At 39.8% G+C, this 57,671-nt stretch carries 44 protein-coding genes and 2 pseudogenes (2 of these 46 cut by a window edge); 6 read left to right on the top strand and 40 right to left on the bottom strand.

Going from position 1 to position 57,671, the window contains the following annotated elements; translation table 11 throughout:
- The 13 genes from V7D18_RS04690 to V7D18_RS04630 all read right to left on the bottom strand — a co-directional run.
- Window positions 1–242, bottom strand: partial view of an HlyC/CorC family transporter gene (locus tag V7D18_RS04690; protein WP_426151926.1) — the 5' end (the start) only. It extends 1,015 nt beyond the left edge of the window; only the first 242 of its 1,257 coding nucleotides appear in the window; it begins with the start codon at window positions 240–242; its stop codon lies beyond the left edge, outside the window.
- Between the two features lie 87 nt (window positions 243–329).
- On the bottom strand, window positions 330–797 hold the full coding sequence (locus tag V7D18_RS04685; protein ID WP_426151924.1) for a signal peptidase II: 468 nt from the start codon (window positions 795–797) through the stop codon (window positions 330–332).
- A 19-nt stretch (window positions 798–816) separates the two neighbouring features.
- Window positions 817–2,217, bottom strand: coding sequence for an ATP-dependent Clp protease ATP-binding subunit ClpX (clpX, locus tag V7D18_RS04680; RefSeq protein ID WP_426151937.1), 1,401 nt, complete (start codon window positions 2,215–2,217; stop codon window positions 817–819).
- Between the two features lie 195 nt (window positions 2,218–2,412).
- Window positions 2,413–3,831 carry a S1C family serine protease gene (locus tag V7D18_RS04675; RefSeq protein ID WP_426151922.1) on the bottom strand — a complete coding sequence of 473 codons (1,419 nt, stop codon included), beginning with the start codon at window positions 3,829–3,831 and terminating at the stop codon, window positions 2,413–2,415.
- A gap of 176 nt (window positions 3,832–4,007) precedes the next feature.
- Window positions 4,008–5,990, bottom strand: a complete 1,983-nt coding sequence (locus tag V7D18_RS04670; protein ID WP_426151920.1) for an LCP family protein — start codon at window positions 5,988–5,990, stop codon at window positions 4,008–4,010.
- A 36-nt stretch (window positions 5,991–6,026) separates the two neighbouring features.
- Complete coding sequence (locus V7D18_RS04665; RefSeq protein WP_426151918.1) at window positions 6,027–7,445, bottom strand: undecaprenyl-phosphate glucose phosphotransferase; 1,419 nt, start codon at window positions 7,443–7,445, stop codon at window positions 6,027–6,029.
- A 98-nt stretch (window positions 7,446–7,543) separates the two neighbouring features.
- Entirely contained in the window at window positions 7,544–8,533 is a 990-nt protein-coding gene (locus V7D18_RS04660; RefSeq protein ID WP_426151917.1) for a glycosyltransferase family 2 protein, read from the bottom strand.
- A 1-nt stretch (window position 8,534) separates the two neighbouring features.
- A complete protein-coding gene (locus V7D18_RS04655) occupies window positions 8,535–10,727 on the bottom strand; it encodes a glycosyltransferase family 2 protein (protein ID WP_426151914.1) in 2,193 nt (730 codons plus the stop codon).
- A complete protein-coding gene (locus V7D18_RS04650) occupies window positions 10,724–11,731 on the bottom strand; it encodes a glycosyltransferase family 2 protein (RefSeq protein ID WP_426151912.1) in 1,008 nt (335 codons plus the stop codon). Before V7D18_RS04650 ends, V7D18_RS04655 begins: the two co-directional genes overlap by 4 nt.
- Window positions 11,732–11,735: 4 nt before the next feature.
- Complete coding sequence (locus V7D18_RS04645; RefSeq protein ID WP_426151910.1) at window positions 11,736–12,803, bottom strand: zinc-binding dehydrogenase; 1,068 nt, start codon at window positions 12,801–12,803, stop codon at window positions 11,736–11,738.
- 9 nt (window positions 12,804–12,812) lie between these two features.
- Complete coding sequence (locus tag V7D18_RS04640) at window positions 12,813–14,003, bottom strand: class I SAM-dependent methyltransferase (protein ID WP_426151908.1); 1,191 nt, start codon at window positions 14,001–14,003, stop codon at window positions 12,813–12,815.
- 30 nt (window positions 14,004–14,033) lie between these two features.
- Window positions 14,034–14,966 (bottom strand): NAD-dependent epimerase/dehydratase family protein, encoded by a 933-nt coding sequence (locus tag V7D18_RS04635; RefSeq protein ID WP_426151906.1) that lies wholly within the window; start codon window positions 14,964–14,966, stop codon window positions 14,034–14,036.
- A gap of 24 nt (window positions 14,967–14,990) precedes the next feature.
- The gene (locus V7D18_RS04630) at window positions 14,991–16,925 is read right to left on the bottom strand and encodes a thiamine pyrophosphate-binding protein (protein ID WP_426151904.1); all 1,935 of its coding nucleotides are present in this window, start codon (window positions 16,923–16,925) and stop codon (window positions 14,991–14,993) included.
- Window positions 16,926–17,293: 368 nt separating this feature from the next.
- Here V7D18_RS04630 and V7D18_RS04625 point away from each other — a divergent pair, with 368 nt between their 5' ends.
- Together V7D18_RS04625 and V7D18_RS04620 are read left to right on the top strand one after the other, a co-directional pair.
- Window positions 17,294–18,640 carry a cell wall-binding protein gene (locus tag V7D18_RS04625; RefSeq protein WP_426151902.1) on the top strand — a complete coding sequence of 449 codons (1,347 nt, stop codon included), beginning with the start codon at window positions 17,294–17,296 and terminating at the stop codon, window positions 18,638–18,640.
- A gap of 229 nt (window positions 18,641–18,869) precedes the next feature.
- Window positions 18,870–19,277, top strand: a complete 408-nt coding sequence (locus V7D18_RS04620) for a hypothetical protein (protein WP_426151900.1) — start codon at window positions 18,870–18,872, stop codon at window positions 19,275–19,277.
- Between the two features lie 47 nt (window positions 19,278–19,324).
- On the opposite strand, the gene V7D18_RS04615 is transcribed toward V7D18_RS04620, so the two are convergent.
- The 10 genes and pseudogenes from V7D18_RS04615 to hcp all read right to left on the bottom strand — a co-directional run.
- The gene (locus V7D18_RS04615; RefSeq protein ID WP_170313378.1) at window positions 19,325–19,474 is read right to left on the bottom strand and encodes a hypothetical protein; all 150 of its coding nucleotides are present in this window, start codon (window positions 19,472–19,474) and stop codon (window positions 19,325–19,327) included.
- A 403-nt stretch (window positions 19,475–19,877) separates the two neighbouring features.
- Window positions 19,878–20,549 (bottom strand): hypothetical protein, encoded by a 672-nt coding sequence (locus V7D18_RS04610; protein ID WP_426151898.1) that lies wholly within the window; start codon window positions 20,547–20,549, stop codon window positions 19,878–19,880.
- A 185-nt stretch (window positions 20,550–20,734) separates the two neighbouring features.
- Window positions 20,735–21,676, bottom strand: a complete 942-nt coding sequence (locus tag V7D18_RS04605; RefSeq protein ID WP_426151896.1) for a hypothetical protein — start codon at window positions 21,674–21,676, stop codon at window positions 20,735–20,737.
- Window positions 21,677–21,690: 14 nt separating this feature from the next.
- Window positions 21,691–22,422, bottom strand: a complete 732-nt coding sequence (locus tag V7D18_RS04600; RefSeq protein WP_426151894.1) for a LytR/AlgR family response regulator transcription factor — start codon at window positions 22,420–22,422, stop codon at window positions 21,691–21,693.
- Between the two features lie 9 nt (window positions 22,423–22,431).
- Complete coding sequence (locus tag V7D18_RS04595) at window positions 22,432–24,141, bottom strand: sensor histidine kinase (protein ID WP_426151892.1); 1,710 nt, start codon at window positions 24,139–24,141, stop codon at window positions 22,432–22,434.
- A gap of 383 nt (window positions 24,142–24,524) precedes the next feature.
- A complete protein-coding gene (locus tag V7D18_RS04590; RefSeq protein WP_426151890.1) occupies window positions 24,525–28,649 on the bottom strand; it encodes a hypothetical protein in 4,125 nt (1,374 codons plus the stop codon).
- 83 nt (window positions 28,650–28,732) lie between these two features.
- Entirely contained in the window at window positions 28,733–29,749 is a 1,017-nt protein-coding gene (locus tag V7D18_RS04585; RefSeq protein ID WP_426151888.1) for a cadherin-like beta sandwich domain-containing protein, read from the bottom strand.
- A 19-nt stretch (window positions 29,750–29,768) separates the two neighbouring features.
- Window positions 29,769–30,014 (bottom strand): phage tail protein, encoded by a 246-nt coding sequence (locus V7D18_RS04580; protein WP_426151886.1) that lies wholly within the window; start codon window positions 30,012–30,014, stop codon window positions 29,769–29,771.
- A 36-nt stretch (window positions 30,015–30,050) separates the two neighbouring features.
- Window positions 30,051–30,302, bottom strand: a complete 252-nt coding sequence (locus V7D18_RS04575) for a phage tail protein (protein WP_426151884.1) — start codon at window positions 30,300–30,302, stop codon at window positions 30,051–30,053.
- Between the two features lie 371 nt (window positions 30,303–30,673).
- Window positions 30,674–31,588: pseudogene (hcp, locus tag V7D18_RS04570) on the bottom strand (hydroxylamine reductase); the annotation flags it as partial.
- Window positions 31,589–31,755: 167 nt separating this feature from the next.
- Here hcp and V7D18_RS04565 point away from each other — a divergent pair.
- The 4 genes and pseudogenes from V7D18_RS04565 to V7D18_RS04550 all read left to right on the top strand — a co-directional run.
- A pseudogene (locus tag V7D18_RS04565) lies at window positions 31,756–32,004 on the top strand (transposase domain-containing protein); the annotation flags it as partial.
- Between the two features lie 71 nt (window positions 32,005–32,075).
- Entirely contained in the window at window positions 32,076–33,200 is a 1,125-nt protein-coding gene (locus V7D18_RS04560) for an acyltransferase family protein (RefSeq protein ID WP_426151882.1), read from the top strand.
- A gap of 46 nt (window positions 33,201–33,246) precedes the next feature.
- Complete coding sequence (gene tnpB, locus V7D18_RS04555) at window positions 33,247–33,417, top strand: IS66 family insertion sequence element accessory protein TnpB (protein ID WP_426151935.1); 171 nt, start codon at window positions 33,247–33,249, stop codon at window positions 33,415–33,417.
- Window positions 33,418–33,540: 123 nt separating this feature from the next.
- Window positions 33,541–34,749 (top strand): IS256 family transposase, encoded by a 1,209-nt coding sequence (locus V7D18_RS04550; protein WP_426151880.1) that lies wholly within the window; start codon window positions 33,541–33,543, stop codon window positions 34,747–34,749.
- Window positions 34,750–35,021: 272 nt separating this feature from the next.
- On the opposite strand, the gene V7D18_RS04545 is transcribed toward V7D18_RS04550, so the two are convergent.
- The 17 genes from V7D18_RS04545 to V7D18_RS04465 form a co-directional block, all read right to left on the bottom strand.
- On the bottom strand, window positions 35,022–35,939 hold the full coding sequence (locus V7D18_RS04545) for an NAD-dependent epimerase/dehydratase family protein (protein ID WP_426151878.1): 918 nt from the start codon (window positions 35,937–35,939) through the stop codon (window positions 35,022–35,024).
- 20 nt (window positions 35,940–35,959) lie between these two features.
- Window positions 35,960–37,306: a lipopolysaccharide biosynthesis protein RfbH gene (gene rfbH, locus V7D18_RS04540; protein WP_426151876.1), complete on the bottom strand. Its 1,347-nt coding sequence runs from the start codon at window positions 37,304–37,306 to the stop codon at window positions 35,960–35,962.
- A gap of 3 nt (window positions 37,307–37,309) precedes the next feature.
- Window positions 37,310–38,374, bottom strand: coding sequence for a CDP-glucose 4,6-dehydratase (gene rfbG / locus V7D18_RS04535; protein WP_426151874.1), 1,065 nt, complete (start codon window positions 38,372–38,374; stop codon window positions 37,310–37,312).
- Complete coding sequence (locus tag V7D18_RS04530) at window positions 38,361–39,329, bottom strand: glycosyltransferase family 2 protein (protein ID WP_426151872.1); 969 nt, start codon at window positions 39,327–39,329, stop codon at window positions 38,361–38,363. The genes rfbG and V7D18_RS04530 overlap by 14 nt, the downstream gene beginning before the upstream one ends.
- Window positions 39,295–39,717 (bottom strand): GtrA family protein, encoded by a 423-nt coding sequence (locus V7D18_RS04525; RefSeq protein ID WP_426151870.1) that lies wholly within the window; start codon window positions 39,715–39,717, stop codon window positions 39,295–39,297. The genes V7D18_RS04530 and V7D18_RS04525 overlap by 35 nt, the downstream gene beginning before the upstream one ends.
- A 17-nt stretch (window positions 39,718–39,734) precedes the next feature.
- Window positions 39,735–40,511 carry a glucose-1-phosphate cytidylyltransferase gene (rfbF, locus tag V7D18_RS04520; RefSeq protein ID WP_426151869.1) on the bottom strand — a complete coding sequence of 259 codons (777 nt, stop codon included), beginning with the start codon at window positions 40,509–40,511 and terminating at the stop codon, window positions 39,735–39,737.
- Window positions 40,508–42,781, bottom strand: coding sequence for a hypothetical protein (locus tag V7D18_RS04515; protein ID WP_426151867.1), 2,274 nt, complete (start codon window positions 42,779–42,781; stop codon window positions 40,508–40,510). Before V7D18_RS04515 ends, rfbF begins: the two co-directional genes overlap by 4 nt.
- 200 nt (window positions 42,782–42,981) lie before the next feature.
- Window positions 42,982–44,850: a hypothetical protein gene (locus tag V7D18_RS04510; protein ID WP_426151865.1), complete on the bottom strand. Its 1,869-nt coding sequence runs from the start codon at window positions 44,848–44,850 to the stop codon at window positions 42,982–42,984.
- 441 nt (window positions 44,851–45,291) lie between these two features.
- Window positions 45,292–48,039: an HAD family hydrolase gene (locus V7D18_RS04505; protein WP_426151863.1), complete on the bottom strand. Its 2,748-nt coding sequence runs from the start codon at window positions 48,037–48,039 to the stop codon at window positions 45,292–45,294.
- Between the two features lie 80 nt (window positions 48,040–48,119).
- Window positions 48,120–49,802: a phospho-sugar mutase gene (locus V7D18_RS04500; protein WP_426151861.1), complete on the bottom strand. Its 1,683-nt coding sequence runs from the start codon at window positions 49,800–49,802 to the stop codon at window positions 48,120–48,122.
- Between the two features lie 129 nt (window positions 49,803–49,931).
- Window positions 49,932–51,248, bottom strand: a complete 1,317-nt coding sequence (locus V7D18_RS04495; RefSeq protein ID WP_426151859.1) for a sugar phosphate nucleotidyltransferase — start codon at window positions 51,246–51,248, stop codon at window positions 49,932–49,934.
- Window positions 51,249–51,400: 152 nt separating this feature from the next.
- A complete protein-coding gene (locus V7D18_RS04490; protein ID WP_426151857.1) occupies window positions 51,401–52,354 on the bottom strand; it encodes a sugar nucleotide-binding protein in 954 nt (317 codons plus the stop codon).
- A gap of 15 nt (window positions 52,355–52,369) precedes the next feature.
- Window positions 52,370–52,726, bottom strand: coding sequence for a cupin domain-containing protein (locus tag V7D18_RS04485; RefSeq protein ID WP_426151855.1), 357 nt, complete (start codon window positions 52,724–52,726; stop codon window positions 52,370–52,372).
- A gap of 108 nt (window positions 52,727–52,834) precedes the next feature.
- Complete coding sequence (gmd, locus tag V7D18_RS04480) at window positions 52,835–53,866, bottom strand: GDP-mannose 4,6-dehydratase (RefSeq protein ID WP_426151853.1); 1,032 nt, start codon at window positions 53,864–53,866, stop codon at window positions 52,835–52,837.
- 10 nt (window positions 53,867–53,876) lie between these two features.
- On the bottom strand, window positions 53,877–56,384 hold the full coding sequence (locus V7D18_RS04475) for a glycosyltransferase (protein ID WP_426151851.1): 2,508 nt from the start codon (window positions 56,382–56,384) through the stop codon (window positions 53,877–53,879).
- A gap of 169 nt (window positions 56,385–56,553) precedes the next feature.
- Entirely contained in the window at window positions 56,554–57,300 is a 747-nt protein-coding gene (locus tag V7D18_RS04470; RefSeq protein WP_314463420.1) for an ABC transporter ATP-binding protein, read from the bottom strand.
- Between the two features lie 17 nt (window positions 57,301–57,317).
- Window positions 57,318–57,671: the 3' portion of an ABC transporter permease gene (locus V7D18_RS04465; RefSeq protein WP_314463421.1), read on the bottom strand. Its footprint extends 435 nt past the window's final position; 354 of the gene's 789 nt are visible here — the last part of the coding sequence; its start codon lies off the right edge, out of view; its stop codon occupies window positions 57,318–57,320.

The raw sequence follows: 57,671 nt of genomic DNA, 5'->3' as shown, positions 1-57,671 counted from the left end.
GTGGACATGGATGAAGCGGTTAAGTTGACCACATTGTTCCCTACGAGAATCGCGCTGAGCATCTTGCCCTGGTTTTCCAGAATCTTTGTAAGCGTAACGGCGTTTTTGTTGCCTGCTTCTGCCAGAGTCCTGACCCTGATCCGGTTCACCGTCGTAAGTGCTGTCTCAGCGGATGAGAAAAATGCTGATAATCCTACTAATAAAATTAACATAAGCAACTGTATATAGTCACTCGAATCCAAAAAAATCAACTCCTGTTTTATAATATTTTATGAATGATTGTACAATAGAAAAACGGCTGTGTCAAGAAGACAGCCGTTTTTTTAGGTTCAGCGTTCTTTAAATGCACGTACGGTTTCAATGATGATGATAAGGCCGGCGCCCAGAAAGATGAAGAAATCTCCCAGGTTAAAAACGACTTTTTTTAACTTTCCGTACTGAATACTGAAATAATCCACTACGTAATGACGGACCAGACGGTCGTAAAGATTGCTGGCTGCTCCTCCCAGAGCGATTGATAAGGAAAGCTTCTCTGCTGTCTTTCCTTTGCTCCTTAAGAGGCATGCAAGCATTCCTCCGATAAAGGAGGCAACTGCCAGGGGAATCATGGAAACCAGCTCCGGATGGTCTTTTAAATAACCGAAGGAGAAACCGGGATTATGATTCTTGTATAGAAGGATCTTTCCGCCGCTTTCTTTTAGTTCTTTTGGAAAATCAGCGTCGTTTTGCTGTTCAATGGCCTGCTTGATGAATAGATCGAGAGCCGCAAGGATACCTATGATACCGATATATAGCATGTTTCACTCTCCTTTCTTCTTATCCTCTCATCTGAATGAGGGGACCGCCGTTTTTGTCTAAGTAAGCTCTTGTGATAATGACGGAACCGATGTTGGGGTCCTTGGGGATCTCATACATGATGTCCAGCATAAAGCTTTCAATGATGGCACGAAGTGCTCTGGCACCGGTCTTTTTCTTTAATGCCTCTTCTGCGATCCACTCCAGTGCGTCATCTTCAAATACCAGCTTTACCTCATCAAGTTCCAGCAGCTTCTGATATTGTTTTAATATGGCATTCCTGGGTTCGTTTAATACACGAACCAGCAGTTCCTTTGTTAATGTCTCTAATGTGACCGTGATGGGCAGACGTCCGAGAAATTCCGGAATCATTCCAAATTTTCTTAAGTCTTCATTGGTCACACGGGACAGTATGTTGGAATCCCTGTCATACTTGTCTTTTAATTCGGCGGAAAATCCCATGGAGGTTTTTTCTTTGAGACGCTCTTTGATGATGTCCTCCAGATCAGGGAATGCACCTCCGCAGATGAATAAGATGTTGTCGGTACGAACGGTCGTCATGGGAGTCATGGCATTCTTCTGGTTCGCTCCTACAGGGACTTCAACGGTGCTTCCTTCCAGAAGTTTTAAAAGTTCCTGCTGGACGGACTCTCCGCTTACATCTCTGCTGCTGGTATTCTTCTTCTTTGCAATTTTGTCGATTTCGTCGATAAAAATAATTCCGCGTTCTGCACGTTCTACGTCATTGTCTGCTGCAGAGAGGAGCTTCGATACCACGCTTTCTATGTCATCGCCAATGTATCCGGCTTCGGTTAAGGAAGTGGCATCTGCGATTGCAAGGGGGACATCAAGAAGTCTGGCCAGCGTTTTTACCAGATATGTCTTGCCGCTGCCAGTAGGCCCGATCATGAGAATGTTGGATTTCTCAATCTGAATGGTATCCTCGTCTTTTACTAAGGCGTCTGCTAGGTATACCCGCTTATAATGGTTGTAGACTGCAACGGATATGGCCTTCTTTGCCTGTTCCTGTCCGATGATGTATTCGTCAAGCTTCTGACGGACTGTATGGGGAGCTGGGATGTCTTTTCTCTCCAGCTGCTTTTTGGGTTCCTTATCTGATCTCTTTTTGATCTTCTGCTTTTGGGGAATCTCTAAATCCTTGTTTAAACTTCCAAGATCGTTAAGGTTGAGATTCATGTATGGCATTCCGGGGAGTTTGCTTAAGTCAAGACCTCCCTGAGTGACCGAATCAAATGCTTTCTGCATGCAGTCATGGCATAAATTCATGCCTCCTGGCATGGATACCATGGCGCCTGCCTTGCTTTCGGGTCTTCGGCATACGTAACAGATTTTTTCGTATTCTGATTCGTCTTCTTTTTTTTCTTTATCAACATCAGAGTTTTGGATCTTTTTATCTTCCATCTTCTCCTCCAGAAAATCTTTATCGTTCAATGTATAATCTCCTTTTATCTGTAATTCTATTCGGTATACCAAATTATTATAAAGCATTTAAAAGACTCCTACAAGAGGAGACTGACAGTTTAGATTTTTTTAATGAAATAGAAAAAACTCCTGAAATTCCAATCAGAATTTCAGGAGCCCGTTCTTTGAGTTTTATTATCCCTGCTGGTTTGCATCTGCAGGCTTTTTTCCAAGTGTGATATCAACATTGCGCTCTACATACTGTCCGTTTTCAAGTGACTGTACCGTAAGAGTGACTGTTGTTCCGCCTGCATAGTATTTCAGCATGCCTGTTAAGTCATCATAGGTCTTGATTCCCTGCCCATCAAATTTGGTGATAATGTCTTTTTCACGGAGATCTGACTTGGAAGCTGCTCCGCCTTCCACAATTTTATAGATAAACACGCCCTGTGGCATACCAAGCTGCTGGCTGGTGGTGGAATCAATGTTCTTGCACTGGATTCCCAGGTAGCCCTGATCGTTGTCTGCGACCTGTGTTCTGGTCTTTTTCGTAATCAGACTGTCTATGATTGTCTGGGCTTTTGAAATGGGAATGGCGTATCCCATACCTTCAACTTCTGTAGAGGAATATTTGGCTGAATTGATGCCGATTACTTCTCCCTGCATATTTAAGAGGGCGCCGCCGCTGTTGCCGGGGTTAATGGCTGCATCGGTCTGAAGCAGGTCACGGTTTGTTCCGTCTTCTGTCTGCACGGCACGGTCAAGTGCACTGATATAACCTACTGTTACGGACTGTCCGTATCCAAGTGCATTGCCGATGGCAATGACTCCCTGCCCTACTTTTAATGTATCGGATTTGCCCAGTGAGGCAATCGCTATTTTGGATAATGTGTCAGAAGAGATGTTCTTTAATGGAACTGCTATTACTGCTAAATCGCTCTCTGCATCGGTTCCCTTAATCGCCGCATCCACTGCTGTCTGGTCAATAAAGGTAACTTTCAGCTCACTGGCTCCCTGAACTACGTGGTTGTTGGTGACAATTAGAAGTTCATCATCGTTTTTACCAACAACAATTCCGGAACCGCTTCCTTCTCCTTCCTGCTGCATGGGGCCAAACCATGTCTGGCTTTCATAGACAACCTTGCTTGTTATGGCTACAACCGACGGCATTGCTTTGTCAACAATAGAAGATACGTCATTGACTGTAGATATACTGGATGTATTCGATGCAGGAAGAGAATTATTCGCTGGTGCAGACGGCACGGTCTCCGCACGGCTGATCTCTACCGAATTATTCTGTGCATAGGAGCCTGCTGCCCAGTTGATTCCTACGATCGTGCTGCCGGCAACAATTCCAAATACCAGGGCACTGCCAACAATTCCTGCTGCTTTTTTTGCAAAACCGCCCTTTTTTCTTTTCCTGCCGTCTTCCTGATAAGGTGTCTGGTCCGGAGTTCTCTGATAACGGTATTCCTGATAATGGGGAACGCTGTTCTGAGACTTCTCCTTTTCCGGTTCCGGATCTCTCATGATAAAATTGGTTGTTACGGCTTCTTCTTTATTGGCTTCCGGATTTACCCGGCCTGTTTCAATGTTGTTATTTTCGTCATACATAACATCAATCTCCTTTCATGTATGTTTGTTATCTCTTCTGATAATCAAAGTCTACCAATGAAATGTGACCATTCTGTGATAAATCTATATTGAATATGTGAATTGAAAAAATCCCTGCAAAAAGAGCTTTTTTTGCAAAGCGCCGTAAGCAGGGATTCATCATTTTTAATTTAATATTAATTTGTGGGCGGTGCAGGAACTACAACTGCATCTGTTGTTCCGCCTGGCACAGTTGCTGCAGTGGTTGGAGCCGTCCCTGCCTGCTGTGTCGCCTCAGTTTCTCCCGGACCCGGGGCAGTCGTCTTTGTCTCTTCGTTAGTCCCCGGCTTGGTAGTCCCGCTGGTTCCGGGTCCTGCTGCAGAGGTAGTTGTCTCACTGGTGCCGGAAGTAGTTGGTTTCGTCTCTCCTGGTTTTCCGGTACCTTTGGTGGTTTCGGAAGGCTTGGTTTCTTTGGTCGGACCCGTAACGTTATCCGAGGATTCCGTTGTCTTTACAGGATTGCCGAACTCATCAGTGGCTTCAATCGTTTCCTCCGTGCTGGAGGTCTCTTCTGCCTCTGTAGCCTTCGTTTCCTTTACTGCCGGTTTCGTTCTGTCATCATCCAGTCCTTCATCGGTAGGCACATGATCAATGCTGGTTCCCTGCTTATACATGCCGGAATCAGCTGCAATCTTCGCACTGATCTTTTTCACCATATCAGACGGCTCATAGCTGTCCTTATCAAAAAGGAATTTATGCAGCTGTACAACATTCGACTCCAGTGTCTGGGGAATAACGCAGTCTCCCTTTTTACCGACTTTCATATCGCCGCGGGCGAATGGAAATCCTCCTGTTTCACCAATGTGGTATTTACCGATATCCAGAAGCAGCTCTGTAAAATCACTGAAGGTTAAATTAGAGCCAATCTGATCTACCTCCATAAGAAGAATTCTATTTAAAAGCCCAAGATCGGCTTTCTTTGCTTTATCAAAGGATTTCTGAATAACAAGTCGCTGACGCTCTGTTCTTGCATAATCCGTATCCATCTTTCTGAGTCTGGCATAGGCCACAGCCTGAACGCCGTCCAGATGATTCATACCGGCTGATTTTAGATGAACGGAAGGAACACCTGTTTTTTCCACTGTTTCTGTAATAAAGGAGTTGATATAGCGGAATTCTGCCTTACTAATATCAATGTCAACGCCTCCAAGCATATTGATTCCATCAGCAACAGACTTCCAGTTAAATGTCACATATTCTGTGACATCCAAATCCAGGTTTTTATTAAGAGCGGCAAGGGCCTGGGCGGCTCCGCCGTTTGCATAGGCTGCATTGATTTTATTATAAGTACTTCCATCATTTATATTCAGATATGTATCACGGAAAACGGATACAATTTTTATTTCTCCAGTACCTCTGTTTATATTGCAGAGCATAATAACATCGGCATTCGTTCCTTTATTTACATTGCCGTCACGACTGTCTACGCCAAATATTGCTATTGTCCGGTATCCGGTCATATGCTTCTTCTGTTCCTGAGACATAACCTCATTACGTACCTGATTTGCATTAAAATTATCGGGTTTCTGAATAGAACCCATGATTCTCGCCACATAAGCATAGGAGAAAATAAGTGCCAGGGTAAAAACTTCCGCTACCGCAAGGATTATGAATTTACGAATTCGTCTCTTTTTTTCCGTATGAACTGCCATACGGCTGGCTGCGGCGGCCTTTTCCTGGGGAGAAATTCGTGGCTGCTGTCTGGAAGCGCCGTCTCCGATCACAATCTGATCTTTCCTTGGAGTTCTTGCTCTGTTTTCATCCGGCTGTCTGCTTCCGGCTTCCGGACGTCTGGCACCGCTTTCCGGCTGTCTGGCTCCTGTCTCAGGACGTCTGGCACCGCTTTGTGCCTGTCTGCTGCCGGTTTCCGGCTGTCTGCGTGCTGCATCCGCCGGTGACTGCTGTTTTCCTGCTGATGATTGTCCCCTAAACATGGGCTGCCCGTTTCCTTCCACTGACGGCTGCTTTCTGTAAGTCCGGCTGTCGCCCTCGTTTACAGACCTTTTTGAATCTTTGCCTGCCTGTCCGCTGCTGCCAGCAGAATCTGGCTTCGAATCAGAACCGCGCCTTTCCTTTCGCGTGTTTTCGCGGTTTAATTCATCATCAAATTCATTTCTCATTTACTTATCCTCATCCTAATTGTGTCGTATCCGATATCAGTACGCATTATTATTAATAAACCCTTTGAACATGGTAAGGAACAGAATTTTAATATCAAATCCAAGTGTCCAGTTTTCAATATAATAAAGATCATGTTCAATTCGTTTTGTAATGGAAGTGTCTCCCCGAAGTCCGTTTACCTGTGCCCAGCCTGTGATTCCGGGACGTACCTGATGCTTGATCATATAGCGGGGAATTTCTTCTTTAAATTTTTCTACAAAAAGAGGGCGTTCGGGTCTGGGACCTACCAGACTCATGTCTCCCCTTAACACATTAAAAAACTGCGGCATCTCATCTATACTTGTCTTTCTGATAAAACGGCCGACCGGGGTAACTCTGGAATCGTGCTTTGTTGTCCATCTTGTTTTTTCTTCCGAAGGAGCCTGTACCACCATGGACCGGAATTTATACATATGAAACGACCGGTTGTGAAGCCCTACTCTCTCCTGCTTATAGATCAGGGGGCCCGGAGCAGTGAGCTTGATTAATATGACCGTAAGAAGCATAACCGGAGAAAATACAGCCAGAGCAAAGGCCGCTCCAAATATATCTACAGCCCTTTTTAACATGGCATTCACCGGATCTGTCAGCGGCACGCGCCGGATATTGACCACAGGAAGTCCCTGCAGATCTTCAATGTAAGGCCTGGTAGGAATCATATTATTATAATCAGGTATAAATTTGGTGTGAACACCTGATTTTTCACAGGATGCCACAATCCGCTCTAAATCCGCATATTCGCTGATGCTCAATGTTATGGCAATCTCGTCAAGAGAATTAAGGGCAAGTATCTCATCTAAGTCACTCACCTTTCCAATGACATGAATCCCTTTATACTCAGCACCCCATTCTTTGTTATTGTCAAGAATTCCCTTGATCTGATAACCCCATTCGGGATTCATACGAACCCGGTCAATAAAGCCCTCCGCCGCACGGCTGTACCCCAGCAGGAGTATATGCTTCTGGTTGTATCCCTTGGTCCGCATGGAGTGTAGCATCATTCGGATTAAATTTCTCTCCGCTGTCTCTAAAATAACATTGACAGCAAAGAAATAAAATACCATTCGGGTTGAGAACTCACTGAAATACGGGTTCTTCTTAACCAGAAACAGACTGAGGGTAAAGAGCAGAAGCCCCAGTAAGTTGGCCTTTAAAATATTGGTGAACTCATATCGCCTTTCCTGAACCCGTTTCGGTGCATACAGCTGGAATATGCCGTAGAGGAGCAGATAGGTCGGCAAAATCAGGAGAAGCGCCGCAAAATAGTACTGTGGTGGCAGAACCTGCTTATAGGGACTGAATATCCGGTTCCCCAGTAAAAGAAGAAGCCAGGCAATCACATACGACAGAATAATGACCAGTCCATCCAGTACTACATGAAACCCGTTAAATTTTTTTTGATTATCTTTAATCATAGCAGCAAAACCTTCCTACTTGCATGACTACATACTCTTCCATGATAATTTCCCGTTTATTATACATGATATGTCAATATGATGCCATTAAATTATTCTTAAATTGACCTGTCAATTTTTAGTTTTCTGTTCATAAATTCCCATACATAGAGAAATGTACCGAAAAGCAGCTCTCCCTCAATTCTTATATAATTTCCAAGCCGGGACATTTGAAACCTGACTTTTTTTGTTTTTTTCAGAGTTCTGATCCCTTCCTTTACCCCTTCCACATAATCGGAGGCAAAGCCAATACGCCGGAAAAATAAATATTTCACTGCCATTCCCGCCAGTAAGGGGAGTAAGTTAAATAAAAGCTGCAGCAGGGGCATATTCTTATAATTTAAATAAAGATTGTTTCTTGCCGCCAGCTTTACTTTAAAGGAGTTGTATTTGGAACCGCTGGTTCCGCTTCCCACATGATAAACCACAGCTTTGGGACAGTACCAGTTCTCATAGCCGCATATCTTAGCCCGGTATCCCACATCAATGTCCTCCAGATATGCGAAATGGTCCTCGTCAAAGCCTCCGATTTTGTCAAAAACATCTCTCCGATAGATGGCAGCACCAGCGCAGGCGGAGAACACCCGGCAGGCTTTTTTATAGCCGCTGCTCTTCTGGCCCACACCCCTTTGATAGGCCCAGCCCAGTACGCTGTACATATCCCCTGCATCATCCATCAGATCTTTGTGGTAAAGCTGAATCATCTTACTGCTGACGGAGAAAATCTTCGGAGAACGCTCGATGGCCTTTACCATCTCTCTGACGTAATCCGGCTCCGGCTCCGTATCATTATTTAAAAGAATGACATAGGGGGTCACAGATTCCCGGATTCCAACATTAACAGCACCGGAAAATCCTGTATTCTCTTCTAAAAATATGGACGGGATCTGATGGTCTTTCAGCCATTCAACGCTGCCGTCAGAAGAACCGTTATCCACCACAAGAAGCTCAAAGTTCTGATCACTTTGAGCTCTTAAGGCCTTAAAACAGGGTTCCATAAATTTTAATCCGTTATAATTGGGAATGATGATTGTTACTTTCTTTTGCATCTTAAACCTCTAACTGATAGGGTTCCCCTATTTTCTCTTTCTTTAAATCCCGTAATGCAAAATTGGATTTGCGGAGAGTTAAATTGGGGTTATAGTAGGGATCGCCGTCTCGTAATATTTCCGGCCATTTATCTGAAAACTTCCGGATCTCCCGGTTGAAGCGCTCCACCTTTTCCGGTGTGTCCTCAAGCCCTCTGGACTTTGACTCATAATGATAGAAAAGAGCATAGGGCGCATAAACCACCAGTTTATTTAAGGAACGGATCTTCATACAGTAATCAATGTCATTGAAAGCAACGGCCAGGTCTTCAGAAAATCCACCCACCTTATCAAACAGGGACCGCTTGCTCATCATACAGGCCGCAGTGACGGCACTGTAATTCCTTGCGCACATAGCCTGGTTAAAATAGCTGCTTTCAGCCTTATGCAGACCAATAAAGGTATGTCCTGCAATCCCTCCGAAACCCACAACCACTCCGGCATGCTGAATGGTATCATCCGAGTACAGAAGCCGGACTCCGGTGATTCCCACATCATCTCTCTGGCAGAATCCCAGCATCTCGTGTATGCTTTCCGGATTAATCAGTTCTGTATCGTTATTTAAGAACAGAAGGTACTCTCCCTTTGCAAATGAAACACCAAAATTATTGATGGCAGAATAATTGAATTCTCTCTCCCATGTTACAACATGGACAAACTCAAATTCCTTTTGAATCTTCTCATAGTAGGCAAATGTGGCCGGATCCGTGCTGTTATTCTCCACAACAATGAACTCCAGGTTCTTATAAGTGGATTTTTCAATCAGGGAGCGCATGCACAAATCCAGATCTGCACTGTGATCCTTGTTGGGAATAATGACGGATACCAGAGGATCTCCGGTTATCTCAAATGTGGTGTGGTAAATTCCGTAATCAATGCCCTTTTCAACAGACTTCGCCTGGATTCCCAGCCGGTCATAATGAGCTTTGACCGCTCTCGCACCTGCCTCAAAGGCATACAGCTTGCTTTCCGGATTGCTTGCTGTGGAATCCTGATGGCAGCGCCAGTGGTAAAGCGCCTTTGGAATATGACAGATCTTTCTGGCCTTTTCCGTACAGCGCAGAATGAAATCATAATCCTGGGCTCCGTCAAACTCCTCCTTAAATAATCCTACTTCCAGAAGCAGCTCATGGTTCACGACAAATAAATGGCAGATATAATTAACACTGGTTAACAAATCCGGACTGAAGTCAGGTTTAAAGTGAGGCTCAAACAATTCCCCTCCGTCGATATCAAGCTTATCTTCATCGGTATAAACCACATCGATCTCAGGATCTTTGTTAATGGCCTTTACACATTCAAACAATGCATCCGGTGCCAGCGTATCATCATGATCTGCAAGGACAATGAAGTCGCCTGTGGCCATCTCAATGGCAGCATTGGTATTGCCGGAAATCCCTTTGTTCTCTCCCAGTATCACGTAACGGAATCTCTCATCCTTCATGGCGTAGCGCTTAAGCACCCGCTCCACCCCTTCTCCCCTGGGGCTTCCGTCAGCGACACAGACCTCCCAGTTTGTGTAAGTCTGGGCAAGCAGAGAATCAAGCATGGCGGAAAGGAAACGCTCCGGCGTCTTATAGGCGGGTATGACAACAGAAAGTCTTGGCATATAATCAAACACAAACTGCCTCTGCTGTGCCAGTTCTTCCTCCGTTGTTCTCGTAAGAGATACCCATTCCGGATAATCGTAATCACTGTCAATTCCCTGAAGCTTATGTCTGGATTTGATCACAAAGGCTTTCAGGCCATTTTCCATGAGAAAATCCATGGCAGACTGCAGTGTCTGCTTATTCATCATGCTCTTTAATTTAGCCGATTTTTTATGGGCTGAGCTGTTCTGCTTTTCTATGATATCCGCATTCAGTTTTACCTGTACTGACTTATTTTCACACTGTATCACCAAAGTCCGGTCTTTTCTGCTGTCCCGGACATAAGGAATCCGGATATCAAAACCAAGGTCCTTTTCAACCGTTTTCTTAAAATAAATCTGGCTTACATCATCTCTGCGCACCGGTACATATTTGAATTCCACAGGATTTCCCTGTTCATCAAGCACCTTAAATTCCACTGGTTCTTCCGGAGTTTTTCCGATCACCCAGCCATTTAACACGATGGAATTATCACGAATCCGCGCTACATCTACCTTATATTTCATCTCTGATTCCCACCCTCCATGGAGGCTGCCGTAAGAAGCAGATCCTCATCTGTATCTTCCTGTGTGCCGCATGTGAAATTAATCCGCTCTTCTTCAATTACAAGAGGACGTTTCATAATGCGGGCATTGATGGAAAGAATGTACTCACCCACAAGACCGATAAAGAAGATCTGAACCGATCCCAGAAAGCACATTCCAATCAGGAGAGGTGCCATTCCGGCCGGGAAACGGTCCCAGTAGATCAGCTTTAAGATCAGATAAATCAGGCCCACCGTCATACTGGCAATGGAGCAGATACTTCCGAAAATAGTTGCCAGGCGAAGTCCGACCTTTGTGTAGGAAGTAATACTTAACATCGCGGCATCATAGAGCTTGTAGAAATTATTGCTGGTTTTCCCGGCCCGCCGTTTGGGCTGCTCATAAGGAATCTCTTTTCTTCTGAACCCAAGCTCTGCCACAATCCCCCTGAGGAAGGGAGTTGGATCATCAAGCTGCCTTAAAACATTAATAAATGTCCTGTCATACAGTCCGAATCCGGTAAAATGCTCAATCTGCTCCACATCGGACAGTTTTTTAATCATCTTATAGTAACAGCTTCTCAACCAGTACATGATCTTATTCTCTTTACTGGACTTTTTGATTCCGATCACAATTTTGTAACCGTCCTCCCATTCCTTTACGTATCTGGGAATCATCTCCACCGGATCCTGGAAATCTGCTGCCATTAAGATCGTACAGTCGCCGTCTGACTGGAGCATGGCGTAGTATGGAGAATTGAACTGCCCGAAATTTTTCGCATTTAAAATTCCCTTTACCCCTTTATCCTTTGAACATAAACCGCGGATTAATTCCCTGGTTCTGTCTGAAGAATCATTATCAATAAAAATCAGTTCATAACAGTATTTATTCAATTCCCTGTGAAAAACTCCTGTAATCGCCTGATACATGGCTTCTACGTTTTCTTCCTCGTTATAACAGGGAACTACAATGCTAATTGTTTTCATGTGTTCACTTCCCATCTGTCCGCACCATCACTTTTACTAAATCTGCAGGTTTTTCTTTCATCAGCCGGAGTGCAGTCTCCACTTCATCCAGTCCATACAGGTAATGGGTCACCAGCTTCTGGGGATTAATTCTGCCGTACTGAATCATCTTTAAGAGGCGTTCAATTCTCACTCTCCCGCCTTTTGCCAGCTCCGTATGAATGGTCTTCCCGCCCATTCCCCTGCCGCCTGAGAATTTGGGGAAACCAAGATTTCCGGTGCCGCCAAAATAATTGACATTGGAAATGGTTCCGATTCCATATCTTGCCATATCAACAGCCTGGGTGAATACTTCGTCACCGCCTCCGCAGATGATAACCCCATCGGCTCCCAGACCGCCGGTCCGTTCCATCACCTGGTCCACGATGCTGCCGTTTTTAAAGCTTAAGACCTCCGTCGCCCCAAACTCCATGGCAAGACTGGTGCATACAGGTCTGGTACCTACTGCAATGATGCGGGCTGCCCCTAAATGTCTGGCACCCTCAACTGCCATCAGGCCGATGGGACCGATTCCCATAACCACTACGGTATCTCCAAACTGAATGTCTGCATATTCCGCCCCGGTAAAACCGGTAGTGACCACATCCACACACATAAGAGCCTGTTCCAGGGTAACTCCCTCAGGAATCTTTGCCAGCGTGGTATCCGCATCAGGAATCAGGAATTTTTCAGCAAATACGCCGGGTATGGATCTGCCCAGCTGATGTCCGGAAAATGGAGCCGATGCATGCTTATAATTTCCTTCCTGAATCCCCATAGCCCTCCAGTCCGGGGTGATGGCAGGAACTGCAACAACCTCTCCAGGCTTAAAATCTTTCACCAATTCACCGGTCTCTAAAATCTCCGCCACACATTCATGGCCTAATATGAGATTCGGCGCTTTTCTTGATCCCCCTCCGTAAACGGTATGAACATCTGAGGAGCAGGGAGCCACTGCAACAGGGCGCAGAATCGCCCCGTAAGGTGTGAGCTCCGGCTCCGGCGCATCATGCCAGCCAACTTTTCCCGGTTCAATTAAAACAAATGCTTTCATACTTTTTTCTTATATCCTTTCCAAATGATTGGATTTCAACGCCAGAATCTCCACATTCCGACCAAATTTTTCCACAATGGACTTAGCGATCTCTTCCGTATAGCCCGGCGCCACGATTAAAATGGCATCTACCGGATCCTTAAGAAAATGGTCCGGTGCCACAATGGGCAGGTGGGAGGCAGGTGCATATCTGCCCTGTTTAAAGGGAGCTGAATCAATGATATATCTTGCAAAATCCCCGATTACAGTTGTGGATGCGAGGGTAAAGCCCTGATGGCTTGCTCCCCAGATTCCAAGGCTCTTTCCTTCTGACTCTAATTCACGGATCAGACGTTTCAGCTCATCGCCGATGATCACACGGCTCTGTACCAGACCGGAGACATCCAGTCTGCCTGAGCGTTCCCTGCCCGCCCTTTCTTTCAAGGTTTTCTTCTTTCTGACAATCACTGAGAGCGTATCCCGGTTTACCATCTCTTCCTCAATCACTTCAAAACCAGCCTGCTCCGCTGCAAATCGCAGCGTATCAAAGGTATAATAAGCGATATGATCCCGGATCAGTTCGTAGTAGCCGTCATACTTTAAGATATATTCAAGACTTGGCACGGTAATTAAACCCACGCCCTCATCCGTTAAATTCTCTGCAATACAGCGAAGCATCCCAACAGGATCCGGCTGGTGTTCCAGATAGTTAAAGGATAAAAATCCATCGTAGGGGCCGCTCATGCTGCCATCGGGGGACGCAAGGACCTCTCTCTCCCCGGCAAACTGCCTCCAGACATTCAGCCCTTTTTCTTTTCCAAGTAAAACCAGGCTCTCCCGGTGCTCAATTCCGCAGGCAGTAACCGGGAATCCGGTAAGGACAGAAAGGAATTCTCCCTGACCGCAGCCCGCCTCAATGAGCTTCTTCCCTTCCAGATGGCAGGTTTCAATAAAATGCCGGTACTGGCGTTTTCTTAATTCCACCATGGTGGTGGTAAATCCGCCAGACCGGATTACGTCCTTATAATATGGCACCGGCTCACAATCAAACTGAACCAGACCGCAGCAGCTGCACTGGTGCAGATTTAAACTGATTCCCCTGTCATCTGCCAGATCCTCCCGGCCCGGAATATCCTGGGCGGACGCGGGCATATGATCCAGTGTCAGTAAAGGTTCCCCGTCAAGTGCCTGCCCGCAGACAATACAAATCCTATCTCTCATACCACAAATTTTCCTCCATGTCAATCCTTTTTAATATCCGCAGGTTTTCTTAACACCCTCAGAAAAGCTCACAAGGGGAGAAAAACCGGTCTCTTTTTCCAGCTTTTTTATATCAGGAATCAGATTTGCAAGACCTTCCGCATTGGGCCGTCTTCTTCCATAACTATAGCAGCCATGATATCCCATGGTTTCATACATCAGCCGAATGTATTCCCGCAGCGGCTTAGTTTCGCTTTCCGGCGCTGCCACATTATAAATTCCGGAAACCGATTCTTTTTCCCGTTCCATTAAAAGCATCAGTGCCCGGACACAATCCTCCAGATATAAAAAATTCCACATTTGTGTACATTCCCCCAGGGATATGTATTCTCCCCTGCCAAATGCTCTTAAGCAGCTCTCCACCAGAGACCAGGGATGGTCTCCCGGTCCGTACACGCTGAAAATCCTTGCGTGAATGTATTCCATGGAAGAAATACCTGCCTGCCTCCACTGGTCCGTCTTTTCTGCCGCCTGATTTAAAAAGTCCAGCTTCGCCTTTCCATATTCAGAGACAGGACTGCATACAGTCTCCTCAGAAAGCGGTCCGGCGTGAATGCCGTATTCCGCCTGGGAGCCGCTGAAGAGAAAACGGCTGCAGCCTAAACGTCTGGCCCCTTCCAAAGCCTTTAAAGAGTCCCTGACATTCTTCTGCTGGACTTCCCGCTTCATCCGGTTCTCGCTGCCTGAACCATCCCAGCCAAAGTGATAAAATGCCTGGCAGGGTCCGTCAATTACCTGATCCAGTGTATCAAGCTCCCCAAGCTCCCGTTCTATTACGCGAAGTCCCATTTGTTCTGCCGGAAGGTATCTCATATTCTCCGTACCGGGACGGACCACTGCATATACCCTGCTGCCCTGTTTTAAAAGGCGGTCCGCCACAGCTCTTCCCAGGAAGCTGGTCGCTCCTGTTACAACAACATTCACCGTATTTCCTCCCTGTCCTGTACTCTAATCCCTGATTCGGGGAATGATCATATTGCGGTCCATCTCTTCCTCAGACAAGAACGGAGATAAATCCTCTAATGGAGGAGAAACCATGGTTCCGTCCGGAAGGCGCTTGGCCGCTGATTTCGGCTCGAAATTCTGATCTCTGCTGACAAATACTTCACAAATCGCCGGTCCGTTAAGAGACAGGGTATCACGGAGCGCCTGATCAATCTCACCGTTATGACGGGCGCAGACATAGGGGTATCCATATGCACCGGAAAGCTTCTTCATATCAGGAAAGCTTAAATCCCCGCTGTCATCTCCGATTCCCACTAACGGCTCTCCAAAATAATTCTTCTGGGTCTGCCGGATGGAATGATAACCGCCGTTATTAATCAGAAATATCTTAATGGGAAGGCGATGGTGTATAATTGTCTGCAGTTCCTGCAGGTTCATCTGGATACTTCCGTCCCCTGTCACCAGAATAATGTCTTCTCCCGGATCAGCCTTTGCAGCGCCGATCGCTGCCGGCAGATCATATCCCATGGAGGCCACTGCAGAATTGGTAATAAAACGCTGGCCGGGCTTGATCACATAAGCATGTCCGCCCACAACACAGGCCGATCCGTTGCCAACCACAGTAATCCGGTTTTCGGGAAGGCGGGAGCTGAGCTCCTTAATAAATGCGTAAATGTTGACTTCTTTCTCTTCTTCCTGGCTGTAATGCTTTGGAAGCACCACCGGATACGTCTCTTTCCACATGCGGCATGTCTCATTCCAGGTAAGGGAGTCAATTCCCTTACCGCCCTTAAAGAGGGGATCTTTCCCAGTCGCCTTAAATTCATGATCCAGAAGATCTTCCATCACCGCCAGCAGTTCTTTAATATCTGCATGAATCCGCATATCTGCGTGAACAGACGGTTTCTTTAATTCCTCAGAATCAATGTCATTGACGATGACACAGGCCTCTCTGGCCCAGGTGGCATAATTATATCCAACCTGGCGGATGCTTAAACGGCTGGCAAGTGAAAGCACCAGGTCGCTGTTCTGAATGGCAAAATTACCGGGACGGTCTCCCATTCCGCCTCCTCTTCCAGTATAAAGAGGATGGGCATCATAGATGCAGTCCTGGCTGTTCCAGCCCGTCACAACAGGAACCCCCAGCTTCTCTGCTACACGAAGAAAAGCCTCATGAGCCTGTCCGATGCGGATTCCATTACCCGCATTGATTACAGGGCGGGATGCTTCTTTTATCTTTAAAAGGACATCACGAACAGCATCTTTATCCGGCTTGGGAGGCAGGGTCTGGCGTTTCTCTCCAAAACCGCTCTCATCCTCAGAGATCTTTGCCTCACATACAGAAGCCCAGCCGTCTCCTCCCCGTTCATAATCCTCCGGATTAAATCCGATTAAATCATCGGTTTCCACAAAAGCTCCCTGCACATTTAAAGGGATATCCAGCCATGCAGGCCCGGGGCGGCCGGAATACGCCAGATAGACTGCCTTTTCCAGGCAGTAGCGGATCCTCATGGGATCAATCACCATCTCGCTGTACTTGGTCATGCAGTCAGTTGCTTTCGTAATATCAAATTCCTGATCTCCCATGGCACGGATTCCTACACCGGACCATCTGGCCGTGGTATCATAGCGAACCTGTCCTGACAGAATCAGCATGGGAATGGAATCCAGCCAGCCGCCTAAAACTCCGGTTATGGCATTGGTACCCCCGGGGCCTGTCGTCACGCATACAGCGGCAATCTGTCCCCTGATTCTGGCGTAGGATTCGGCAGCAATGGCACATGCCTGCTCATGATGGTTATAGAGACAGTTAAGCCCTTCCTGATGTCCCAATGCATCGTTTAAATGCATGGCACCTCCTCCTGTTACGGTAAACACCTGGGAAATTCCAAGTTCCACCAGACTCCGGGCAATATAATTGGATAGTTTCGTTCTCATGTTATTTTCTCCTTTATTAAGGAATGGTAATTATCTGTCTGTGATTATACCACACCCCACTTTATTTTCCTATTAAAGTTTTCTTACTTTCTAAATGCTTCCTGCATTTCCATTTTTCTTCCGTTTCTATCCCGTCTCAGCCTTATTTTCCTTACAACTGCCCGTATTTCCTGCACTGCAGCTGTCCCATACAGTCCGGGGAACCCCTGCGTATCCTCAACTTTTCTCCTGTTCTGTTAGCTCCTTCCATATCTGCCATCAAACCACACTTTCTTTGTTTCGTTCATTTACGTTATAATCGCAGAGTAATGCAACTATGGATTTTCGGCCACGATAAAACTTACTGCAAAAAAGGAGAGAACATATTTATGAAAAAGCAAATCAAATTGATGGCTGTATTATCCGCTGCCGGTATTTTAACTGCTGCAGCCCCACAACTGGGAATCTTAAACACAGCCTCTACTGTCTATGCCAAGGCAACAGGCTGGGTAGAAGAAAACGGTACATGGAGATTTTATGAGGAGGGTGATTACTTCGCCACTGATTCCTGGAAGAAGTACGGAGAAGACTGGTACTACTTAAACGAGGATGGCGAAATCGCTACCAGCGAGGAAATTGATGAGTACTATGTAGATGAGAGCGGTAAAAGAGTCACTAATTACTGGATCTCTGTTACCAATGACAGCTACTGGGACTCCCCTGATTCACCGGAAAACTACTGGCATTATTACGGAAAAGACGGAAAAGCCGTGGTTTCCAAATGGCAGAAGATTAACAACAGCTGGTACTACTTTGACGAGCAGGGCCAGATGCTCACCGGCAAGGTGGAAATCGCAGGTTCTACTTATTACCTGGGTGATGAAAACGACGGAGCACAGAAAACAGGCTGGTTTGAGCTTGACAGTGCAAAAGAAGATTCCGAGAATCCACGTGCATGGTACTATTTTGACAAAGACGGTATCATGGTAAAAGATCAGGCAGACAAAAAAATTAACGGTTCCTATTACACCTTTGTAAACGGTGAAATGCAGACCGGCTGGTACAAACTTCCTGTAACAGCAACTCCTTCAGAAGCGGCCGAAAATACTGACAACAATACTTCCGCAGCAGGCTATCAGTACTATGATGAGAGCGGTGCAAGAGTCGATGGCTGGAGAGAGATCGAAGGCATCGAAGGCATCAGCGCAGAAGGTGAACAGCACTGGTTCTTCTTTAAAAACGGTGCTCCTTACTTTGCGAAAAAGGGTATTCAATTATTTACTGTAAATTCCCAGAAATATGGATTTAATACAAAAGGTGAAATGCAGACCGGACTTGAGGTTGTTACTTTTGATGACGGAAATACTGCAAACTTCTATTTCGCAGAAAGCGGCGTGATCAACACTGGAAAACAGTCCATTTACGACGAGGATTTAGGCGAGAACCAGATCTGGTACTTTGTAACTTCCGGAAGTAAGAAAGGCCAGGGCTTCCACGGTATTCTTGACGATACTCTTTACGAGTATGGTTTAAGAAAAGAAGCAGATGCGGATTTAAGAGTTGCTCCATTCGCTCTTAACGGCAAGAACTATCTGGTGAATACCAATGGCGTTCTTCAGAAAGCTTCCTCTACATCCAAGTCCACAGCAAAACCAGAGCTTGGCGCAGGCTTCAGAGATTTCAAAGACACCAACGAAAAAGTTTATGTTGTTGATGTAAATGGTATTATTCAGTAAATAGAACACCTTTATAAATGAAACATCCGTTCAATTGCCAAAAAGTCCGCAGCGTATCAGCTGCGGGCTTTTATTTGTTTTGAATAATTGTAATTGCTTTATCTGTGCAAAATGCCTAAATAGAAAATTTTTTATCGATTTCGCTGTTTTTGCGTTATATTTTTGTCGATTAAACGTTATACATATAGGAGTAGAATGTTCATACATTAATAAAAAAAGGAGGAGACCAATGAGAGAACTGTCCGTGTACTATTGTTCCAAATGCGGGTATTATGGTTATTATCAGCTGGAGAGGAATGCGGTATGCCCAAAGTGCAAGGTGGACATGCTTGCGTTGTCCATCAGCTATCAGGCTTTCATGGATTTGCCCTGCGAAGAAAGGGACGAACTGCTATCCTCCCAAATCATTGCCTCATCGTCTCCCTATGTAAAGCGCCTGCTGGTACCTCACAAAGTAAATAATAACCGGGAAATCATAGCCCGAATGGGAGACCGCATTACCGAACTGGAGATTGAAAATGAAAAACTGAATAAAACCATTGAATGGATGCACCAGACAATCTGGGAAATGGTACGTAAAAACAAGGGATTAAATGTAAATGACCAGGCAGAATCCCAAAAGGGGATTGATCCCTGACAGGGATATTCCGGGAGTGCCCCCCTGCACTCCTTACCCATCCCCTGTCAGGCGATTTTGTCAGTACTTATGTAACGACCGATCAATCTGTTCAGCGTCTGATTCAACCTTTCAATCACTTTATGGAGTCTCGAATTTTCTTCCATCAGCTTCTCATTCTCCATCTGTACAATCCGCAGCTTCTCAGCATCTGTCATATAGATACCCCCTCCTTTTTCTGCTTTACCTGTAATCAATATAAGTCCTTTCCAGGTGTTTGAAAAGTAAATTTTATCGCATTATTCGACATATTTTACATTTTTTTAGTCAGTTTAATCAATTTATGAGGGGACTTTTTAGTTAAAGTACTACATATGCCGTGTCGAAAAGTATCTGATACTAAATATGCGATTTACCCAAATCTTATATTGTCGACATAATTGATATCAATTATAATGGATTTTATAATAATTATTTTAATTTATCCCATTACTTTTTGTTCTCGTCAGATTTTTGACAATTAATATGACATATATCTATTTATTATCAGCACAACCTCAAAAAGCCGGCTTTATATCCGGCTTTCATAAAATTATTCTATTTTAGGTAAAAGTACATGAATTACGAGCTTCTTAACCGCGTCATAAGAAGAGGAAGCTGAAGCTCATCAAGCACTTCATTGATATAAAACAGTACAGGAACAGCTCCATCTGTTTTTCTTTCACCGGAAAGAAACCAGCATACAACTGCATCATTAGGGAGAGAAGCGGATAACGCATACCCCGCTTTTTTAAGTAAAAGCTGTATTTCGTCAATTCCAAGTCCAAGAGAGATGGCAATTGCCAGAAGCGTTTCCTTTGACGGCCGTTTCTGACTCTTAATGTACTGAAACATCCGCTCGCTGACATTGGCTGCCTCGCAGATGGATTTGCCTCTACCTCTGCCGCCATTTAAAAACTGTCTGAAATATCCGCAAAAATCATGCTCGCCGGAAAGAGAGAGTCCCGCCTTATTGGCCAGAAGCTCGGATTCTTCTGCATTTAAATGAAATATTTTCGCACAGGAGGCAATCACCTGCTTCTTGGATTCTCTTGTCTGAGTGCTGTATGGGTGATTTTTCCACCAGGAAACAGCCTGTTTATTTACCCCAAGTTTCTGATATACGTCTTCAAGAAGCCTTAAGTCATTTGTCTTTTTGTAGTCTTTTGCAAGATTATTCAATGCTGCATAGAAGCTTTCCTCCAGAATGACTCCATGATCATCCAGCCACTGTTTTGTTTTTGCATAATCCATTTATTTTCCCGCCTTCCTAAAAATACAGTATCCGGCTGTTATTTACGCCAAAAAAGCCAGCTGGTTTGTAATCACCAGCTGGCTACATTATATCGGTATTTTATTCATTGGAGGCGGGATATCCCTGAGATGCAAAAAAACAGCATAACCTGTTAATCTGCGGGATTAACGGTTAATCATAATCTTCAATCTTCGTAATCAACCGTACCGATGCAGGTTAAATTAAGGGTGTTCTTCAACAGATCTCCTGGAGAGATAAAGTATTCATACATATCCTTAAGCCGGTCTAAATAATAGACAGCATCCTCCTGATTACAGTCTGCTCCCCTGGAAAAAGTCTTAACGAACTGGATGCAGAAACGGGTTACTTCTATAATAAGGTCATCCGGCAAATCAGGCGAAGCAGAAAATCGAGTGCCAGCCTGGTTCTCACTCAGCGCATCATATAATTCACTGATTGCTTCATCCACATTCTCATCAGTTACAGGACTGTTTTCCCCCATTACAGAGAATATCCGGCTGTTAAAACCGTAAGGATCTTTCTGAATGATTTCAATGATCTTATCAAACACAGGAAAGCCTGTATTATCATTTAAATGGATCTCATAATTCTCTCCTGCTTCCTTATAGCAATGATAAGCAAACTGGGAGCACATCATGGCTTCTCTGCCCTTATAAATCACCGTATCTTCCAGTTCCATCAAAATCCCCATGGAAAGCTTCACAATCTTTGTTATAAGGCCCTGAAGCCCCGTGTCACCCAGCATGTTATTGGTGATGCAATACAGGCCGATAAACGGAAGCTGGGCATGGGCGTAAGGCAGCTTCTCGCTGACATACCGGGCTGCAATGTCCATAACCGGCTGGCAGTCGTTATTTCCCGGATTTAACCGCATCACATAGGCTGTCCTGGCTGTTCTGGTTAGGATGGTGTCCTCCACTGCATTGGGAGGCGTTTCCTCAATCACGGTTCCTGTCTGTTTGTAAGGTCCGCAGCTTAAAGCGGTATGGCTTACCTCTGATCTGGTGACCCAGGCTATGATCTTTGATATCTTGTCTTCACTTGGCTGCAGTAAAAGGATATCTCCTGCCTTCAGTTCACTTACCCTGACTTTTTCACTCATCATTTCATCCTCCTGAATTAATTGAAATATTGTTTCAGTTCCTTTACCTTATTCCGGCTGACCAGTATCACATCGGAAATATCCTTAAAATACATATCATAAGTATAATTAATTCGCGGCCGAAACCGGTCTGCTCTGGCGAGATTAGCCAGGTAACACTTATGAGTCCGGAAAAATGAATTCTTCTTCAGCTTTTCCTCATAAAAATTCAGCGTTTTATTACCGCGGAATACGTGGTTCCTGGTATGTATCATACAAACTCCCTGTAATGCTTCTATATAAAATATATCAGCCGCTGGTATAAGAACAATATCTTCGTCATTAAATCCGCAGATCATGTCTAAATTATACTCATACTGACCACTGATCTCCTGGTAAACCTCCTGTCCGGCTGTGGTATTCTTTAATTTGTTCAGACACTTATAAAACCGTTCTTCCGTGTAGGGTTTTAATAAATAATCCACTGCATTCAGTTCAAATGCCTTTGCCGCATAACCATTATACGCAGTTACAAAGCAGATCTTCGTTTGTGGATGAAGGCTGCTGATCTGCTCAGCAATGTACATTCCATTAATTCCCGGCATGTCAATATCCAAAAATAACAGGTCGCAGGGGTTCTTAAGTAAATATGCCAGCCCCTCTCTGGAATCAGAAAAAGCCGCTGCCAAAGAAAATTCCTCCTTTTTCTTCAGCAAATCTGTAAGATATTCAATTGAATTTTTCTCATCATCAATGACTACAACCTGCATACCTGTATATTACCCCCTCTTCGGTATCTGAAAACTGATCTTTGTTCCTTTTAACCACTGGCTTTCAATGTCCAGCTCGCTTTGAAAACATATTTTCAGCCGGTAATTGATATTGCTGATTCCGACTCCTCTTTTTGAAGTATCACCCCGGCCAATGTTTTCAAGAACTTCCGGCCTGATTCCCCTTCCATTATCCTCTACGCTGATTAATAGCATCTCTCCTTTATCCAAAACCCCGATCCGAATATTAAGCTCACCGGAATCATATCCGTGCTTAATGCAGTTTTCCACAAGAGGCTGAAGGGTAAGGGGAAGAATCTTGTTTGTCAGGAGCTCATCAGGTGCATCAATCTCAAGCTTTAGGGCACCGTTCATTCTCACATTTTCCAGTTCCACATAAGCATTTACCAGATCCAGTTCCTCCCTTAATTGATACAGGGTATAGGTTCTGTAATCAAACCGGTATTTTACCCTCAAAAAATCAGACAGACACATAAGCATATTTTTTGCCGTCTTCGCATTCGTATCCATAAGGTAGTAGATGTTATGAAGAATATTAAACAGGAAATGAGGGGAGATCTGGGCCTGTAAAGAGGCAATCTCCATCTCATGGGCCAGTTCTGACTGATGGAACGTATCTTCCACATTTACTGCCAGAACATATCCCTGGCTGAGAAGGAAAAAAAGCACTCCGAAATAGTAGAAATTAAAATCACTTAAGTATTTTACATTAATATTATGCTGGATATCCACAAGCTGCACGATACAGGACATCACATAAACACAAAAGCCCAGTAAAACCGGTCCGGCATTGGGCTTTTTCAACTGGAACGCCCTGGCAATCTTCATAAAATAACAAAGTGCATTAATAAACAAAATCGGTACGAATACCATATTGTCATACAAAGCAGGCACGACGGGCAAAAAAATAAGAATGGCAGTATAGAAAAAATCTATAATCTTTAAAAAGCGGACCGGATGGGTCTTCCCCAGATCCGGGTACATACTCCAAAGAAAAAACTGAATGGATGTAATCTGGACCATAAAGGACACATACTCTATTTTCAAAACTGTATCAATGGTGAGAAAGGATAAAATACTGACCAGACTCTCACCGTCAATAATTGATGCAGAAACCAGCACAGAGATACAAAAAATCCAAAGATATACAGACTGTGCTTTTTTATTTAAACACCAGTTAAAAACATACAGATAGCACGCCATTCCAGCAAGAATACCAATAAACCCGATGTTTTTCATCAGATTAAGAAGGTGGAACCGGAACAGAGGCGCCTGTTTTCCAATATAGACCGGAAGTACGATTCCACCATTATTGCAGTGAAAATTGGATACCTTAAGCCTGATCACAAGATCAGCCTGATCTGCATGAAAGTAAACAAACTGAGGGGCCCAGCTGGGAATTTCTCCGTTCTTGTCTGCACCGATTCTTCCGTTTTCTACAATCTTTTTATTATTGATGGAAAGCTCGTATGCACTGGAAACATAATTAAGCTTCATGCAGTAATCACCGGGCGATGGAACTCTTACACGGAGTTCATATACACCGATGCCGTGTTTATCCAGCTTCTTTCCGTTAATTACCTTTCCCCGCCAGCTTCCCGGAACGTCCAGGCTGCCTGCTGTCTGGGAGACAGTATCCTCAAATGTCCCTTCATAAAACTTCCATGCACCATTTAACTGAACTGCCTTATCTTCCATATTCATATCCGACAGGTTTAAAAATCCATCGGATAGGGGATAGGAAACATATTGATTCCGGATACTTACAAGCCCAGATATCAAGCATACAGACAGAAATAAAAATAATAGGGCTCTTCTGTTCTTCTTTTGTTTTTCTTTCATTATACTCTTAATTTTTCCCCCGAACCTGTTACCCATCATGCATCAAATTCCATGTATTTTTGTTTATTTTACTATTTCTGGAAAAATATAGCAATATAAATATTTTAACTCATCACAATAGAAAGGAAAGAGGGCGGACGGACAAGTTTTTGCCGCATGCTCTCTTTCCTTTTCGTTTCTGGAAAATCTGTTATTCTATTACAGTGCATATGGGTTAATGGAGATTTTATTCTGCTGTTTTAAGAAATACGTTCTCCATCCGGTCCTACCCGATGCCCATCCGGAGTTGTGGTATCCTTAAACATGGAACCTTTTGTTTCATCAGCCGCTTCACTGAAATAATACCATTTACCATCAATTATGTTCCAGCCGGTATACATATAGCCTTTTTTTCCGTCACTGACTGGATTTAAATAATACTTATTACCTTTGTATTCAAACCAGCCGGTTACCATATAGCCTTTTTCGTCAAAGAAGTACCAGTCGTTTGATCCCTTCCAGTCCGTGTACACCCAGCGGTTTGCGGGACTGCTTCCATCATTTCCTGTAATTCTCCATCCATTTTCATCTGATTGCCAGCTTCCGGAATAATAATGGTCATCGTCTCCGCCTTTTGGTTTGCCTGGTTGTGTAATCTCTCTGTCATCATCGTCATCATCATCGCTGTCATCTCTTGACGGCTCTTTTACTCTGACAGTAAACTCATCTTTAAACTCTTTTTCATTCCCATACCGGTCGGTTCCGTAATAAATAACCTTAACTGTTCGTGTTCCTGTTCTTGCAAGATTATATTCCAGATCATACTGCCCCTCTGATAAAACTGTTTTTTTCACTGCATTGGAGGGACTGGCTTTCTGATATTCGGTTACCTCAAGCCCCTGTGTATCTAAATCCTCTCCCAGTGTATAGCTGACTTTATCCGGTCTTTTTGTCACGTTGATCCGGAGTGTATAATACTCCTGTTCTTCCTGTTCTTCCAAAACCGTTAAATTAATTGTTACTTCCAGGGAGATTCCATTGGGATTAATAACGTTGTCTGGCAGTACTACGATTCCGTCCACGGTAAAGGTTTGTTCATCACTGATGAACGGGTCATAGGAACTGGAATCCAAATCCCAGATCACATCCGCCTGAACGTTTCCGGAATCTGTTCCCAGCGTCACTCTGGCCGGAATCCCCAGTGCAGTAACTGTCTTGGCGGTTCCGTTGGTAATTCCTTTTATAGAAGGAAGGGGATGGATACTTTCCAGGATTTTATCAGTCAGTGATTCTGCTTCGACTGTTACTTCGACTGTGATATCCAGGGAAACACCATCAGGGTTAATCACTTTGGCCGGAAGACCGACAGTTCCTTCTACCACGAAAGTCTGAGCTGTTTTCAGGTCAGGATCATAGGAGCTGGCTGTCACATCCCAGGTGACATTGGAGGATACGGTTCCGTTATCAGTCTCAAGTTCCACATTTACAGGCAGACCAAGTGCCGTAGCTGTTTTTGCTGTACCGTTAGGAATTCCTGATATAGGAGACAACGGAGAAATACTCTCCAAAACCTTATCCACCAGTACTTCTGCTTTTACAGTTACATTAATCGTTACATCCAGGGATATACCGTCAGGATTATATACTCCGGCGGGCAGTGTCACGGTTCCTTCCACAACAAAGGTCTGCTCTGTTTTCTGATTCGGATCATAAGAGCTTGCTCCTACATCCCAGGTTACATCGGCCGGTACATTACCTGTATAAGTAGAAAGATTTACATGTTCAGGCAGTCCAAGCGCAGAAGCTGTTTTTGCTGTACCATTGGCAATTCCCGTCACAGGATCAGGGGAGGGGATTGACATGACAGGATTTTCGGTTGCTATAAAGATTATGGTATAAGTTTCGGTGGAATCTGCAATTCCATCATTGGCTTTAAATACCAAAGTATGCGTACCTGTGGTGGTCGGCTTATAAGAAAAGATATTGTCTGCTGTCTCTTCCGGTCCACCATCAATCTTTACCTTATAGGTCAGAGGATCACTTTCTGCATCCTGAAACATATGCATTAAGGTCACAATAATTGTAGTATCGACTGGTTTTTCCCATGTAAGCGTTTCTTCTACTCCGTCCTTTCTTTCAGGAGCAGTATTTAGTGCTTTTACATTGAGAGTTACGGTATAGATATCTGTTGAATCACTAATTCCATCATTGGCTTTAAATACCAGCGTATACGATTCAACTGCTGTCGGTGTAAAGGAATAACTCTCGTCAGCTGCCTTTTCGGCTTCCTCGTTTACTTTTACTTTATAGCTCAGAACATCCTTGTTCTCATCTTCAAATATTGTACTTAAGTCAAGCGTATAAGGGTTATTGACTGTGATATTTTCGGATTGAGTTTCTCCTGTTCCGTTTTTTCTAACTGGAACCGAATTAAGGGCTGTAAGGTTTACCGTATAGGTCTCTGCTGAGTCTGCTGTTCCATCATTGGCTCTAAATACCAGCGTATCCGTTCCCGTAGTGGTGGGGGTATAGGAATAGCTTTCATCAGCGGGCACTTCCGTTCCTTCATTAATTTTTACCTTATAGGTCAAATTATCACCATCAATATCATCAAATTTTGTATTCAGGTTAATGGAGTATGCCTTATTAACTGCTACACTGGCTGTATCACTTTCATTTACACCCGATTTTCTTGCGGGAGGTGTATTGGGTGCTTTTACAGTCAACGTTACCGTGTAGGTATCTGTTGAAACATCGTTTCCGTCACTGGCTTTAAATACCAACGTATACGTTCCCGGTGCTGCCGGTGTGTAGGAATAGCTATTGCCAGTTGTCTGCTCGGTTTCCTCGTTTACTTTTACTATATAAGTCAGAGCATCCTCATCCGCGTCTTCAAAGATTGTATTTAAATTAAGAGTGAAGTCCGTACCGACAGTCATATTTATTGAAGTGGAAGCTCCCACCCCACCTATTCTGGTCGGGGCTGTATTAACTGCCGTGAGCGTCACCGTATAAGTGTCTGTAGAATCCACAGTTCCGTCATTGGCTGTAAATACAAGGGTATTGATACCTGCAGTTCCTGGAGTATAAGAATACTTTTCATTTGCGGTCACTTCAGACCCGCTGTCTACTTTTACCTTATAGGTCAGAGTGTCCGTATCAGGGTCCTCAAATATTGTGCTTAAATCCAGGGAATATGGGGTTTTAACCGGTACAAAGTCCGATGCAGAAGCTGCCACACCGCTTATTCTGACGGGAGCATAGTTTACACTTTGTACGTTAACACTCATATAGACCGGATCCGATGCATTGGTATTATCTGCCGCTGAAACTTTTACTGTTCTTGGTTTTGTATCGGGATTTACAGTATTTGTATTTCTGTACATAATTGCTTTTATTAAAGCTGCAACACTGGTATCATTGGCATTGGCATTCAACAAAACGGATAGATTTGTTCCTGAAGTGCCTCCTGAATACGTACCGATTGAGGTCCCGCTATAGAGAACATTGCCTCCAGACAGTGTAATACCACCTGTTTGTGCAAGCTCCAGTACATCTTCTGCGGCAACGCCGTTACCAATAATGGAGGCAGTCACCGAACCGCCAGCATAGGTTCTGCTGAAAGCGGAATCCACCTTTACTGTAACATCATTGTCTTTATCCAGTGATACTGCTGAACCGCTTTCCGTAAATTCCACTGAATCACCATTTAAATTGGCAATAATCGGGGGGGCAGCTGCGGACGCAAGCGTTATACTTAAACCATCAAAATCAACATAGTCATTTGAATCGTTTAATTCTGTGGAGGCTTCTAAAATCACCCGTATCATTTTTGCGTGTGATGTTATATACAAATTTTCTATTGATACACTATCCCATTCTCCGCTCTTATATTGAGCTTCAACTAATGAACTGTTAATCGGCATACCCATTCCTGCGGGATTATCATACACTTCGATTTTTAACTTTCCTGCATCTTTAGGAAATTGCAGAAACATCTGACAAGTGGCTGTCAGATTAAAATATCCAGTACTACTGAGTATATAATCTTTATGGATGGTGCCTTTACTGTTATCTCCAGCCAGGAAATAAGAACAATACTCAATAATATTTTCATTGCTGTCTAAAAGATCGGTTGGAGAACTTTTTCCTATAGGATTTTGCAAATTGTACTGATACCAGCTTTTAACCGGATCTCCGTTAGATCCAAAAAGATTACTCCGTCCATCAATACTTCCAACCCAGCCATTAATGGATTTTGCATCCTGATCATCTTCACTTAAAATCTGTCCTGTATCTGCATATACGCTAAACGGAATCGCAGACATCAGTACAGCTGCAATGAGAACGCCGCTTAAAAAACGCTTCTTTTTCATAAAAATCATTTTATCACTCTCTTCACCATAATTCTCAGAGACATAAAGAGGTAAATCTTCTCTCTGCTTTATGTCTCTGAGAGATATTCAATTTAATTTTTATTTACATTAAATACATAAGTTCTGCTGTCAACTCCTGTTTTTGAGGTAACAACAACATTGATCGGATTCATGCCATTACTAAGGGGAATTGACTGACCGCTGTTATATACAACACCATTTAAGGTAATCACAACAGCCGCCTCCGGATCTTCCGCAGTTGGAGTAACTGCAGTAGTGGCAAGCGTCGAACCAGCACTCAAATTATAATTATACGTTGTCTTTACAAATCCGGAAAAACGGATTCCGGTAAATTTCACAGATGTCAGATAAGGACTGCTGGCCCTTATAACAGTTACCACATAGGTCACTGTATAACCGTCTGCTGAAGTTACCTTAATCTCAACCCTGTTTGATCCGTTAATCATATCAACAGAAGCTTTTCCCTCTGTCAGTGCCTGCCCGTTGACTGTAATAGCTGCCGTAGTTTTTGATGGAACAGGAATCACTGTGATGCGGTCAGAATCATATCCGATCTTAGTAGTATATGACATTGTATTCGATTGAAACGAAGGGGTGAGTGCTGCCGCATTTTCTTCCTTATCCTTTATCTCAAGCGAAGTCAGAACCACAACATCTGTTTCTATCAGTTCCAGTTCCATAACGGATGCGGCGGATTTATTGGCTTGTAATCCCCCATCACCAGGTATGTAGATTCTGAAATATCTGGCATTTACGGGATTTGTCAGTACACGGGTACATATATTATTGGTGTTTCCGGTTACAGTATCCACTGTGGTCCAATTGGTGCCATTTAAGCTGGTTTGCAGATGAAAAGAGGTCATACAATAATTATCAGGCCAGCCATCATTGCCTCCTATACTTTTCACTGTCCACTGGCCAACCCAGTGGTCTTTTTTCAAATCAATACGCAGCCACCCCGGCAGAGCAGCACACAGCCATCTGGAGGCCTGGTCACTGACAATGCCGTTTACAGCTCTGCCAGGTGCATAAGGATCGACATAACTGCTTGCAGTTATATCTGCATTCAAAGCTAAATTTATACCCATATTTATCCATCAATCCTTTCTAATACCGGTCAGGGAATATACCATCTGTAACAATGACATAACGAATATTGGGGGCGGGCTCAAACCCTTTTAAATTGGGAACACGAAATGTAGTGGAACCATTGCCTCCAAACGTAAATCCGATTAAAGCAAACAGCAGCTGATACTGCTGAACCGGATACTCCTGTCCATCACAAAACAGCGTAAGCGCAGGTGCAAACGTATAGGGAACAGGAATGATTTCACCTATATAAAATTCATCCATGCATCTTCTCTCCTTTCCATCTATTGCTGCTGCAAATTATGACCTCATGGGATACAGCCCCTCAATTGCAATGTAATACTTCATCTGGTTGGTGACTGCAAGAGGATTAGCGTCTCTTAAGTCGGGTATCTTAAACTCAGTAGTTCCGTTGCCTCCAAATGTAACCCCTATAAGAGAATATAATGCCTGGTTTTGCATGATCTGCATGGTTCTTCCATCACACAGAACCCAACCTCTGGGTTCAAAATTATAGGGAAACAGCTGAATCTGACCAATATAAGGGTCCATAATAATTTCCTCCTTAATCTCATTATTTTAGATAGTGCAGATTTTCGCCCAAATGCTGTTGCCGGGCAGTCTTTCAGTGCTATATCATACTGATGATATCTCATCATACCGCATAAGGAGATATGGAAACCCGAAATAAATTTTGACTTTTTTAAACGGTATATTATTTGGAATAGAGATATCATGATAGTTTATGATCAAAATAAACTGGATGGGAAGCGGTGCAATGGTGCTTCTGATTTCATCATTGAAATCGTATGTTCTACAGTATAAGTAAATATATACGGACAAAGCAAAGCGGAGAATGACAAATGAGCATTTATCATTCTCCGCTTTTCCTATATTAATTATAATAGATGATTAATCTTGCATTATGCCATAAATAAACGGATATCATCTTCCATTCCAATGCCAGCAATTCCGAAGTTCTCCACCAGTACTTTTGCCACATTCGGCGATAAGAAACCGGGAAGTGTCGGACCCAGGTGAATATTTTTTACACCAAGGTATAAAAGTGCCAGAAGTACAATTACCGCTTTTTGTTCATACCATGCAATATTGTATGCGATTGGCAGCTGGTTTACATCATCAACTCCAAATATCTCCTTCAGTTTCAGAGCAATTACTACCAGAGAGTAGGAATCATTACACTGCCCGGCATCCAGCACTCTTGGAATACCGCCGATATCACCAAGCGGCAGCTTATTGTATCTGTATTTTGCACACCCGGCAGTAAGGATTACTGTATCCTTTGGCAATTTTTCTGCAAATTCTGTATAATATTCTCTTGATTTCATTCTGCCATCGCAGCCAGCCATGACAAAGATTTTTTTGATTGCGCCTGATTTTACAGCCTCCACAACTTTATCTGCAAGAGCAAAAACCTGTTCATGTGCAAAACCTCCGGTAATCGTTCCTGTTTCAATTTCAGTTGGAGAAGGCAGTTTTTTCGCCATTTCGATAATTGTGGAAAAATCCTTCTTTCCGTCAGCATCTGCTTCAATATGGTTGGATCCGGGATACCCGGCTGCTCCGGTGGTAAATATACGATCCCTGATTTCTTCTGATCTGGGTGGTACAATACAGTTTGTTGTAAAAAGAACAGGACCGCCAAAGGGACCAAACTCATCCACCTGACGCCACCAGGATCCACCATAGTTTCCTGTGAAGTTATCATACTTTTTGAAGAATGGATAATAATGAGCCGGAAGCATCTCACTATATGTATAAACATCAACTCCAGTTCCCCTGGTCTGCTCTAAGAGCTGTTCTAAGTCCGTAAGATCTCATACGCCCCCTGGTTCCATCGCTGATCGGATTTAAATAATACAGTTGATCTATATAGGACAGCCAACGATGAGCATATAACCTCTCTCATCAAATACCAAAAGGGATTTATTGTAGCGCCTGCGGTACTGGCCTTATCCATGGGAATTTATCAAGCATACTTTAAGGGGCTACAGCAAGTGCCTTTGTTTATACTTTGGTCGAGATGGCAAAGGCAAACGGGCTAAACATCTATAAATATTTAAGCTATCTGCTTGATCACCGCCCAAGTACCGACATGACGAACCAACAGTTGGATCAGCTTGCTCCATGGAGCAAGGATGTGATAGATAGTTGTACAAATGTAAATTTGATGATCGTAGAATTACTTTGCGGTTACGGAAGAAAAACGATGTATGACTTCTTAATTTTTTAATTCATATAATAGTATTTTGTGAAAATATATGTTAATATTACTTTATTAATTTTATGAAAAGGAGATTTAAAGTGGGAATATATCGTTTTATATTAAGTATTGTCGTTATTTTATTTCATTTTGGAAACTTTTCACAACCTTCTGGATATAGTGCAGTTTTTGGATTTTATATATTAAGTGGATATTTGATAACTCTTGTAATTGATAAAACATATTATATGAAAGGAATAAAATCATTTTACATAAACAGATTTCTTAAACTTTACCCGTTATATATTTTGTATCTAATTCTTACATATGTCTTAGTAATGCTACATGGTGGTTGTGGATTAGCATTAGATTTAAATAATAGTAGCGATTTGTTCTATGCTTTGCCACAAAAAATTGAAACTTATAAGTTCGTTGATATGTTTAACGAAATGTTCTTAAATTTCTTTGCAAACAAAATACCTATCAAAACACTAATTCTAACTGGATTTCCGCAATTAGTCCCGCAGGCCTGGTCCCTTACTGTAGAGATTATATTTTATATATCAGCTCCATTTCTAGTATATTTATATAAAATTAAAAAAGTGGGGAAATTATTGTTTTTTGCTTTAATTCCACTGATGCTAATTTATCCAATATCAACCTTAATAAATGGATTGGATTTTCCTGTTTATAGATACAGAAGTGTTTTTAGTACATTTGTTTTATTTCTTATAGGTAGCGCAATTTATTTTATTAAGAGAAAAATACCTGAAATTAAGAAATCAAATATAATATTCTTCGCATTGATAGGAATATATTTGATTTTGATAATATTCGTAAACAGAAATAAAATTGTTGAAAGCCAAATTTATATAGCATTAACAATTCAAATCTTAATAGTTGTTTTTGCTACTCAAATATCGTTGAAAGGAAAGCTCGCAAAATATGATAAAATACTTGGTAGATTGACCTATGGGCTGTTTATTGGTCATTCTTTTACTGGTTTTTTAGTACTAATAATAACCGAACATTTCTATCTTGTAAAAGGAAAATATGTTTTCGGGAGACCATATACTTTAATATTTGGTTTATTTGTAGCTGGATTGCAAATAATTATTTCTATAATAACTTATCATTTTATAGAAAAACCTATTGAATCAATTAGAACAAAGGTAAGAGGAAAGAATGATAATGTTAAAGACGTTATAGCGAGTAGCCATAACTAGGTATACGGTAAAACATTAGTACCTAGCTCCTAGTTAACAGCTTGGCATAGATGGCCTTTCCATGATCGTTAAGGAGCATTTTAAGCTGGATCCATTCGTTCCGGGTATTCTTTTCCTGTTCTGTGGGAGACGATCCTCCCGAATCAAAGGTTTGCTTTGGGAGGAAGATGGATTACTGCTGCTTTATAAACGATTGGAGGCAGGGCGCTTTCAGTGACCAAGAACCAGGATGACGTATAATTAATTTCGCAAATTAATTTTAATAAAAATAGACATGGTCTATAGCCCTTTGGTAAAATAAAGTCACCACAACGAAATCTCACAAAGGAGGGTATAGAACATGTCCGATAACATTATACAATTAAATCAAGAACTTATCCATAACGAATTGAAAGATTTAGTACGTAACAGCGTTGAGGAAACCCTTAATGCCTTGCTGGATCATGAAGCAGATGAACTCGTTAATGCTGAAAAATACGAGCGTTCCGGTGAACGTAAAGGATATCGTTCCGGACATTATAACAGGAACTTTCAAACCACAGCTGGTGAGGTCAAATTGAAGATGCCAAAGTTAAAGGGTATACCGTTTGAAACTGCCATTATTGAGCGCTATCGCCGTAGAGAATGCTCTGTTGAAGAAGCTCTCATTGAAATGTATCTCGCAGGTGTTTCTGTTCGCCGTGTTGAGGATATTACAGAGGCATTATGGGAAACTAAAGTTTCACCAGGAGCAATAAGTAATCTAAATAAAAAAGCCTATGAACACATTGAAGCGTGGAGAAGCCACAAACTAACCGGTTCTTATCCTTATGTGTTTGTAGATGGTGTTTATTTAAAGCGCAGCTGGAGCGGTGAAATACAAAACGTCTCTATCCTTGTTGCCATTGGAGTCAACGAAGATGGATGTCGTGAAATTATTGGTGCAGCCGAAGGCATGAAAGAAGACCGTGAAAGCTGGAGAACATTCTTTGTATGGTTAAAAGAACGTGGTCTGGCCGGAGTGCGCTTAATTATCGGTGATAAATGCCTTGGGATGCTCGAATCCATTCCAGAAGTATTCCCAGATGCAAAGTATCAAAGATGTACGGTTCATTTCTATAGGAATATATTCTCAGCCACTCCTCGTAACAAGATGAAAGAAGTCTCTATGCTGCTGAAGGCTATCCATGCTCAAGAATGCAAAACATCTGCAAAGGAAAAGACTAAACAAGTAGCGGATAAACTTCGCGAGATGAAATTATCTTCTGCAGCAAAAAAGATTGAAGATGGAATCGAGGAAACCCTAACATATATGGATTTCCCCAGCCAACACTGGACTAGAATCCGCACCAATAATACCATTGAACGTCTGAACTGGGAAATTAAACGTAGAACCCGGGCAATTGGTGCTTTCCCTGATGGGCAAAGTGCTTTAATGCTTGTATGTGCCAGACTGAGACACGTAGCTGGAACCCAATGGGGTACAAAGCGCTACATGAATATGGAGCATCTGAAAGAATTGGATATCCAGAACCAGTCTGATATCATAGCCTGTTTACCGGCTGCCTAACGGCCGAAATGCAATTTGCGAAAAAATCTTGACACTATCTACCCTTGACACTACTATTATTTGGCTATCCGTCGATTTACTTTGCGCTTACTTTTAAAATAACGGAGAAGAGGACGCCATAACGTCTGATCTTCTCCGCCATCAATATGTAAGAATTTTTAATTATGAAATTTAACTGAAATGTGATTCCGGCTTTCGCAGTCTCAACAATGCTATAGATAATACAGTTTACCTCATTATATTAGTATCATAGGTCGCTTAAATTTAAATTATTATTCTTCACTTTTAAACCACTCTACAGTCTTCCTTATACCATCATCAAAACTAATATTTGGAGTGAATCCAGTGTCTTTGATTAATTCATAAATGTTTACACAAGAACTGAAAGTCTGTTTAGTCATACTCGGTAATTCCCCAATCCCTAATTCTGCCTGTGAATTGATTACCTCACGGATTTTAAATATGTACTCCTTCAAAGGCTTATATATGCCACTGCCTATTCCGTAAGTTTTTCCTGGAATTCCACTTTCACCAATAAATCGTAAAGCCCTGGCTACCTCAGATACATATAAAAAATCCCACATTTGGTTAAGATCCCCATATATAGGTTTTTCTCCATTTAATAACGTTCTGATCGTATATGATATAATATTATTATCTGTCCGCCTCTCACCAAAAGTGCTTGGTACTACAGTCCAGATAAAAGGCTGATTGAGCTGTCTTGATAAAACTTCTAAAAAATAATGAGTCGAAACCTTAGCTGCACCATACATATCATTTGGTGTCTGTTTTTCATATACATCCATAATGTCTTCGCAAAAAACATACTCTGCCACTGTACCAGAGGCAATGAATTTATTACATTGAAGTTTACTAGAAAACAGCATAGCTTTTATGGAAGCATGAATATTACTTAATTGTAATTCAACATCATTTTTAGATTTAGGAGATACCCCGCCCCAGCCAAGATGATAAAACGCATCATATTGAACAGATGTATCCACTTCCGCCTCATCTAACTTATCATAATCGCATTCTATCAATTTACAGTTCTTATTAGCAGCAATACTTTTCAATACTCTGCTTTTATCTCGTACCAATGCTGTAACTTTTACATCATTATTAAGCAATTCTTCTACAAACCAACTTCCAATGAATCCTGTAGCTCCAGTCATAATCACATGATTCATAAATTCAGCCTCCATTCCAATTAAACTGAGCCTAAAATAGATTCCGCCATATAATCTATCATTGCATCTGTCATTCCAGGATATACCCCTATCCAAAATGTATCTTTCATAATCCGATCCGTATTACCAAGATCACCAACCACTCTATACCCTTTTCCTTCTCTTCTCATTTGATCAAAACATGGATGTTTTATTAAATTGCCAGCGAAAAGCATTCTTGTCTGTATACCCTTACTTTCAATTTTTGTAACCAGCGTATTTCTATCTACCCCTTCCTTACAAGTAATTAAAAATCCGAACCAGCTGGGGGCAGAATTCTCACATGCTACAGGAAGGATTAGTTTATCTTCACACCCTTTAAGTGCTGCTTTTAATCTGGCAAAATTAGCTCTACGCCGTTCAACAAATGAGGGGAATTTTTCCAGCTGCGCACAACCGATTGATGCCTGCATATCTGTTGCTTTTAAATTATATCCAAAATGAGAATATACATATTTGTGGTCATAGCCAATCGGGAGTTCTCCATACTGCCGGTCAAACCGGTGTCCGCATAAATTATCCATACCAGACGGACACACACAGTCCCGTCCCCAGTCACGGAAAGAACGGATTATTTTATGCAGCAGCGGATTGTCCGTATACACCGCGCCCCCCTCGCCCATAGTCATATGATGAGGTGGATAAAAACTAGATGTTCCGATATCTCCCACTGTTCCAGTGAATTTCTCCACCCCGTCCATGGTATAACGGCTTCCCAGCGCATCACAATTATCCTCAATAAGCCATAATTTATACTTATCACAGAATGCCTTGACTGCTTTCAAATCAAAGGGGTTTCCCAGGGTATGAGCTACCATCACCGCTTTAGTTTTTTCCGAGTATGCTGACTCCAACTGAGTCACGTCAATATTATATTGGGGAATCGTTACATCCACAAACACCGGAATTGCACCGTACTGAATCATCGGTGTCACCGTGGTCGGAAATCCTGCTGCTACCGTAATCACCTCATCGCCCGGATGGATCTGCCTCTCTTCAAGCAGCGGAGATGTCAACGCCATAAAAGCATTTAAATTGGCCGAAGATCCGGAGTTGACCAAAGAACAATGCTTCACACCCAAATACTTCGCCAGCTTTTTCTCAAACTCATCTGTATACCTGCCAGAAGTAAGCCAAAACTCCAATGCACTGTCCACGAGATTTACCATCTCATTATGGTCATATACTCTTGAAGCATATGTAATTCGATCTCCCGGCTTAAAATCAGCTGTTTTGTTATGATAACGATCACAATATTCACTTACAGCCTGTAATATCTCTTTTCTTGCCTCATCTTCGTTCTTATTTTCAAACCTTTTATTTTCCATATTTTACACCTCAAAAAATTCTATAATCTGTTTTTTAGTAATTGAAAACGCATCATTTAAAGAAGTATATTTTTTTTGCCAATCTACGGTCTTTTCTACAGCCTGATCTATATTATATTTTGGTTGCCACCCAAATGTAGTTTTCAGCTTTGTACAATCTAATTTCAGGAATCCCGCTTCGTGAGGTCCCCCGTCCGACTGATCATTCCAACTAAATCCTTCTCCCCACTTCGATGCAAAAATATCTACAAGTTTACCAGTCGTCACACAATCCGACTCATCTGGACCTACGTTATAATAGCCTTCGTATTTTGAATCCTCAGCCTGCTTTTTTGCAATCATAAGATAAATTGCCAATGGCTCCAATACATGCTGATATGGCCTGATAGAATATGGATTTCTGATATTTACTACTTCGTTTTTAACCGCTGCTCTGATACAGTCAGGAACAATTCTGTCTTTTGCATAATCACCGCCGCCAATAACATTCCCCGCTCTGGCAGTACTTATTCTGCATCTGCTATCTGCAAAAAATGATTTTTTGTAACTGTGAGTAACCAGCTCTGAACAAGACTTACTATTAGAATAAGGATCATATCCGTCAAGATAATCTGTTTCTACGTACCCTTTCTCCTGTTCTTTGTTTTCGTAAACCTTATCCGTGGTAACATTCAGAAAAGAACTTACCGAATCCGTTAATCTAACACATTCAAGTACATTAACTGTTCCCATCACATTCGTATCAAATGTATATCTCGGAGCCACATACGATTCTCTGACAATTGGCTGAGCAGCAAGATGCAATACAATCTCCGGTTTTTCCTCATCAAAAACCCGCTTCATAGTATCATAGTCTCTTATATCTTCATAATACTGCTTAATCTTGTCTCCAAGGCAAAGTTCGTCAAACAAAGATTGATGAGTTACAGGACTTAAAGCATATCCAACAACATCAGCACCTGCCATAAAAAGAATGGCAGATAACCATGAGCCCTTAAAACCGGTACTCCCTGTAACCAACACTTTTTTCCCTTTATAGAATTCAAGTAATTCTTTACTGCTTTCCATAATCTTCCTCCTCATTTTGTACCTTCGGATTTAATCGCCTCTCTTCTATAACCAGTGGCCTTTTCATTACTCTCGTATTAATGTTAAGTATGTATTCACCTTGGAAACCAATAAAAAACAGGAGCACAGAGCCAATAAAAAATAGACCTACCGACATTCCTGCCAGCCCCATTTGAAATTTATCCCAATACATTAATTTAACAATAAAAGTAATACAGCCTATCAAAAAACTAATACCCGACATAACAAAACCACTAATCGTAGCCAGTCGAAGTATAACTTTTGAATACGATGTGATTCCCAGCATAGCCACATCATAAAGCTTTAGGAAATTAAAGCTGGTTTTTCCATATTTCCTAATATCCTGATCATACTGCACTTCATATCTGTCATATCCTAACTCCGCAACAATTCCTCTTAGATAAGGTAATGAATCATCTAATTTCTGAAGTACTTTTATAAATTCTCTGTCATACAAACCAAAACCGGTAAATTGTTCTATGTGATCAATATCTGTAATTGATTTAATCAACTTATAGTAAATTGTACGGAACATATACATCAGCTTGCTTTCTTTACTTTTACGCTTTTTACCGATTACTATTTTATACCCCTGCTCCCATGCATGGACAAAATCCACGATAACCTCCGGCGGATCCTGCATATCAGCAAATATTAAAACTGTGCAATCCCCAATCCCCTGAATCAGGCCATAATAAGTTGAACGGTTAAAACCAAAATTTCTCGCATTAAAAATACCTGTAACATTTTCATCCTGTTTGCATAACGTTTCAATCACTTGTCTGGACGAATCCGTCGAACGATTATCAATATATACAATTTCATACCTGTACAGTTTTAATTGGTCACGAAATAATTCCTTAACTCGCTGATAAATCAGCGGTATATTCTCTTCTTCATTATAGGTTGGTATTACGACTGATATGGTCTTCATATATCTCCTTCTCTCTAAATGCCCAAAACTTATTCAGCACAAAATTAACCGGAATCGTAACTACTATCACTATAACTGGGGCAACAGTTTCAGACAATCCAATTTTTTGCACAAGTATGCTTAGTAAAACAATATTTAATATATAGGTAACAAAATAACTGATAAATACTTTCATCAACTTTTTAGCATTACTATTGATATTGTTCTTAAACACATACTTGTTATTCCAATAATATGAGTTTAATATACCGGCCACATATCCAATTGTATTTGCAATAAGATAGTTCAGTCTAAAAAACACCAATAAATAGTATATTCCATATGTTACCAGAACATTTAAGACTCCTACAATTCCAAACTTAGCAAATTGCTCAGACAATTTTTTCATAAATATTTACCCCGGAATCAGTCTTTCCAAATCTTCCAGGGAGCATTACCGCTCTGCCAAAGCTCCTCCAATTTCTGTTTTTCTCTCTGTGTATCCATGCATTGCCAGAATCCCGGATGATAGAAAGACATTAATTGGTCTTCTGATGCCAGTTTCTGCATAGGACCTTGTTCAAATATAGTAGAATCGCCCTCCAAATAATTAAAGATTTCCGGATTTAGCATCATAAAACCACCATTAATCAGACTTCCATCCATATCTTCTTTTTCTCGAAACGATTTAATGACATTATTAGAATCAATATCTAAAACGCCTTTCATCTGTCCGATGTTGACCGTGGTGATCGTGGCAATCTTTCCACTATTTCTGTGAAATTCTTCCAATTTTGACAAGTTCACATTGGATACACCATCTCCATAAGTCAACATAAATGGTTCATTTCCAACATATCTTTGTATTCGCCTTATACGACCGCCGGTCATGGTATTCAAGCCAGTATCAACAAGTGTAACTTTCCAAGGCTCAGAATAATTATTATGAACCTCCATTTTATTATTGGCTAAATCAAAAGTTATATCTGATGTATGTAAAAAATAATCTGCAAAAAATTCTTTTACTACATATTGTTTATAACCAAGGCAAATTACAAAATCGCTGAATCCAAACTCGGAATAATATTTCATAATATGCCACATAATTGGTTTTTCACCGATCTCAATCATTGGCTTGGGTTTCAAATGACTGTCCTCACTGATTCTTGTACCAAATCCACCTGCTAAAATAACAACTTTCATTTGTTTATTATCCTCCTCTTTTTGTTCATTATAGAAAATACAGTTACCCCAGTTCCGTATATCACCATTAAGAAATAGTAACCAATAATGACCATACCTCCTAAAGTTCCTATTCTATTTTTGTATAAAATCTTAATTTCATGCTTTCCTGCCGGAACTTTTAAATACGCCTGTAAGTCTGAAATCGTCGGCTGAACTTCCTGACTATCAATATAATATTTATAGTATGGGCTGGCATATGGAAGGAACTCAACATCACTTTCACTTTCCGAATTTATCTCCGCATAAAAGTATCGGCTTCGATCTGTCTCAAATCTTGTCATATCTCTATTCAACAACTGAGGCGAATAAAAATATCCATTATCCAGCGCATCCGTTCTAGGATCCAGTGTATCACTGTTTCCGGCATAATAGGATGGAACGTATTTCTTTAATGTACAAATCCGCATCCCATTACTTAAGTAATAGTCGCTTTTACTCCAATCAATTATTGAATCTAAAAACTGCTGATTTTTTTCAATATATGCAGGTGTTAAAATCACAAAATTTCCGCGGGTGTTTTTAATATACTGCCAGTTCACATTTGCAAACCATCCATTAGAAACGATTGCATAATCTTTAGGCCATGCCAACTGTAATTCGTAACCATAATAATTCGATATATCACGCTCTGTTCCATTAAGCCAAGAAAAATTCTGAGGAACATACGGTGTTATCGCTTTATCTTCATCTATGCATACATATCTATACAATAATTTAGTAGTATCATTATTTAAATAATTATTTAACGTCACTAAATCGCTGGAGTTATAGTAAATATTGTCAGTTTCTCTATAAGCTGCCGTTAAATTTGGAACTGTAAATGAGTAAAAAGATGTGCCTGCTGTCAAAATCAATGACACACACCAAACTAATACCGTTTCAATGTTATTCCAGCCATTTTCATATACCTTAAAAAGAACAATCGCACCTAATACTATTTCCAAAATGAACAAATTCGTATTGATACACTTCTGCGGATTCACTTTTAATATAATTGTCGCTGTTATTGCAATCATTACTAAAGCAATCGATAAATTTTTAAATAGCTTTTGACCTTTTAAATTTGGTAACATACTAATTTCAATGCAGACTACCAGATATAATAAGGGCAAAGTTATCATCATATAGCGAATTGGTAGATGCATATGACCAAATATAGGTACTAATGAATAGAACCATGTAATTACCGGTGTTGTATTTCCAAATGCAATAATTAAAAGTAATACATTTACACCTATTAACACATTATGAAAAATTCTTTTTTTAGAATCAAATTTTATCCTTTTACGTAACACAAATACTGTTATTAATGCAACCGTCCATACTACGCCTATAGTTAAAGCATCATATTGTTCAATAATAAATGATGGTGTATATGAAGCCAACGGAACGACCCATATATCGTCCAAATTAAGCGACAAATCCCAAACTTGTGTTAATGTATTTCCTGATGTTTGAACAATTCTGCTGACATAACGATATAACTGCAAATAATATATTAAGCATACAAGACCTGCAATTAATATAATAGAAAAATATTTGACAAAAGCCCTAAAAACTTCTCCTTTATCAGTATAAACTACTATGAAAATACAAGTAGTCAAAAATACAATCCCAACAAGAATTATAGAGATAGTTATATATCCCGTTGTAAATGCCATAACATAGGGAATAGAATACAATAATAAATTATACTTTCTATTTTCACCAAGCAAGCTCAAAGATGTATACAATAACGGTACTACCAGCATAGTAGATAAAGCAAATCCAGTATACCATATCTCATATGAATATAACATTAAACAACTACACGCAAATAAAAGTGATAGATGTTTCTCTAAACCGAAAAAACGGGTACCTAATCTTTGTGCAAAATAAAAAGCAACAAAGAAATGTAAAGCAAACATCAGACTATACATAATATATTGAATTGAAAAGGCATCACCTATAAAAGCAAATAACATAGCAATCGGATACATTGTAGTTAAATTGCCTCTAGAAAAAAATTCAGATGCCCCATTAAATGTTGAAATATCAACACCAGAGAATATACCTCTCCTTAAATAAAATCCCAAGCGCATAAATGAAGGGTAGCATAAATTTTTCTGATCCCCAACCACATTAAATGTTTCATTAGAAAAATTTGTAAAAATAATTCCAAAGAATAATACTGTTAGAACTAATGATGTGCAAACAGCATAAAATCTTTCATTTTTTTTATTTTCCATCTTCTTTTACTCCTACAAAATAATTGTCATCTACTAATTAAGCAACTGTAACCTCAGCATTGTACTTAATCAATAGTAAACGAAAATACGACTTTTATCGATATTTTATCACATCCTCATGTTAGTGTCACTAAGATAATTATTCTCTCATAATTTTCTACGATTCTTGCTGAATTTGATCAATTCGAATTTTAATTAAATTATTTTTTTTTATTGAACAATCTGCGCCAAAAATTATCTTTATACAAAGGAAATAGCTGCTGTTGACTTTTCCCTTCTTTCCACTGTTTAATTTCCTCCTGCATTTTTTTAATTTTTTCATCTCTTTCTGCAATATCCTCTTTCAACAGTCCAACGTGAATTTCACTTTTTTCCAGTTTTTTATAAACTATCTTTAAATGATTATCACGTTCTTTAATATCTTTATAAATTGCAGCTAAATGATTATCCCTCTCATCAATATCTCCATGTAACAATTTGATATGTTGATCATAGCGGGTCACATTTTTTTGCAGAATTTCTATTAAACCATCATATGAAAAATCGAACTGCCATTCCCCAGAGATTATTATCTTATCAGCTTTTTCACATGGCAAATCAAACTCCACACTAGGCTCCAATATCACCATGTCTTTATATCCATCCGGTCTATCTTCTCCCAGATTATAAAACAAAGCATTTAAATTCACGTCGAATACTTCACTACCATTTATACAGCTAATCTGACCAATTCTTAATGAGACTTTTCTGCTCCTGGCGATATACCACTTTACATGTTCTTTAGCATTAAATGATACTGGAAATACAAATTTAAAATTACCATCTTCTGTATAAATTTTTTGTTCCGCAACCATTTCATAACGACCATCCCTTAAAGTCAGAAGTGTAGTATAGTTGTTTAAAGATGGTTTCAATTCCCAATTTTTCTTATAATACTCCGTAAAAAACGTAAGGTATTCTCGCTGTTCATTTTCAAAAGCATCTAACTCAAAACTTTGCGGCTCTTTCTTTAGAATTGATGAAACAATCTCTTCCAGCTCTGTAAATGATTCTGGAAAATACACATTCTCTCCTCCATAGATTTTTATAAACTGAGGTAAAATATTATAGGTATCAATTGGATTTGTGCAAAACTTCTCATATATTTTATTCAAAAAAATCATTTGTGTCCCATCATCAAATAATAATTTATCATGGAATATCGCTCCTGTAGTGCTATAGGAAATTACAATCCTTTTCTTATGAGGACATTCTGTTTCATAAAATCGCAAAACCTCCCATGGAATATAACTATCTTTATAAACTTTTTGCTTTACATTTCTGTATTTTTCATAATTTCGCTCTCCCGGATGAGGCTTAATAGCAAAATCATATCCACTCAGTTTATCAGCTAATTGTTCTAACAAATACTGCTCAAATTCTTCAGAAATGCAGTGATACATCTGTAGATAGTATACATCGAAAAAACAAATCTGCGGAATTTTCGCCACACAATCCTCCCTTGGGAAAACTAGTTCCAACTTCGAAACATATCTTTCCCTGATATCCTTTTGTTTTAGAATCTCCTGCATCTTTAAGTCTTTAATCTTTATTTTCTCATCATTCTCCGATACTCTAGCATCCATCAGCCACAATTCATCAATACAGCTAAAATCAAACACTCTTCCTTGAAACCACTCTTCATGATAATCAATCCTAATTCTATTTTTTATATTTACATTTGCCAATACTCCCTCATCTGTCAATATGCAAGTGGCTTTCTTCTCTGCTTTGTACAGCAAGTAAAAACTAACAAATTCTTTTCCAAGAATATGAAGTTTATCTCCTTCTTGGAATTCTATTTGATCGAGCTGCTTAGCAATATTTTCCGTTGTCTCTTTATCTGTATGAACGCAAATCACATCATTCCATAAACCACTGTTCTTGATTTTAGGATAGCACCTTATTAAATTGGTCACATGGTCCAACAGTATCAAGGTTTTATTTTGAGTTGAATCTTTATATTCTGTTTCCAATAAATAAATAATCATTAACAAATGAAAAACAGATGTTGCACAAAAATAAATCATACACTCTCCAAACGGCATTTTTTCTTAATACCGTTATTTCCTCTCTTATTAATTTATTAGAATAGTCTTGTACAGATTTAATGATTCGCCACTTTTCTGGAAACTGCTTGTGACAACTAGCCCCATCTACATCAATATCAAAACTTTTAATAGAAACTTATCCACTTAAGCATACTATAAGATATAAAATCTTACTATAAATGTTGCTAAACAGCGGAATATGATCCTCAATTCATTGCGTTCCTGTACTCCTTCTATTTCTACATATAAATTCTTGCCCTACAAGTGCAAGACTCCTCAGTAATCCATTAATTAAGGACGTCATCACCAATATAGATAAAATTTTGATTAGAATATTACATACCATTTTTAATGATTGGATTTCCATTATCTCAATAAGCTTATCCAATTTAGTATATACTCATTCCTTATCGCAGTTAGCTATTTCCTTATTTTATGGTATATCCATTTTAAAGTATTATAGCCCGATTTTGCAATGTGATAAAGAGATTTATGGCGGTACAGTTTGCCTCTTATCCTGAACTTTACCTCTCCCAAATCGCCACATAACAATATTAAAAGCCACCTTCGCACTCTTCCATAGGAATTATAATCAATTTTATTTATAGTTCCTGTCGTCATTCTGTGAATCAAACCATTCCAAAACTTTTCAAAACCTATTTCGTTTCCAAGACCCATATCGTCTTCAAAATGTGTATCCGAAAAAATAGATCGGTCAAACGGACTTGAATAGGCTAAATAATAGTCAAAAGGTATGCTTGCATAATGATTACGTATCAGTAATTTTCTGTTATAATCTCCAAAGATTTTCACCATATCCCGGACAAATGCCAATGCACCTTCCTGCATAAAATGAACCGCATAATAAGTGCCGCTATCAACCTTAAAGTCCTCAAATTGGGGAACTGCGTTCCCATCCATGAATTCGTATCCAATGCAGGAGCCGGACAATTCGCTCATAAGAAGCTCCCTTGCTATCCCACTGATATAGGGGGTGAAGTCATAGAAACAATTAACTTTTACACCTGATTTCAGCTCACGCTGGTATGCTTTATCCAAACAGGTATGAATATAATTTGCCGTAATATCATAACCAAAATTTTCCTTCAGCACAGCCTCGCCCCTTGCACTATACCCCATGTCAAAGGTTGCTGCCTTACCCGAAAATTGCGTATCAAAACATCGAGCAAATTTTCCCTTAAATTCTGTTGCTTTTTTCTCATCATACAGTTCTGTTGCAATCAGTTCCGAAATCTTCAGAAAATTCTCACGGCTTCCTATGGGTCTGTTATAATCGATTCCTATTCCTCCGCATAGCTTTTCTAATGTTCGCTTCTCTTGTGTCTTGATAACCGGGTCAATTATACCAAACACAACCTCAGGCAGAATATCAACACCATTAAAACAGTTCATCAGGTTATAGCAGTCCCCTTTTGACTGTAGCATTAACGGCATTAATGCCTTTCTGGACATATATGTGTAGTGCAGGTTTGTCTTGACATTAAATATTTCACTTAACATTTGATATGCCGCTTTTGTTAGATAGCCATCTCTCGCCATAAAATGCAAGTTCTCGTACTGCTCTCTTTTTGTCTGCTCAATCAGCCATCTGGCCACCGCATATATATGCATCCCTAAGGTAAAATAACCAATATTATACGGATTTCCGTTAAAATCACTATCTTTGTCGTATAAAACAAACGGATAATCATATAGCTTATTGGCACATACCGCAATCATGCAGCGAATTCCAAATAATTCTTTCGCATCATAGTTTTGTACAATACCGCATCTGGACTCAAACATATTTGTAAAAAAGCTTCCAGAGTATATCTGAGAATTCCAATTATTAAAAAGTTCTTCTGCACGCGGAAGATGAAATGACACAATCCCCTTATCTCTTGCATTAATAACATCCGTCGCCATATTATCACCGATATGTATGATATCGGATGACATGCAATGCATTTTCTTTATTACATATTTATATAAGTCTCCAGATGCTTTCGTCTTTCCACAACTGCTTGAAACAAAAACATTTTCCTGAATAAAACCATTCTTCTTAAGGAGCTGCTCCACAACATCAACTGGCAAATACATATCCGACGTATATATGACACACTTACCAACATATCTTGCCAAATCATACAGCTCTTTTCCAGTTTTTCGTTGATAACAATAATGTAATTCCAGTTCAACTTCTTTTTTCTTTATATTTTCAATCTGCGGTTTTAGCAGTGAGCAACGTTGCTCAAGTTCCTCATAAATTTGATTTAACGTCACATCCTGCGCTGGGCTGCGCTTGCTAATTCTATCACGTGCGCACATTTCTGCAGACATTCTGAGTTTTTGGAATCCAATTCCATCCGTTGTAGGAATAATTGAATTAACATATTGTTCCAAAACAATAAAAAGGTCCGTTGGATATAAAAAAGGTCTTAGAAGAAGCGTATCGAATATATCAAAACTGACAATCTTTATTTCTGGATTCAATATCGCCTCTTTGATTTTCTCAAAATAAAATGGACTCTCAACTTTTACGTAACGCTTGGTAAAGTAATCCCTATTTTTTACCACATATTCTGAAAACGGCAGTTCCGAAGTCTTCCTGTAATAATAGTTATTTTTAACGCTGGTAAAACTGTTTGCCACGCGAAAAATCTGGGCATTTATCTGTCTGCCCAGCTCTTCTTCCGTGTCACAGTCCATATCTGTCTTTTCCAGTGCTTCAAGCAGCAGCTGTTTTTTGTATAGTTTATTCCATAAAATATCCCATGAATAATCAAGATTCCCTAATTTTAAATAAGCATTCTCTATCTCATGGTCCTGCAAAAACAGTTTGTTTTGATTAAAGGTTCGATTTGGAAAAAATATTTCCTCACCTATTTCCTCTAAGAATTCTCCCGCAACGACCTCTGCTCCAGACTCTGCCTGATCTATAAATATACGGCAATAATCAATGCCTATCCTGTCATTCGAATGTACGAATAGCACATATTCGGCCCTGCTATCAGCCAGAACAGGACAAAGAGCAGCCTTGGAAACCTGGCTTTCAAGTACAACGGTTTCGATTTCCTTATAAGACTGTAACCTTATTGATTCCAGGCACTGCTCTTTTCTCTCTTTACATTTATCATCAATTAGAATAACTAATATTTTAGAATTCATGTTATATTTATTTCCTTATCTAGGTTCATATGTATATCCGTCAAATATCTCGCAGAAATCTATTTTTTGAAAAACCAAAATCACCGAAAGATCTCTCCTAACGCTTTCACTAATGATGCTTCAATTGTTTCTGCAGTATCACGATTCTCTGCACTAACAGAAAGATATACTTTTAATTTTGGTTCTGTCCCCGATGGTCTGATTACTATAGAAACATTTTTCTCTAGCAAATACTTCAATACATCGGATTTGGGAAGTCTATTAATGCCATTAAGATAATCTTTCACTTCAATAACTTTCATATACCCGATCTGTTTTAAAGATGTTCGACGTAGTTGCTGCATAATTTTCTGCATTTTCTTTAATCCTTCTGAGCCTTCAAAGGTATAGCTATGTAATGTATTTAAGCAATATCCATACTTCCTATATAATTCATTTAGCACGTCAATCAAATCGATTCCTTTCGTTTTGTAATATGCAAACATTTCACATATCATCAAAGAACCGCCTACAGCATCTTTATCTCGTACGTACCCACCAGTTAAGTAACCATAGCTTTCTTCAAAACCCAAAATAAAACGTTCCTCTTCTCCAGCTGCCTCTAAAAAACCAATTTGTTCACCTATAAACTTAAAACCAGTTAACACCTCAATAACTTGTACATAATAGTCTTCGGCAATCCGTCTTACCATATCAATTGTTACGATGGTCTTAATAAGAATTGGATTGTTTGGCATTTTTCCAAGAGCAATTCTACGTTTGCATATAAAATCCAGGAGGAGCATTCCCACTTCATTTCCACTCAAAAGTACGTAATCCTCGCCTTTACGTACAGCAATCCCCACACGGTCACAATCTGGATCTGTAGCCAAAAGCAAATCACTCCCTAGTTTTTTCGCATCACGTAGCCCTAATGCTAAAGCTTCTTCTATCTCCGGATTCGGATAAGGACAGGTCGGAAATTTCCCATCTGGTTTTTCTTGCTCTTTCACTACAGAAATATTAGTAAAACCATTATCTTTTAATACCCTGGTTACACATTTTAATCCTGAACCGTTTAACGGAGTATATACAATTGAAACTTCTTTGTCTATCCCATCTCCACACAGCGTCTGCAAAGATACTGCCTGGAGATATTCCTTGACTACTTCCTCTCCAATATAGGTAACCTTCTCCCGGGATAACGCCTCTTCAAACGACATTTTTCTCACATCTCTAAAAATGTCCAAAACTTCTATTTCTGCCAAAATAGAATCCGCCGTTTCCGTAGTAATCTGACATCCATCACTTCCATAAACTTTATAGCCATTATATTGAGATGGATTATGACTGGCAGTAATTACAATTCCTCCCGAGCATTTTAAATATCGAATGGCAAAGGATAAAGAAGGGGTTGGCATTAATTCCGGGTAAATATATACATGTATCCCGTTTGATGCAAATACTCCGGCAGCTACTTTTGCAAATACATCTGATTTTATCCGGCTATCATAAGCAATTGCTACAGAAGAACAATCCGTTTGTTTCTTTAGGTAATTACTATAGCCCTGAGTGGCTTTAGCTACTGTGAAAACGTTCATGCGATTAGTACCTACTCCAATCACACCTCGCAGACCACCTGTACCAAATTCTAAATTTCTGTAAAAATGATCAAAAATTTCTTTATCCGATTCCTTTATACTATCCAACTCTGCAATTAAATCTTCATCATCTAATTTCTGAGTTCTCCATCTGTTCCACTCGCTTAATATCTTCTCATCCATTTCCCTTTTTCAATCCTCTTTCCTATTTGATTTTTATTTTTTTAATAACAAAACACTCAATAAGCAAATGCATAGCTCAACCTGCACTTGATCATGGAAAGATTAAACGCGGGATTTAAACTAAATATTTTAATACTCAAATTCATATTTTTGTTTATCATGAACGCTAATATCCTTGCCTAATTGCACCTCAATCATATTCAATTCAGTATCAGCAATAATTGTATGACGACAACCAGCTTTTATCGTAATAACATCTCCACTCTTTACCAGTTGTTCCACTCCATCAACAATAGCACGCCCCTGACCAGATATTATGGTCCACACCTCATCTCTCCGCTCGTGGCTATGATAATTCATATGCTGTTCCGGTTTCAAAGTCACTCTAATGCTCATACTTTCATCTTCTATGTCCAATACCCGAAAATTTCCCCAAGATTTTTCCGCAAACATAATCTGTTGGTCAATTTTATCTACATATGGTTTAATATAACTAGACTGTTCTTTATCTGTTACAATAATACCCTCAGGACTTGCGGCAACAATAGTATCTTTTAAACCCATACATAAAACAGGAACATCAAGCTCATTGATAACATGAATATTTTTACAAGTATCATTTAGTATAACGTTTCCTATACTTGATTCCTCCATAACCTCAGTCAGAGTATTCCAAGTACCCAAGTCTTTCCAATCACCAGAAAAGCGCATGACTTGAATATTGCTTTCTTTTTCCACTACAGCATAATCAAAACTAATTTTTTCCAAAGTTTCGTATTTTAAAAACAAATCTTTATAATCAATAAAATCAATAAGTTCATGTGCTTTGTCTAACACATATTTCAATTTATAAGCAAATACACCACCATTCCACAATGCTCCTTGGCTGATATATTCTTCCGCAGTTTTCACATCTGGCTTTTCTTTAAAGGAAGCAACCTTACTAATTAACTCTTTGGATGAGGGGATAATATAACCGTATTTCTCGCTTGGGTAAGTCGGCTCCATTCCCATTAAAACCAAATTAGCTTCTCCTGTTTCAGCGAATCTTCCTAACTTTTTCAAAGTTTCAAAATAACCACTTTCAACATACGGATCTACTGGACATACTACCACAGCTTCCTCTTCAGAAATACCCTTTATATCGTGAAGGTAAGCTGTTGCCAAAACAATAGCTGGAAATGTATCCCTTCTGCAAGGTTCTACCGAGATCCCTACCTCATCTCCTAATTGATTTTGAATAGCTGATACCTGTGTTTTGGAGGTTGCTATTGTGATAATAGCATCCTTATCTGATTTACGGATCTGGTGATATATCCGCTGCACCATAGATTCATATTCACTATTTTCGTTTTTAAAAATTTTAATAAATTGTTTTGATCGAACATCATTGGAAAGTGGCCATAACCGCTTTCCTGATCCACCAGATAATAATACAATGTTCATATTATATAAATCCTTTCTTTAAATGATGTACAATCAATTTCTGCTCGAGTTATTCATAATTATATATTCTTTCCCTTTTCATATTTTAATGAGCTTATATTCATTTGTGTATAATCAGAGCATTAAATGCAGACAATCTTTACTAAATTCAATTATAATTGTAACTTAATCTCATCTAACTCTAATACTTTTTTTACACACGAATTATCAAGTAATATACAATCAGCTCGTTCAGCCGTAAATATTGTATTATCTTCATGCATTGAAATTGGAACTATTAAATCACTACTGCAGTTATATTTTTGTGCTATTCTTAGACCAATTTCATACTTAGAAATGACTTCATCACCTGAAATATTTAATACAGTTGGCATCTCATGTGAATATCTTTCAGCCAAGTCTACTAACACCTTTGTCGCGGTATCAAAATCAAGTGCTGTTTTATACGCATCTTTAAACATCTCAATTGTTTTACCCCCACAGATTGTCTCAACAATTATGTCATAAAAATGCTTTTTCTCTTTCAAAATACTTTTACCTATCAAAAAAGGAAATCTCACCACATTATATCCACGGCCTAATACCAATGCTTCAGCTAGAACCTTATTTTTTCCGTATGCATTTATGGGTTGTTTTAAGGCATCTTCATTAAACTTTGTACTCAAGTTGCCAGGCGCATAGACCATTTCCGTTGATGAATAAAATAAACACTGAACATTATCAAGTGTATTTAAAAAATCTGACAGAGCGGTAATGTTAATATTCCATGCTATTTTAGGATTTGCTAATACTTGATCTGGTGCATGATATGCTGCCAAATATATAATCTTAACTGTCTCACTTTTATTCGTAACTAGTTTATTCAGATTAACAATGTCTTCATGGTTTGTTATATCACATTGAACCCATAAAACTCTATCATTTTTATTAACAAGATCAATTTTCTTATCAACAGCAATGATATTTTCCGTTGTTTTCTCTAAAATATTTTTAATCGTATAAGCGCCAACATATCCATTTGCTCCTATTATAAGATACATTTCATATTTATACAAAAATATAAAACTTTTTGCTTTTCCTTTCGATTTTATAAACTCATTAATCACTAAGTTTGATTACTTTCAGTTATTATAAATGTCTTTTGTACCATCTGGTAATTCGACTCCAATGTCGTACATTGATACCATAATGGTATCTTCTAAAAAACTAAATGTATGTTTTTGATAAGGAGAAATCATAAACATTTCACCCTCAGCGAATATATAATTCTCTATATTACCATTCATTTCTAAAGTTAATTCAAATTTACCCTTAACAACATAAAAAGCTTCACAACATATTTTATGATAATGCCCACCTCTTACTGAGTTGATATCTGAATATAAAACATTTATTTGCTTCCAGCCGTTATGCACTAATTGAACTAATAAACCTGTGTCATTTTTAAATTTGAAATCCGGTTCCATAATTTTTATCATATTTATTCCTCGCCATCCTTAAATGCGCTTTACCATTATGCATATAAATTTAAAATTTAGTAACTGCATATAATATTGGAATTAATTTTAATTTTTCCTAGACATGATTTAATTTTTATTTAAGTTTACTTCTTGAGTAACCAATTTCAAATCATTGTCTACCATTCTACAAACTAACTCATTAAACGTTATCTTTCTTTTCCATTGCAGTTCTCTCTCAGCTTTTTGAGGATCACCTAAAAGAATATCTACTTCAGCTGGTCTGAAAAATTTGGAATTAATCTTAATGATAGTTTTTCCAGTTTTTTGATCAATACCGACTTCATCAATACCAGTCCCTCTCCATTCAAGCGTAATATCAGCATGCTTAAATGCAGCTTCAACAAATTCTCGAACAGTTCTTGTTTCATTAGTGGCTATGACATAATCATCTGGCTTACTTTGTTGTAGCATAAGCCACATCGCCTGAATATAATCCATAGAGTGTCCCCAATCACGTTTCGAATCCATATTTCCTAATTCTAAATAATCAATAAGTCCTAATTTAATACGAGCAACCGCATCAGTAATCTTTCTTGTAACAAATTCTTTACCTCTTCGTTCACTTTCATGGTTAAATAGTATTCCACTACATGCATATAAACCATAGCTTTCACGGTAATTTTTGGTAATCCAATGTCCATATAATTTCGCTACTCCATATGGACTTCTTGGATAAAATGGGGTAGTCTCTTTCTGGGGTATTTCCTGTACCAATCCAAACATTTCACTAGTAGATGCCTGGTAAAAACGCGCTTCTGGTTTCACTATTCGAATAGCCTCTAGAATATTTGTAACTCCGATAGCATCAATATCAGCAGTCGCAAGTGGCTGTTCCCAACTAGTAGCAACAAACGATTGGGCTGCAAGATTATATACCTCATCAGCTTGAGACTGTTTCATGGCTGATATTAGAGAAATGACATCCGTCATATCAGCATAAATAAATGTTATTTTGTCTCTTAAATGTTCAACATTCCCGTAATCAATGACGCTTTTTCTGCGCATAATACCGTATACTTTATAATTTTTTTCTAATAAAAATTCGGCTAAGTAAGAGCCATCTTGTCCCGTAATACCCGTAATAAGTGCAACCTTCATATTTATTCTCCTAACTCCAGTTTTCAAAAAATGTATTTTTAATAGTCTGTGCCTTTACCATATGTCTTTGTCCGATTTTTGTACTTGACCCAAATAAACGCACTACAGCCACATGCCACCTATACTTCACCCAACGCTTCATTGGAACTTTTAAGAAGGCATCTTTTATCATAAGCATGATATCAGGATATGACTGCCCCATTGGGTTAAATGTGAAATTTTCCCCACCTTTTTTTCTCATCTTCAATTCAAATCGAACCATGTCCTGTATTAACCTAACTTGCATCCCTCGATCAACCACGGTATTTCTATCATCAGATACAGCACCATTATAGATAGCAGTCATACGTTTACTAAATGATAAGACTAAATCATTCTTTATCTGCAAAATATTGGCATAAGCGTAATGCTCTAAACCATCCAGTGAATCAAAGATATAATCCGGCATATATTCTTCTGTGGCCTTTGTAAACATGAATTCGCCTGGGCATTCAACCACTCTTATATCTGACATGGAAGATAACTCTGCATCTGAGTATACATTGAACCAATCCGTCCTCGTATATCGATCTCCTCTATCCAAAAATGCTCTTCCAGAATAAGCACCATAAGAACCCTCATCCTCAATGGTTCTCACCAATGTTGTAATATGATCGTAGAACCAAATTTCTCTTGCACTCATATTAACATAATAGTCGTATGCATGACTTTTTTGAATCTTGCGAATTGCCTGCCCGTCTGTCATGCAACGTATACCTTTTTTATCAAAAAGCTCCATAACCTCATATTCAGCATCTGAGTCTTGAGTAAAGAGATATTCTTTTACACACCGTTCCTGGCTTCGGTCAATTGCAATAACCAGTTTTATATTAATATAGTACTGGCGATTGATATTTTTAATAACAATGTCAAGTTTTTCCTCTATATCGTTTTTTTCAACACTGTTTAACACATATGTAACTAGCACTTGCTTACTATCATCTTTTGCAAACAAATCTTTTGCTATGGAAAAAAACCTTTTTGTATGATTAGAGACGATATTAAGAAGTTGCTTATCCAAAGCAAATTTTTCTCTAAAAATCTGCTGAGCTCTGTTAACCATAGCTAGAGCTTCTTGCCTATGGTTAATAATCCAGTTATACTTTTCCATAATCTGACGGAAGGTATCTTGAGGATCATTTCTGTTATAATATATGAACAAAGCCGCATCAGCAAAATATTTCTGCATAAACTCATTATTATCAGAAATCATGACTGCTCCTGCAGCGCAAGCCTCATAAGCTCTTGTCGTCACTGCCCCTGCACGCCTATGAACGTCTGAAGAGATAACTAAGCATACTCCACAAGTATTTATTTCCTTAAGAATAGAGAACCCATCCCAAGGAATAGGATACTGGTAACAACGGTAACCTTCCCAGGGTTTCATGCCCCCCCAGCTTTTTACTACATCAGGTCCAAAGAATTTTATTTTACCTGTCTCGTCCAACAATTTAAATAAACCTTCATGTCTAGTTTGGTGGTTTACTAGTTTATCCCAGTTCATTCCACAATAGAACATTTTAGGATCTTCCAGTTTCGAGTCAAGCATAGAACTTTCAGGAAAAGACGTTGTAAGCATAGAAGCATCTTCGATAGATCTTGGTTTATTCATCAAGATTGTCATAAGATGGTTTCTCATACCACCCGTATCATATATTAGATAATCATCATTCATCAAATAATTATTTGTTATGTACTGATTATATTCACCAAGATTAAGTGGAATCTCCGGTGGATTCCATAATGTATGATAATAGTAACTGTCCAAGGATTTTGGAGTTAAATAATGCGTTGTCAACACAAAATCAAGATCAGTAGCATCCACAAACTCTTTTGTTTTCTTTTGATCATTCTCTCTCAGTATATGTCCCCAATCAGAAAGCAAAGTGCATTTGATTCCAGCATCCTTTGCAGACCTATTTATTCTCGCAATTACTTCTGATTCCGCAGACCAATCTCCGGGCCACGGATTTATTACGCCGATACTCATTCTGCCTGCATGGTTTAAAGGGATACGGTAATTTTCTTTTCCAACCATTTCATTCTTATAAATTTTCATCAACTGACATTCATCGTATTTGCTCAAATATTCATTGAAACACATAATTACAGTTTTATATATCTGTATTAAAACGTCTTCTGACAATAATAAATCAGAGGCATCAGCGACGAATCTCTCCTGACCGTTGATTATTTTATATACTATATCTCTGTTATCCGAGACGCTGACTTTATCGTCAAAATATAAAGCTGAAAAGATTTCCTTTGCATAATGTTGATTATCAGAAATCAAATTCAGAACAACCAACCGTTCTGTTTTTTTTAGGGCGAATATGCCAAAATATACATATCCGAACAATTCCCAATAAGCATCGCTTGTATATTTTTCTACTGCATGGCGCAAAACCGACTTATAGGCCTCTATTTCCTTATTCATTATTCTGTTTAAGAGCGTAAAATAACTAGAATATAATCTCATTTGGTATCCCTTTCATTTTATCTTGTTATGAATTTCTCTATTTTACCAGTCATACTTCTCCGACCAACTAGATAATCTGTTAACTGTGATCCCAGATGAGTTTCCACCATCCTTGTAATCAATGCTTTCATACTTTTCTCCTTTTCGTTTGTCATACACTTAATATATATCACTCTGCATCATACTTACTTAAATATGCATCTGTAACATCATACACATTGCCGCTCATTACTTCACGACCTTTCTCTAACCATAACGCATTGTCACATATTTCCTGCACTGTTGATGCTGAGTGTGATACAAACAATAGCGTGGTTCCCCTTACAAGCATTTCCTTCATACGGCGTTCGCATTTTTTCTGAAAAGCGATATCACCAACTGACAATACTTCATCACATATCAGAATATCTGGTCTTACTACAGTAGCTATTGAAAACCCTAGCCTTGCTGCCATTCCTGAACTGTAATTCTTGATGGGCATATCTAAAAAATCCTGCAATTCAGCGAAATCTACAATCTCATCAAAATGCTCTTTCATAAATGTTTTCCCATACCCCAAAACAGCACCATTCAGATAAATATTCTCCCTGGCAGTTAATTCTCCATCAAAACCAGCTCCTAATTCTATAAGTGGCGCTATTTTCCCAGTTGTTATAACACTTCCTTTATAGGGCGTTAATATACCGCAGATCAATTTCAATAACGTGGATTTACCTGAACCATTTGTCCCAATAATCCCCCATGATTCACCTTTCTTTACACGTAAATTGATATCTTGAAGTGCGAGAAATTCTTTAAACATCAATTCCCTCTTCGCTAATTTAATAAGATATTCTTTTAAATTGTCTATTCTCTCTGAGGCCATGTTAAATCTCACTGTAGCATTGGCCACCTCAATAATATAATCATTATCCATTTTTCCATCCTGCATCATTAAATATATAAGATAAAGTTATCTTTCACTTTCAAAAACACCATTGTTCCCACTATCATCGCAATCATAGCAGCTGCAATTCCTGCCAGCATTATTGTATTACCAGGCAACCGCTGATAAATCATAATATCACGGAACTGCCCCACATAAAAATATAATGGATTCAAATGCTTAACAATCCATTGTACATTATCAGGTAATTGCTCTATTGGATAAAAGAGAGGTGTCATATACATCCATGCTGTTAAAAAAGCACCATATATATATTGTATATCTCTGAAGAACACATTAATAGCAGCTAGAAACATTCCAATACCAAGGCAAAATACATATAGCTGTATCAACACCAAAGG

It is taken from the genome of Lacrimispora sp. 38-1, from assembly GCF_049890855.1.
Lineage (GTDB): Bacteria > Bacillota > Clostridia > Lachnospirales > Lachnospiraceae > Lacrimispora.
This window is presented reverse-complemented; position numbering and strand designations above follow the sequence as displayed.

What these genes read in the sequence shown, in the direction of transcription:
- V7D18_RS04685 (WP_426151924.1), bottom strand. Translation starts at nt 797, where the DNA reads ATGCTATATATCGGTATCATAGGTATCCTTGCGGCTCTCGATCTATTC.
- V7D18_RS04645 (WP_426151910.1), bottom strand. Translation starts at nt 12,803, where the DNA reads ATGAAAGCATTTGTTTTAATTGAACCGGGAAAAGTTGGCTGGCATGAT.
- V7D18_RS04515 (WP_426151867.1), bottom strand. Translation starts at nt 42,781, where the DNA reads ATGGAAAATAAAAAAAATGAAAGATTTTATGCTGTTTGCACATCATTA.
- V7D18_RS04590 (WP_426151890.1), bottom strand. Translation starts at nt 28,649, where the DNA reads ATGATTTTTATGAAAAAGAAGCGTTTTTTAAGCGGCGTTCTCATTGCA.
- V7D18_RS04495 (WP_426151859.1), bottom strand. Translation starts at nt 51,248, where the DNA reads ATGAACATTGTATTATTATCTGGTGGATCAGGAAAGCGGTTATGGCCA.
- gmd (WP_426151853.1), bottom strand. Translation starts at nt 53,866, where the DNA reads ATGAAGGTTGCACTTATTACGGGTATTACGGGACAAGATGGCTCTTAC.
- V7D18_RS04665 (WP_426151918.1), bottom strand. Translation starts at nt 7,445, where the DNA reads ATGATTAAAGATAATCAAAAAAAATTTAACGGGTTTCATGTAGTACTG.
- V7D18_RS04630 (WP_426151904.1), bottom strand. Translation starts at nt 16,925, where the DNA reads ATGAGAACGAAACTATCCAATTATATTGCCCGGAGTCTGGTGGAACTT.
- V7D18_RS04545 (WP_426151878.1), bottom strand. Translation starts at nt 35,939, where the DNA reads ATGAATCATGTGATTATGACTGGAGCTACAGGATTCATTGGAAGTTGG.
- V7D18_RS04475 (WP_426151851.1), bottom strand. Translation starts at nt 56,384, where the DNA reads ATGAGATTATATTCTAGTTATTTTACGCTCTTAAACAGAATAATGAAT.
- rfbH (WP_426151876.1), bottom strand. Translation starts at nt 37,306, where the DNA reads ATGGAAAATAAAAGGTTTGAAAATAAGAACGAAGATGAGGCAAGAAAA.
- V7D18_RS04605 (WP_426151896.1), bottom strand. Translation starts at nt 21,676, where the DNA reads ATGATGAGTGAAAAAGTCAGGGTAAGTGAACTGAAGGCAGGAGATATC.
- V7D18_RS04600 (WP_426151894.1), bottom strand. Translation starts at nt 22,422, where the DNA reads ATGCAGGTTGTAGTCATTGATGATGAGAAAAATTCAATTGAATATCTT.
- V7D18_RS04625 (WP_426151902.1), top strand. Translation starts at nt 17,294, where the DNA reads ATGAAAAAGCAAATCAAATTGATGGCTGTATTATCCGCTGCCGGTATT.
- V7D18_RS04485 (WP_426151855.1), bottom strand. Translation starts at nt 52,726, where the DNA reads ATGATAAAAATTATGGAACCGGATTTCAAATTTAAAAATGACACAGGT.
- V7D18_RS04580 (WP_426151886.1), bottom strand. Translation starts at nt 30,014, where the DNA reads ATGGATGAATTTTATATAGGTGAAATCATTCCTGTTCCCTATACGTTT.
- V7D18_RS04575 (WP_426151884.1), bottom strand. Translation starts at nt 30,302, where the DNA reads ATGGACCCTTATATTGGTCAGATTCAGCTGTTTCCCTATAATTTTGAA.
- V7D18_RS04675 (WP_426151922.1), bottom strand. Translation starts at nt 3,831, where the DNA reads ATGTATGACGAAAATAACAACATTGAAACAGGCCGGGTAAATCCGGAA.
- rfbG (WP_426151874.1), bottom strand. Translation starts at nt 38,374, where the DNA reads ATGGAAAGCAGTAAAGAATTACTTGAATTCTATAAAGGGAAAAAAGTG.
- clpX (WP_426151937.1), bottom strand. Translation starts at nt 2,217, where the DNA reads ATGGAAGATAAAAAGATCCAAAACTCTGATGTTGATAAAGAAAAAAAA.
- V7D18_RS04670 (WP_426151920.1), bottom strand. Translation starts at nt 5,990, where the DNA reads ATGAGAAATGAATTTGATGATGAATTAAACCGCGAAAACACGCGAAAG.
- V7D18_RS04620 (WP_426151900.1), top strand. Translation starts at nt 18,870, where the DNA reads ATGAGAGAACTGTCCGTGTACTATTGTTCCAAATGCGGGTATTATGGT.
- V7D18_RS04615 (WP_170313378.1), bottom strand. Translation starts at nt 19,474, where the DNA reads ATGACAGATGCTGAGAAGCTGCGGATTGTACAGATGGAGAATGAGAAG.
- V7D18_RS04500 (WP_426151861.1), bottom strand. Translation starts at nt 49,802, where the DNA reads ATGGATGAGAAGATATTAAGCGAGTGGAACAGATGGAGAACTCAGAAA.
- V7D18_RS04505 (WP_426151863.1), bottom strand. Translation starts at nt 48,039, where the DNA reads ATGAATTCTAAAATATTAGTTATTCTAATTGATGATAAATGTAAAGAG.
- V7D18_RS04510 (WP_426151865.1), bottom strand. Translation starts at nt 44,850, where the DNA reads ATGATTTATTTTTGTGCAACATCTGTTTTTCATTTGTTAATGATTATT.
- V7D18_RS04660 (WP_426151917.1), bottom strand. Translation starts at nt 8,533, where the DNA reads ATGCAAAAGAAAGTAACAATCATCATTCCCAATTATAACGGATTAAAA.
- V7D18_RS04650 (WP_426151912.1), bottom strand. Translation starts at nt 11,731, where the DNA reads ATGAAAACAATTAGCATTGTAGTTCCCTGTTATAACGAGGAAGAAAAC.
- V7D18_RS04640 (WP_426151908.1), bottom strand. Translation starts at nt 14,003, where the DNA reads ATGAGAGATAGGATTTGTATTGTCTGCGGGCAGGCACTTGACGGGGAA.
- V7D18_RS04610 (WP_426151898.1), bottom strand. Translation starts at nt 20,549, where the DNA reads ATGGATTATGCAAAAACAAAACAGTGGCTGGATGATCATGGAGTCATT.
- V7D18_RS04470 (WP_314463420.1), bottom strand. Translation starts at nt 57,300, where the DNA reads ATGGATAATGATTATATTATTGAGGTGGCCAATGCTACAGTGAGATTT.
- V7D18_RS04655 (WP_426151914.1), bottom strand. Translation starts at nt 10,727, where the DNA reads ATGAAATATAAGGTAGATGTAGCGCGGATTCGTGATAATTCCATCGTG.
- V7D18_RS04525 (WP_426151870.1), bottom strand. Translation starts at nt 39,717, where the DNA reads ATGAAAAAATTGTCTGAGCAATTTGCTAAGTTTGGAATTGTAGGAGTC.
- V7D18_RS04595 (WP_426151892.1), bottom strand. Translation starts at nt 24,141, where the DNA reads ATGGAAGATAAGGCAGTTCAGTTAAATGGTGCATGGAAGTTTTATGAA.
- rfbF (WP_426151869.1), bottom strand. Translation starts at nt 40,511, where the DNA reads ATGAAAGTTGTTATTTTAGCAGGTGGATTTGGTACAAGAATCAGTGAG.
- V7D18_RS04585 (WP_426151888.1), bottom strand. Translation starts at nt 29,749, where the DNA reads ATGGGTATAAATTTAGCTTTGAATGCAGATATAACTGCAAGCAGTTAT.
- V7D18_RS04550 (WP_426151880.1), top strand. Translation starts at nt 33,541, where the DNA reads ATGTCCGATAACATTATACAATTAAATCAAGAACTTATCCATAACGAA.
- V7D18_RS04530 (WP_426151872.1), bottom strand. Translation starts at nt 39,329, where the DNA reads ATGAAGACCATATCAGTCGTAATACCAACCTATAATGAAGAAGAGAAT.